Annotated in this window: 54 protein-coding genes, 4 tRNA genes and 1 pseudogene (1 of these 59 cut by a window edge); 12 read left to right on the top strand and 47 right to left on the bottom strand. The window is 71.8% G+C overall.

All coding sequences use genetic code 11. The features are described from left to right. Together F603_RS0101885 and pyrR are read right to left on the bottom strand one after the other, a co-directional pair. On the bottom strand, positions 1-176 hold the 5' end (the start) of the coding sequence (locus tag F603_RS0101885; RefSeq protein ID WP_019544318.1) for an aspartate carbamoyltransferase catalytic subunit. It extends 823 nt beyond the left edge of the window; 176 of the gene's 999 nt are visible here — the first part of the coding sequence; its start codon is at positions 174-176; its stop codon lies beyond the left edge, outside the window. Between the two features lie 114 nt (positions 177-290). Next, positions 291-902 (bottom strand): bifunctional pyr operon transcriptional regulator/uracil phosphoribosyltransferase PyrR, encoded by a 612-nt coding sequence (gene pyrR, locus F603_RS0101880; protein ID WP_019544317.1) that lies wholly within the window; start codon positions 900-902, stop codon positions 291-293. Between the two features lie 193 nt (positions 903-1,095). Here pyrR and bldD point away from each other — a divergent pair, with 193 nt between their 5' ends. Beyond that, positions 1,096-1,599 carry a transcriptional regulator BldD gene (gene bldD / locus F603_RS0101875; RefSeq protein WP_019544316.1) on the top strand — a complete coding sequence of 168 codons (504 nt, stop codon included), beginning with the start codon at positions 1,096-1,098 and terminating at the stop codon, positions 1,597-1,599. A 160-nt stretch (positions 1,600-1,759) separates the two neighbouring features. On the opposite strand, the gene nusB is transcribed toward bldD, so the two are convergent. The 14 genes from nusB to F603_RS0101805 all read right to left on the bottom strand — a co-directional run bounded on the left by nusB (position 1,760) and on the right by F603_RS0101805 (position 15,204). After that, complete coding sequence (gene nusB, locus F603_RS0101870) at positions 1,760-2,185, bottom strand: transcription antitermination factor NusB (RefSeq protein ID WP_016905500.1); 426 nt, start codon at positions 2,183-2,185, stop codon at positions 1,760-1,762. Between the two features lie 2 nt (positions 2,186-2,187). Further along, positions 2,188-2,754, bottom strand: coding sequence for an elongation factor P (gene efp, locus F603_RS0101865; RefSeq protein WP_019544315.1), 567 nt, complete (start codon positions 2,752-2,754; stop codon positions 2,188-2,190). A gap of 81 nt (positions 2,755-2,835) precedes the next feature. Then, on the bottom strand, positions 2,836-3,954 hold the full coding sequence (locus tag F603_RS0101860) for an aminopeptidase P family protein (RefSeq protein ID WP_019544314.1): 1,119 nt from the start codon (positions 3,952-3,954) through the stop codon (positions 2,836-2,838). An 83-nt stretch (positions 3,955-4,037) separates the two neighbouring features. Beyond that, positions 4,038-4,895 carry an AAA family ATPase gene (locus tag F603_RS0101855; RefSeq protein ID WP_019544313.1) on the bottom strand — a complete coding sequence of 286 codons (858 nt, stop codon included), beginning with the start codon at positions 4,893-4,895 and terminating at the stop codon, positions 4,038-4,040. 174 nt (positions 4,896-5,069) lie between these two features. Beyond that, the gene (aroQ, locus tag F603_RS0101850) at positions 5,070-5,510 is read right to left on the bottom strand and encodes a type II 3-dehydroquinate dehydratase (RefSeq protein ID WP_019544312.1); all 441 of its coding nucleotides are present in this window, start codon (positions 5,508-5,510) and stop codon (positions 5,070-5,072) included. Continuing rightward, the gene (aroB, locus tag F603_RS0101845; protein WP_019544311.1) at positions 5,507-6,610 is read right to left on the bottom strand and encodes a 3-dehydroquinate synthase; all 1,104 of its coding nucleotides are present in this window, start codon (positions 6,608-6,610) and stop codon (positions 5,507-5,509) included. The genes aroQ and aroB overlap by 4 nt, the downstream gene beginning before the upstream one ends. Next, positions 6,607-7,176, bottom strand: a complete 570-nt coding sequence (locus F603_RS0101840) for a shikimate kinase (protein WP_245600657.1) — start codon at positions 7,174-7,176, stop codon at positions 6,607-6,609. Before F603_RS0101840 ends, aroB begins: the two co-directional genes overlap by 4 nt. After that, entirely contained in the window at positions 7,173-8,360 is a 1,188-nt protein-coding gene (gene aroC, locus F603_RS0101835; RefSeq protein ID WP_016905493.1) for a chorismate synthase, read from the bottom strand. Before aroC ends, F603_RS0101840 begins: the two co-directional genes overlap by 4 nt. Positions 8,361-8,698: 338 nt before the next feature. Continuing rightward, positions 8,699-9,544 (bottom strand): shikimate dehydrogenase, encoded by an 846-nt coding sequence (locus F603_RS0101830; RefSeq protein ID WP_019544309.1) that lies wholly within the window; start codon positions 9,542-9,544, stop codon positions 8,699-8,701. Continuing rightward, positions 9,544-11,166: an endolytic transglycosylase MltG gene (gene mltG / locus F603_RS0101825; protein WP_019544308.1), complete on the bottom strand. Its 1,623-nt coding sequence runs from the start codon at positions 11,164-11,166 to the stop codon at positions 9,544-9,546. Before mltG ends, F603_RS0101830 begins: the two co-directional genes overlap by 1 nt. Before the next feature lie 125 nt (positions 11,167-11,291). Next, entirely contained in the window at positions 11,292-11,756 is a 465-nt protein-coding gene (gene ruvX / locus F603_RS0101820; protein WP_019544307.1) for a Holliday junction resolvase RuvX, read from the bottom strand. Beyond that, positions 11,756-14,425, bottom strand: coding sequence for an alanine--tRNA ligase (gene alaS / locus F603_RS0101815; protein ID WP_019544306.1), 2,670 nt, complete (start codon positions 14,423-14,425; stop codon positions 11,756-11,758). The genes ruvX and alaS overlap by 1 nt, the downstream gene beginning before the upstream one ends. After that, positions 14,425-14,742, bottom strand: a complete 318-nt coding sequence (locus tag F603_RS0101810) for a DUF6167 family protein (protein WP_019544305.1) — start codon at positions 14,740-14,742, stop codon at positions 14,425-14,427. The genes alaS and F603_RS0101810 overlap by 1 nt, the downstream gene beginning before the upstream one ends. Positions 14,743-14,748: 6 nt before the next feature. Beyond that, positions 14,749-15,204 carry a DUF948 domain-containing protein gene (locus F603_RS0101805; RefSeq protein ID WP_019544304.1) on the bottom strand — a complete coding sequence of 152 codons (456 nt, stop codon included), beginning with the start codon at positions 15,202-15,204 and terminating at the stop codon, positions 14,749-14,751. 219 nt (positions 15,205-15,423) lie between these two features. Between F603_RS0101805 and F603_RS0101800 the strand changes: the two genes are divergently transcribed. Beyond that, positions 15,424-17,613: an ATP-binding protein gene (locus F603_RS0101800; protein ID WP_019544303.1), complete on the top strand. Its 2,190-nt coding sequence runs from the start codon at positions 15,424-15,426 to the stop codon at positions 17,611-17,613. 81 nt (positions 17,614-17,694) lie between these two features. On the opposite strand, the gene rpsD is transcribed toward F603_RS0101800, so the two are convergent. After that, positions 17,695-18,306 (bottom strand): 30S ribosomal protein S4, encoded by a 612-nt coding sequence (rpsD, locus tag F603_RS0101795; protein ID WP_019544302.1) that lies wholly within the window; start codon positions 18,304-18,306, stop codon positions 17,695-17,697. Positions 18,307-18,470: 164 nt separating this feature from the next. Between rpsD and F603_RS0101790 the strand changes: the two genes are divergently transcribed. After that, the gene (locus F603_RS0101790) at positions 18,471-19,199 is read left to right on the top strand and encodes a DUF2470 domain-containing protein (protein WP_019544301.1); all 729 of its coding nucleotides are present in this window, start codon (positions 18,471-18,473) and stop codon (positions 19,197-19,199) included. Positions 19,200-19,211: 12 nt separating this feature from the next. Here F603_RS0101790 and F603_RS0101785 read toward each other — a convergent pair whose 3' ends face one another. The 4 genes from F603_RS0101785 to F603_RS0101770 form a co-directional block, all read right to left on the bottom strand. Beyond that, complete coding sequence (locus tag F603_RS0101785) at positions 19,212-20,582, bottom strand: replication-associated recombination protein A (RefSeq protein ID WP_019544300.1); 1,371 nt, start codon at positions 20,580-20,582, stop codon at positions 19,212-19,214. A 42-nt stretch (positions 20,583-20,624) separates the two neighbouring features. Then, positions 20,625-21,260, bottom strand: a complete 636-nt coding sequence (locus F603_RS0101780; RefSeq protein WP_019544299.1) for a vitamin K epoxide reductase family protein — start codon at positions 21,258-21,260, stop codon at positions 20,625-20,627. A 97-nt stretch (positions 21,261-21,357) separates the two neighbouring features. Next, complete coding sequence (hisS, locus tag F603_RS0101775) at positions 21,358-22,635, bottom strand: histidine--tRNA ligase (protein WP_019544298.1); 1,278 nt, start codon at positions 22,633-22,635, stop codon at positions 21,358-21,360. An 11-nt stretch (positions 22,636-22,646) separates the two neighbouring features. Then, complete coding sequence (locus F603_RS0101770; RefSeq protein ID WP_019544297.1) at positions 22,647-23,375, bottom strand: MBL fold metallo-hydrolase; 729 nt, start codon at positions 23,373-23,375, stop codon at positions 22,647-22,649. 176 nt (positions 23,376-23,551) lie between these two features. Here F603_RS0101770 and F603_RS0101765 point away from each other — a divergent pair, with 176 nt between their 5' ends. Continuing rightward, a complete protein-coding gene (locus tag F603_RS0101765) occupies positions 23,552-24,379 on the top strand; it encodes a peptidylprolyl isomerase (protein WP_019544296.1) in 828 nt (275 codons plus the stop codon). 262 nt (positions 24,380-24,641) lie between these two features. Beyond that, positions 24,642-25,871 (top strand): DUF349 domain-containing protein, encoded by a 1,230-nt coding sequence (locus F603_RS0101760; protein WP_019544295.1) that lies wholly within the window; start codon positions 24,642-24,644, stop codon positions 25,869-25,871. A 73-nt stretch (positions 25,872-25,944) separates the two neighbouring features. Here the strand turns inward: F603_RS0101760 and F603_RS0101755 are convergent, their stop codons facing one another. From F603_RS0101755 to pgsA, 15 genes are all read right to left on the bottom strand, one after another. Then, complete coding sequence (locus F603_RS0101755; protein ID WP_019544294.1) at positions 25,945-28,488, bottom strand: RelA/SpoT family protein; 2,544 nt, start codon at positions 28,486-28,488, stop codon at positions 25,945-25,947. A gap of 160 nt (positions 28,489-28,648) precedes the next feature. Continuing rightward, a complete protein-coding gene (locus F603_RS0101750; protein ID WP_019544293.1) occupies positions 28,649-29,212 on the bottom strand; it encodes an adenine phosphoribosyltransferase in 564 nt (187 codons plus the stop codon). A 38-nt stretch (positions 29,213-29,250) separates the two neighbouring features. Continuing rightward, positions 29,251-30,426, bottom strand: coding sequence for a protein translocase subunit SecF (gene secF, locus F603_RS0101745; protein WP_019544292.1), 1,176 nt, complete (start codon positions 30,424-30,426; stop codon positions 29,251-29,253). A gap of 1 nt (position 30,427) precedes the next feature. Beyond that, entirely contained in the window at positions 30,428-32,242 is a 1,815-nt protein-coding gene (secD, locus tag F603_RS0101740; RefSeq protein ID WP_026328056.1) for a protein translocase subunit SecD, read from the bottom strand. 132 nt (positions 32,243-32,374) lie between these two features. Next, positions 32,375-32,899 carry a preprotein translocase subunit YajC gene (gene yajC, locus F603_RS0101735; protein ID WP_019544290.1) on the bottom strand — a complete coding sequence of 175 codons (525 nt, stop codon included), beginning with the start codon at positions 32,897-32,899 and terminating at the stop codon, positions 32,375-32,377. 165 nt (positions 32,900-33,064) lie between these two features. Further along, positions 33,065-34,138 (bottom strand): Holliday junction branch migration DNA helicase RuvB, encoded by a 1,074-nt coding sequence (gene ruvB / locus F603_RS0101730; RefSeq protein WP_019544289.1) that lies wholly within the window; start codon positions 34,136-34,138, stop codon positions 33,065-33,067. Positions 34,139-34,197: 59 nt separating this feature from the next. Next, positions 34,198-34,830 carry a Holliday junction branch migration protein RuvA gene (gene ruvA, locus F603_RS0101725; protein ID WP_019544288.1) on the bottom strand — a complete coding sequence of 211 codons (633 nt, stop codon included), beginning with the start codon at positions 34,828-34,830 and terminating at the stop codon, positions 34,198-34,200. Further along, positions 34,827-35,375: a crossover junction endodeoxyribonuclease RuvC gene (gene ruvC / locus F603_RS0101720; RefSeq protein WP_019544287.1), complete on the bottom strand. Its 549-nt coding sequence runs from the start codon at positions 35,373-35,375 to the stop codon at positions 34,827-34,829. The genes ruvA and ruvC overlap by 4 nt, the downstream gene beginning before the upstream one ends. A gap of 204 nt (positions 35,376-35,579) precedes the next feature. After that, positions 35,580-36,332, bottom strand: coding sequence for a YebC/PmpR family DNA-binding transcriptional regulator (locus F603_RS0101715; RefSeq protein ID WP_019544286.1), 753 nt, complete (start codon positions 36,330-36,332; stop codon positions 35,580-35,582). 30 nt (positions 36,333-36,362) lie between these two features. Continuing rightward, positions 36,363-37,058, bottom strand: coding sequence for a pyridoxal 5'-phosphate synthase glutaminase subunit PdxT (gene pdxT / locus F603_RS0101710; RefSeq protein ID WP_019544285.1), 696 nt, complete (start codon positions 37,056-37,058; stop codon positions 36,363-36,365). A gap of 8 nt (positions 37,059-37,066) precedes the next feature. Further along, positions 37,067-37,981 (bottom strand): pyridoxal 5'-phosphate synthase lyase subunit PdxS, encoded by a 915-nt coding sequence (gene pdxS / locus F603_RS0101705; protein ID WP_019544284.1) that lies wholly within the window; start codon positions 37,979-37,981, stop codon positions 37,067-37,069. Positions 37,982-38,108: 127 nt separating this feature from the next. Further along, the gene (locus tag F603_RS0101700; protein ID WP_019544283.1) at positions 38,109-38,681 is read right to left on the bottom strand and encodes a membrane protein; all 573 of its coding nucleotides are present in this window, start codon (positions 38,679-38,681) and stop codon (positions 38,109-38,111) included. A 55-nt stretch (positions 38,682-38,736) separates the two neighbouring features. Further along, positions 38,737-39,909: a glycosyltransferase family 4 protein gene (locus F603_RS0101695; RefSeq protein ID WP_019544282.1), complete on the bottom strand. Its 1,173-nt coding sequence runs from the start codon at positions 39,907-39,909 to the stop codon at positions 38,737-38,739. Continuing rightward, entirely contained in the window at positions 39,906-40,847 is a 942-nt protein-coding gene (locus tag F603_RS0101690) for a phosphatidylinositol mannoside acyltransferase (protein ID WP_019544281.1), read from the bottom strand. Before F603_RS0101690 ends, F603_RS0101695 begins: the two co-directional genes overlap by 4 nt. Further along, positions 40,844-41,533, bottom strand: a complete 690-nt coding sequence (pgsA, locus tag F603_RS0101685; RefSeq protein ID WP_019544280.1) for a phosphatidylinositol phosphate synthase — start codon at positions 41,531-41,533, stop codon at positions 40,844-40,846. The genes F603_RS0101690 and pgsA overlap by 4 nt, the downstream gene beginning before the upstream one ends. A 358-nt stretch (positions 41,534-41,891) precedes the next feature. On the opposite strand from pgsA, the gene F603_RS0101675 reads away from it, so the two are divergent. Both F603_RS0101675 and F603_RS0101670 read left to right on the top strand, forming a co-directional pair. Further along, on the top strand, positions 41,892-44,072 hold the full coding sequence (locus F603_RS0101675; protein ID WP_026328055.1) for an elongation factor G-like protein EF-G2: 2,181 nt from the start codon (positions 41,892-41,894) through the stop codon (positions 44,070-44,072). A 135-nt stretch (positions 44,073-44,207) separates the two neighbouring features. Continuing rightward, positions 44,208-45,881, top strand: a complete 1,674-nt coding sequence (locus F603_RS0101670) for a hypothetical protein (protein WP_019544277.1) — start codon at positions 44,208-44,210, stop codon at positions 45,879-45,881. 35 nt (positions 45,882-45,916) lie between these two features. On the opposite strand, the gene F603_RS0101665 is transcribed toward F603_RS0101670, so the two are convergent. From F603_RS0101665 to F603_RS31380, 6 genes and pseudogenes are all read right to left on the bottom strand, one after another. After that, complete coding sequence (locus F603_RS0101665; protein WP_019544276.1) at positions 45,917-46,477, bottom strand: HIT family protein; 561 nt, start codon at positions 46,475-46,477, stop codon at positions 45,917-45,919. A 63-nt stretch (positions 46,478-46,540) separates the two neighbouring features. Next, on the bottom strand, positions 46,541-48,523 hold the full coding sequence (thrS, locus tag F603_RS0101660; RefSeq protein ID WP_026328053.1) for a threonine--tRNA ligase: 1,983 nt from the start codon (positions 48,521-48,523) through the stop codon (positions 46,541-46,543). Between the two features lie 98 nt (positions 48,524-48,621). Next, a complete protein-coding gene (locus tag F603_RS31385) occupies positions 48,622-49,593 on the bottom strand; it encodes a hypothetical protein (RefSeq protein ID WP_019544274.1) in 972 nt (323 codons plus the stop codon). A 139-nt stretch (positions 49,594-49,732) separates the two neighbouring features. Continuing rightward, positions 49,733-49,804: transfer RNA gene (locus tag F603_RS0101650), tRNA-Val, on the bottom strand. A 235-nt stretch (positions 49,805-50,039) separates the two neighbouring features. Next, positions 50,040-50,111, bottom strand: a tRNA-Val gene (locus F603_RS0101645). A 133-nt stretch (positions 50,112-50,244) separates the two neighbouring features. Then, a pseudogene (locus F603_RS31380) lies at positions 50,245-50,532 on the bottom strand (TIGR02611 family protein); the annotation flags it as partial. A gap of 189 nt (positions 50,533-50,721) precedes the next feature. Between F603_RS31380 and F603_RS0101635 the strand changes: the two are divergent. Continuing rightward, positions 50,722-51,135 carry an SsgA family sporulation/cell division regulator gene (locus F603_RS0101635; protein WP_016905455.1) on the top strand — a complete coding sequence of 138 codons (414 nt, stop codon included), beginning with the start codon at positions 50,722-50,724 and terminating at the stop codon, positions 51,133-51,135. 215 nt (positions 51,136-51,350) lie between these two features. Further along, on the top strand, positions 51,351-51,929 hold the full coding sequence (locus F603_RS0101630) for a CGNR zinc finger domain-containing protein (protein ID WP_019544272.1): 579 nt from the start codon (positions 51,351-51,353) through the stop codon (positions 51,927-51,929). Between the two features lie 2 nt (positions 51,930-51,931). Here the strand turns inward: F603_RS0101630 and F603_RS35300 are convergent, their stop codons facing one another. Next, positions 51,932-52,108 carry a hypothetical protein gene (locus F603_RS35300; protein ID WP_019544271.1) on the bottom strand — a complete coding sequence of 59 codons (177 nt, stop codon included), beginning with the start codon at positions 52,106-52,108 and terminating at the stop codon, positions 51,932-51,934. A gap of 114 nt (positions 52,109-52,222) precedes the next feature. After that, entirely contained in the window at positions 52,223-52,663 is a 441-nt protein-coding gene (locus F603_RS0101620) for a hypothetical protein (RefSeq protein ID WP_019544270.1), read from the bottom strand. Positions 52,664-52,757: 94 nt separating this feature from the next. Here F603_RS0101620 and F603_RS0101615 point away from each other — a divergent pair, with 94 nt between their 5' ends. Continuing rightward, positions 52,758-53,249, top strand: a complete 492-nt coding sequence (locus F603_RS0101615; RefSeq protein ID WP_019544269.1) for a DsbA family protein — start codon at positions 52,758-52,760, stop codon at positions 53,247-53,249. A 3-nt stretch (positions 53,250-53,252) separates the two neighbouring features. On the opposite strand, the gene F603_RS0101610 is transcribed toward F603_RS0101615, so the two are convergent. From F603_RS0101610 to F603_RS0101600, 3 genes are read right to left on the bottom strand one after another with little or no spacing between them, the layout of a single operon-like run. Further along, the gene (locus F603_RS0101610) at positions 53,253-54,080 is read right to left on the bottom strand and encodes a GNAT family N-acetyltransferase (protein WP_019544268.1); all 828 of its coding nucleotides are present in this window, start codon (positions 54,078-54,080) and stop codon (positions 53,253-53,255) included. A 17-nt stretch (positions 54,081-54,097) separates the two neighbouring features. Then, entirely contained in the window at positions 54,098-54,922 is an 825-nt protein-coding gene (locus tag F603_RS0101605; protein WP_019544267.1) for an aminotransferase class IV, read from the bottom strand. Between the two features lie 11 nt (positions 54,923-54,933). Further along, a complete protein-coding gene (locus F603_RS0101600; protein ID WP_019544266.1) occupies positions 54,934-56,043 on the bottom strand; it encodes a chorismate-binding protein in 1,110 nt (369 codons plus the stop codon). A gap of 167 nt (positions 56,044-56,210) precedes the next feature. Between F603_RS0101600 and F603_RS0101595 the strand changes: the two genes are divergently transcribed. Together F603_RS0101595 and F603_RS0101590 are read left to right on the top strand one after the other, a co-directional pair. Beyond that, positions 56,211-56,283: transfer RNA gene (locus tag F603_RS0101595), tRNA-Gly, on the top strand. A 26-nt stretch (positions 56,284-56,309) separates the two neighbouring features. Next, positions 56,310-56,380, top strand: a tRNA-Cys gene (locus F603_RS0101590). Positions 56,381-56,438 lie beyond the last annotated feature (58 nt).

The raw sequence follows: 56,438 nt of genomic DNA, 5'->3' as shown, positions 1-56,438 counted from the left end.
GAGATCCGGGTGCGGGTCGAGTCCTCGAAGAAGAGGTTGACGACGGTGCGGGCGCGCAGGGTCGGCAGCTTCTTGATCGGCCTGTCGGCGAGCCGGGCGAGCTCCTCGGCGGTGTCGAGGATGAGCACGGCGTCGTCACGGCTCAGCTCGGCGGCCGAGGTGAGATGGCGCTGCATCTGTTGCCTTCCGTGTATGTACGGGCAGTCGGGCACACCGGCGTACGGGCAGGCGGCGGTGAGGCGCGGGCGCGCCGGCGCACGGCTCCCGTGGCGCGAGCGGTGTCGGGTGGGTCAGCCGGCCTCGGAGGCGCGTGCGGGCGCCTGCGCCTCACCGGTTGCTGCGAGCTGCCCGAGGAGCACGCCGTCGCGGCCGTCCTCCTCTGCGAGCTGCACCTTCACCGTCTCGCGCAGCGAGGTGGGGAGGTTCTTGCCGACGTAGTCGGCGCGGATCGGAAGCTCTCGGTGTCCGCGGTCGACGAGTACCGCCAGTTGGACGGCGCGGGGGCGCCCGATGTCACCCAGCGCATCCAATGCGGCACGGATGGTGCGCCCGGAGAAGAGGACGTCGTCGACGAGGACTACCAAGCGTCCGTCGACCCCGCCCTCGGGGATCTCGGTACGGGCGAGGGTGCGCGCGGGGCGGAGACGGAGATCGTCCCGGTACATGGTGATGTCGAGGGAGCCCACCGGAATCGAGCGTTCGGTGATCTCGCGGAGCTTCGCAGCGAGCCGCTCGGCGAGGTGCACACCACGGGTGGGGATGCCGAGAAGCACCACGTCGTCGGCGCCTTTGGCGCGCTCGACGATCTCGTGCGCGATGCGGGTCAGGACCCGCGCGATGTCAGGGGCCTCCAGCACGGGCCGCGCGGGCTCGGGGGGCGCCTGGGTACTGCTGTCGTCCATTCGAGGGACCTCCTTCCCCGCCTCACGGGACGGGCGTTAAAGGACGTCTGGCCTTTCGCCGCACCACATTAGCAGCCTCGGCGCGTCGGACTTGACCCCCTGGTCGGCGGTGTGCTGTGCCTCTCGGCTTGACGCGGCACATTACGCTGCGTAACCTCACAATGAGTTACGAAGACTTCGTCCGGGGAGCCTTATGTCCAGCGAATACGCCAAGCAGCTCGGTGCGAAGCTCCGAGCCATCCGCACTCAGCAGGGCCTCTCCCTCCACGGGGTCGAGGAGAAGTCGCAGGGCCGCTGGAAGGCGGTCGTCGTCGGCTCGTACGAGCGCGGGGACCGCGCGGTCACCGTGCAGCGCCTCGCGGAGCTCGCCGACTTCTACGGGGTCCCGGTGCAGGAGCTCCTGCCCGGCACCACTCCGGGAGGCGCCGCCGAGCCGCCGCCGAAGCTCGTCCTCGACCTGGAGCGGCTGGCGCACGTGCCGGCCGAGAAGGCCGGACCGCTCCAGCGGTACGCCGCCACCATCCAGTCCCAGCGCGGGGACTACAACGGCAAGGTCCTCTCCATCCGCCAGGACGACCTGCGCACCCTCGCAGTCATCTACGACCAGTCGCCGTCGGTCCTCACCGAGCAACTGATCAGCTGGGGCGTGCTCGACGCCGACGCGCGCCGCGCCGTCTCGCACGCCGAGGACCTCTGAGCGCTCCCGCCCCACCCCGCCCGTCGGCTCGGCCGGCGGGCCGGGCGGTGACGGCCGCGACGGCAGGCACCGCCCGGAAGAAGTCGTACCGCACACAACGCTGCCCGCCGGACCCCGTGGTCCGGCGGGCAGCGTCGTGAGGTGCCCGGCGCCTCGCGGCTCAGCGGTGCAGGCTCGGCTTCAGCTCCAGGAGCCGGCCGAGCAGGCCGTTGACGAAGCTCGGGGAGTCGTCCGTCGAGAACTCCTTGGCGAGCTGGACCGCCTCGTCGATCGCGACCGCGTCCGGGGTGCCGTCGACCCAGAGCAGCTCGTAGGCGCCCAGCCGCAGGATGCTGCGGTCGACGTCCGGCATCCGGTCGAGGGTCCAATCCACCGCGTACGTAGAGAGGAGCTCGTCGATCCGGGCGGCGTGCCGCGCGTACCCCTCGACGAGGTCCATCGCGAACTCCGTGACCGGCGGCTGGCGCGGGTCGTTCCGCGCGTGCCGCAGCCAGTCGGCGAGGACGGTCTGGACGTCGGCGCCGCGGTGGTCCGCCTCGAAGAGGATCTGGAAGGCGCGCTTTCGGGCCCTGTTGCGAGCTGCCACGGTTAGCCGTTCACCCGGCCGAGGTACTCACCGGTGCGGGTGTCGACCTTGATCTTCTCGCCCGTGGTGATGAAGAGCGGGACCTGGACCTCGTAGCCGGTCTCCAGCTCCGCGGGCTTGGAGCCGCCGGTGGAGCGGTCGCCCTGCACGCCGGGCTCGGTGTGCGCGATGACGAGCTCGACCGCGGCCGGGAGCTCCACCGAGAGCGGGTTGCCCTGGTACATCGCGACCGTCGCCTCGAAGCCTTCGAGAAGGTAGTTGGCGGCGTCGCCCGCGACCTCGGGGGTGACGTGGATCTGGTCGTACGTCTCCATGTCCATGAAGACGAAGTGCTCGCCGTCCCTGTACGAGTACTGCATGTTCCGTCGGTCCACGGTGGCCGTCTCGACCTTGGTGCCGGCGTTGAAGGTCTTGTCGACGATCTTGCCGGAGAGCACGTTCTTGAGCTTGGTGCGGACGAAGGCCGGGCCCTTGCCGGGCTTGACGTGCTGGAACTCGACGACGGACCAGAGCTGGTCGGCGTCGAGCTTGAGCACCATGCCGTTCTTGAGGTCGTTCGTGGATGCCACGGTCGAGGAATCTCCTGAGACTGCTGCTGCGGAAGACCGAAGAGCCGCCGGCGCCTCCGAGCCCGCGGTGGCCCCGCCGGCTCAGAGTGCGAGCAGCTCTTTGGTCGTGATGGTGAGTAGCTCGGGTCCGCCGTCCGCCTGCGGGCGAACGACGAGAGTGTCATCGATCCGGACACCGCCCCTGCCCGGGAGATGGACCCCCGGCTCGACAGTGACCGGCACACAAGCGTCCAGTCTACTCATGGCCTCCGGAGTGAGCCGAGGGTCCTCACCGATTTCCAGACCCACTCCGTGGCCCGTGGACGGGCCGAGCGCCGCCGAGTGCCCCGCATCCCCGAGGACCCGACGGGCCGCACCGTCGACCTCGCGGCAACTGGCGCCGGGCAGCAGCGCCTCGCGGGCGGCGCGCTGAGCGGCGAAGACGAGGTCGTAGAGCTCGATCTGCCAGTCGTCGGGGGCCGTTCCGATGACGAAGGTACGGCCCACCTGGCAGCGGTAGCCGTGGTAGTTGGCGCCGAGGCGTACGGAGAGGAAGTCGCCCTCCTCGACCCTGCGGTCGGTCGGACGGTGCGTGGCGAGGCCCGCGTTGGCGCCCGTCGCGACCGAGGTGGGGAACGCCGGGCCCTCGGCTCCGTGGTCGATGAGCCGGCGCTCCAGCTCCAGCGCGAGATGCCGCTCGGTACGGCCGACGAGGATCGACTCGAGCAGCTCGCCGAGCGCCTGATCGGTGATCTCCGCGGCGACCCGGAGCGCCGAGATCTCCTCGTCGTCCTTGACGACGCGCTGCTGCTCCACCGCGCATCCGAGGTCGGCGAGACGGACGCCGGGAGCAGTGCGGCCGAGGCTGCGGTGCCTCGCGACGGTGAGGTGGTGCTCCTCGACGGCGAGCGAGCCGGCGCCCGACTCCACTGCGAACTGCGCGGCGACGAGGACGGGATCGCCCTCGCTCGCCGCGAGGACGGCGGTGCGCAGACCGTCGACCGGCGGGCGGCCGGGCTCCGAATCCTCGGTGCGGGCCGTGATGAGGGTGTCCTCGCCGTCGGCGCCGAGGAGGAGGGCCGCGCCCGGGGCGGCCTGGCCGGTGAGGTAGCGGATGTTGGACGGCAGGGAGACCAGCACGGCGTCCGCCGGGTTCCGGCCGCCCTCGGCAGCGCAGCTCTCACGCAAGCGCGCGCGGCGGGAGACATGCACCTCGGACATACGCCGAGCGTAGGGGCGTGCCGCGGGTACCACCGCTCGGGCGGGGCCGTGCGGGCGACCGGACGGGCGGGGCCGCGTCCGCGCTACCAGGCGGGCGGACTGGCGAGGCTGCGGGCGACGACGTCGTCGAGCATCCGGGCCGTACTGGCGACGTCCTGGCGGGAGTTGTCGATGATCGGCAGACCCGAGCCGTACCAGCCGGCCATGCGGCCGTGGATGCGGGCGACCTCCTCCTCGGTGAGGCGGCGGTTGCCGGTGCGGCCGGCGTTGCGCTCCAGGACGACGTCGAGCCCGGGGAGGAGGACGACCGGGAGGAGCCCGGGGCCGACGTGGCGCTTCCAGCCGCCGAGCCCGACGACGGGGCGGTCGGGGAAGACGGCGTCGTCGAGGACGCAGGAGATGCCGTTGGCGAGGAAGTTGCGGGCGGCGAAGCCGCAGGTGCGCCGCGCGAGGCGGTACTGGGCCTCGGAGTGGTCGTTCCAACCGGTGCGCGGGTCGGCGAAGCCCGAGCGGACCCATTCGCGGACGTCGTCGAGGCTGATGTGCGCGGTGGGGACGGCGCGGCGGTCGGCCCAGTGCCGGGCGACGGAGGTCTTTCCGGCGCCGGCCGGGCCGATGAGCAGCACGGCGACGGCCGCCCTGGTGGCGTCGAGCGGGGCGGTGGCGGCCGGGTCGGGTATCTCCACCGGGGCGCCCGTGGGCAGGGCGATGTGGCCCGTCGTCTCCAGCGGGGTCGCGGGCGGGACCTGGTGCGGGACGGCAGCCGGGGGCTGCGCGGGAGCCGGGGGCTGCGCGGGAGCCGGGGGCTGCGCGGGAGCCGGAGGTGGGCCCGGTCGGGCCGGAGGGACCGGACCGCTCGCCGAGGGGGCGGAGGGGAAGGCCGCCGGCGGCGGGAGCGGGGAGCCGTACGGAGAGGGGTGCCGCGCCCCGTAGTAGTGCATCAGGACCCACTCCGTCTCGGTTGTGCGGACGCCGCCTCCGCAACGCCGTGTGAACGCCGACAGCGAACGGTACCGCTCCTGGGTACCCCAGTGTGAACGCACGGCTCCGGCTCCGAGTGCCCGCAGGCGGCGCGCAGTTGACGCCTCACGCCCACCGCACGCCCCCAGCCGCCGTCACGAGGCGAGCCGCTCCGCGACCGCGCGCAGCGCCAGTGCGTACGAGGCGAGGCCGAAACCCGCGATCGTGCCGCTCGCGACGGCGGAGACCACCGAGGTGTGCCGGAACTCCTCGCGCGCGTGCGGGTTGGAGATGTGCACCTCGATCAACGGCGCCGTGCGCTGCGACGCGGCATCCCGCATGCCGTACGAGTAGTGCGTGAACGCACCCGGGTTGAGGACGACGGGGAGCTCGCCGTCGGCGGCCTCGTGGAGCCAACGGATCAGCTCCCCCTCGTCGTTGGTCTCGCGGACCTCCACCTCCAGGCCGAGCTCGCGACCGAGGGAGGTGCACTCCTCGACGAGGCCGGCGTAGGAGGTGGAGCCGTAGACGTCGGGCTCGCGGGAGCCGAGGCGGCCGAGGTTCGGGCCGTTGAGGACGAGGACGCGGCGGGTCACGCGGCGATCTCCGCGTGCGCGGCGAGGAGCATCGCCGGGTCCGGGCCCTCCAGCACGGAGGGTTTGCCGAGGCCCTCCAGGACGATGAACCGCAGCAGGTTGCCGCGGGACTTCTTGTCGACCTTCATCGTCTCCAGCAGCTTGGGCCACTGGTCGCCGCGGTAGGTGACGGGGAGGCCCAGCGCCTGGAGGACGGTGCGGTGGCGCTCCGCCGTGGCGTCGTCCAACCGGCCCGCGATCCGGCCGAGTTCGGCGGCGAAGACGAGGCCGACGGAGACGGCGGCGCCGTGCCGCCACTCGTAGCGCTCGTTCTTCTCGATGGCGTGCGCCAGCGTGTGGCCGTAGTTGAGGACCTCGCGGAGCCCGGACTCCTTGAGGTCCTGCGCGACGACGTCGGCCTTGACGCGGACCGCGCGCTCGATCAGCTCGGCGGTGTGCGGGCCCCGCGGGGCGCGGGAGCCCTCGGGGTCGCTCTCGATCAGCTCCAGAATCGCCGGGTCGGCGAGGAAGCCGGCCTTGACGACCTCGGCGAGGCCCGAGACGTAGTCGTGGACCCCGAGCGAACCGAGCGCGGCGAGGTCGCACAGGACGCCGACGGGCGGGTGGAAGGCGCCGACCAGGTTCTTCCCCTCGGCGGTGTTGATCCCCGTCTTCCCGCCGATCGCGGCGTCGACCATGCCGAGGACCGTCGTCGGCACCGCGACCCAGCGCACACCGCGGAGCCAGGTCGCCGCGACGAATCCTGCGAGGTCGGTCGTGGCGCCGCCGCCGACGCCCACGAGGGCGTCGCTACGGGTGAACCCCGTCTGACCGAGCGCCTTCCAGCAGTACGCGGCGACCTCGGCGGTCTTCGCCTCCTCGGCGTTGGGGACCTGCACGGCGATCGCCTCGTACCCCTGCGCCGCGAGGTCCTCACGGATCGCCTCGCCCGTCTCGGCGAGCGCCTCCGGGTGGATCACCGCCACCCGCGCCGTGCGGTCCGGCCGCCCGAGCAGGCCCGGGAGTTCGCCGAGGAGCTGCTCCCCGATGAGGACGTCGTACGCGGGGCTGCCGCTCTCGCCGCCGCCAACGGTGATCCGGGTGGTCTCGGTCGTGCTCATTGCATGCTCCCGGGCGTGGGGAGTCCTTCGGACTCGTCGTTCGTGTCCAGCAGGCCGAGGATCTCGTCCGCGACCTCGGCGGGGGTGCGCTCCTCCGCGCTGACCACCGCGCGCGCCACCTCGACGTAGAGCGGCCTGCGCGCGTCCATCAGCGCGCGCCACTGCTGGCGCGGGTTGATCATCAGCAGGGGGCGCGGGGCGTCGAGGCCGACGCGCTTGACCGCCTCGGCGACGCCCATCTCCAGGTAGAAGACGGGGTGTCCGGCGAGGAGTCGGCGGGTGTCGGAGTCGAGGATCGCGCCGCCGCCGAGCGCCAGCACGCCCTTGTGGTCGGCGAGCGCCTCGGCGACGGCCTCGCGCTCCAGGGCCCGGAAGTGGTCCTCGCCCTCGTCGAGGAAGATCTCGGAGATCGGCTTCCCCGCGCGCGCGACGACGTCCTCGTCGGTGTCGCGGGAGGGGAGCCCGAGGCGCTCGGCGAGGAGCGCGCCCACGGTGCTCTTGCCGACGCCCATCGGTCCGACGAGGATCACCGCGGGCCCGTGCTCCCGTGGTTGCGTTCCACTCACTTGATCTCCAGGTTCTCCAGGAAGCCGGTGACGTTGCGCCGCGTCTCCTCGACGCTGTCGCCGCCGAACTTCTCCGCGACGGCGTCGGCGAGGACGAGCGCCACCATCGCCTCGGCCACGATCCCGGACGCGGGCACGGCGCAGACGTCGGAGCGCTGGTGGTGCGCCTTGGCCGGCTCGCCCGTCGCGACGTCCACGGTCCCGAGCGCGCGGGGGACGGTGGCGATCGGCTTCATCGCGGCGCGCACCCGCAGCGGGCCGCCCGTCGACAGGCCGCCCTCCGTGCCGCCCGAGCGGCCCGAGGCGCGGCCGATGCCCTCGGGGCCCGCGGTGATCTCGTCGTGTGCGCGGGAGCCGGGGGTGCGTGCGAGGTCGAAGCCGTCGCCGAGCTCGACGCCCTTGATCGCCTGGATGCCCATGAGCGCGCCGGCGAGCCGCGAGTCGAGTCGGCGGTCCCAGTGGACGTGCGAGCCGAGGCCGACGGGGAGGCCGTGCGCGACGACCTCGACGACGCCGCCGAGGGTGTCGCCGTCCTTGTGTGCCTGGTCGATCTCGGCGACCATCGCGGCGCTCGCCTCGCTGTCCAGGGCGCGGACCGGATCGGCGTCGAGCCGCTCGACGTCGCCCGGCACGGGGAGCGGGCCGTCCGCAGGGGCCGCCGCGCCGCCCAACTCCACAACGTGGGAGACGATTTCGGCGCCCACCGTCTCCTTCAGGTAGGCGCGCGCCACAGCGCCGAGCGCCACCCGCGCCGCCGTCTCGCGCGCGGAGGCGCGCTCCAGTACGGGGCGCGCCTCGTCGAAGCCGTACTTCTGCATGCCGGCGAGGTCGGCGTGGCCGGGACGGGGCCGGGTGAGCGGCGCGTTGCGCGCCAGCTCGGCGAGCTCCGCCGGGTCGACCGGGTCCCCGGACATGACCTTCTCCCACTTGGGCCACTCGGTGTTCCCGACCATGATCGCGACCGGCGAGCCGAGGGTGCGCCCGTGCCGGACACCTCCGAGGAAGGTCACCTCGTCCTGCTCGAACTTCATCCGGGCACCTCGGCCGTATCCGAGCCGCCGCCGCGCCAGCTCGTCGGCCACCGCCTTCGTCGTGACCGGCACCCCCGAGGGCAGCCCTTCCAGCGTCGCGACGAGCGCGGGGCCGTGCGACTCCCCCGCCGTCAGCCAGCGCAACCTGCTCAACGCCACTCCTGCTCCCGCGCCTTCGACGGCGCGTCCTACTCCGCCGGATACTCGCCCCGATCCTTTCACGCCCGCGGACGTGGCGAGGGCACGGTCCGGCAGCCGGACGAAGCCGGGGGCCTGCGGGGTGGGGCCGGGCGAGGTGGAGAGGTCAACTGGGCGGGTGAGGTGAGGGGTTGGCGGGCCGACCGGTGGGGGTGGGGGCATACGGTGACGGTGGGTGAACGGAGTTGACCGTAGTGCAGTCGTAACTGCTAGGGAACGCAACGCTCAGCTACTCGGCCCGCAGCCCAGCTACCCGGCGCGCAGCCCTCAGCTACCCGGCGCGCAGCTCTCAGCTACCCGGCGCGCAGCGCCTCTTCGCCGGCTTTGCGCATCGCCTCCACAGGTGCAGGGCCCTTCCCCGTCATCTGCTCCACCTGCAACACGGCCTGGTGGACGAGGAGGTCGAGGCCGCCGAGGACGGGGCCGCCGGCGGCGGACCAGGCGGCGGCGAGCGGCGTCGGCCAGGGCTCGTAGAGGACGTCGAAGAGGACGCCGGGGGTGCGCGGTACGGAACCGGCAAGTTCGGCGGTCGGGCCCGCCGGCGTCGTCGAGACGACCAGGGGCGCGGTGAGCCCGGACGCGGCGCGCGCCCACTCCTCGGCCCGCACCTCGACGCCGAGCCGCTCGCCCCAGCCGCGCATCTCCCGCGCCCGCTCGGGTCCGCGCACGTACGCCGTCACCCGGGGCACCCCCATCCGCCCCAGCGCGGCGACGGCCGAGGAGGCCGTGGCGCCCGCGCCCAGCACCGACGCCTCCTCCACCGCGCCGACGCCGCGCTCGGCGAGCGCGGCGACCAGACCGGGGATGTCGGTGTTGTCGCCCCGGCGCCCGTCCTCGGTGAAGACCACGGTGTTGACGGCCTCCACGGAGGCCGCCGTCGCGCTCACCTCGTCGAGAAGCGGAATCACAGCACGCTTGAGCGGCATCGTCAGCGACAGCCCTGCCCACTCGGGACCTAGCCCCTCCAGGAAGCCCGCGAGTGCGTCCTCCTCCACCCGGTGGCGTTCGTAGCGGAAGTCGGCGAGGCCCATCGCCTCGTACGCGGCGCGGTGCAGGACGGGTGAGAGGCTGTGCGCGATCGGGGAGCCGAGAACGGCTGCACGGTGGCGACGGTGGGCGGTGTGGCGTCGGTCGGACATCAGTCGCCGTTCTCCCTGTCCTTGCGCTGTTCCTCGTTGAAGTCCTGCACGTTGCGGTCGTGTTCGGACTTGCTGTCGGTGAAGCGGGTGTCGCCGGCCTTGACCGTGACGAAGTAGAGCCAGTCGCCCTTCGTCGGCTTCAGCGCCGCCTCTATCGCCTGGTGGCCGGGGTTGCCGATCGGCCCGGGCGGCAGCCCCTGGTGGAGGTAGGTGTTGTACGGCGAGGGGTAACGCGTGTCCTCGACCGAGGTGTTGAGAGTGGAGCGACCCAGCGCGTAGTTGATCGTGGAGTCGAAGCCGAGCGCCATCGGCTCGTCGAGGCGGTTGTAGATCACCCGGGAGACCTTGCCGAACTCGTGGTCCTGCTGCGCCTCCGCCTGGACGAGAGAGGCGATCGTGATCACCTCCCGCGGCGACCGGTCGACCCTCTTCGCCTCCTTGGTGAGGCCGACCTTCTCGTACTCCGCCTCGGCGCGCTTGACCATCTCCCGCAGCAGGTCCTCGGGTTCGGCGTTCCTGCCGACGCTGTACTTGGACGGGAAGAGGAAGCCCTCCGGCTTGCCCTCCGCCCACGAAGGCAGACCGATATCGCCGGAGTTGGCGACCTTCCTGGTCGTGCCCTCCGGCACCTGCAGCTTGTCGTCGACGAGTTGGTAGATCTTGCTGGCGCGCAGCCCCTCGGCGACGATCAGACCGTTCTGGCTCTGCGGATCGAGCATCATCGCCACGGCCGCCTCGCCGGACATCCGCTTACGCAGCGTGTACGTGCCCGGCTGGATCGCCTGCGCCTTCTGGTTGCCGTCCGCGGCCTCGATGAAGGCCCCCGGACTCTTCACCACGCCCTCGTCGGCGAGGAGTTTGCCCATGTCGGCGAGGACGGCGCCGTCCGGGATCTCGATCTGGACCTCGCCCGAGCCGTCGCCCTCGTAGTCGGGGGCCGATCCGAAGCGGGCCTGGTAGAAGTCCCAACCGAAGTAACCGACGGTGCCGATTCCCCCGACGACGAGCAACGAGACGACGAAACAGGCACACCCTCCGCGCCGCTTGCGCTTCTTGCCGCCGCGCGCCACCTCGCCTTCGTCCTCGGGTTCCGCCTCCTCGTCGCGTCCGCCGAAGAACGCGCTCTCGCCCTGGTCGGGGCCCGGGTCCCAGCCGGTGTCCGGGTCCGGCTGCGGATAGCCGGGCTCCGGCTGCTGGTACTGGTGCTGGTGTGGGTACTGCTGGTGCTGGTATTGCTGCTGCTCGGGGTAGTACGCAGGGTGCTCACCCGTGCCGTACGGGTCCCCGGGGTACTGGCCCGGATACTGGGCGCCGTACTGCTGGTCGTACGGGGCGTCCTGGGACCAACCGCCCTGGTACTGGCCGGAATTGGCCGGATCGGTCGAGTAGGGGTCGTACTGTTGCGCTACCTGGTACTGCGGCGGGTAAGGGTGCTGCGGCTGGTAGGGGTGCTGCGGCTGGTACGAGGGGTAGCCGGAGTAGTGGCCCTCGGTGCCGTACGGCGCCTGCTGCCATCCCTGCCGGTAGTCGCCGGGGTATCCGGCGCCGAACTGCCCGTCTCCGTAGAGCGGGTCGTCGGGGTCCCACGGCTGTGATTCGGGCCCCCGGCCATACTCAGTCATCGATCCCCTTGCGCCGACACGGCAGCCGACGGTGTGCGCGATCTGCGCGGGGTTCCTCACCCCGCGCTGGGCAAGTGCTGTTCGGGAGGCTGCCGTTGTTCCGGCGGAACGTTACCGTACCGCGATCAGACAACCACTTCGACGCACTCCCCCGGGGCCTCGCCCGAGGTGCGCTCCGTCTCCAGCGCGGTCTGGAGGATGACCACGGCGGCGGCCTGGTCGATGCGCGAGCGGCCCTTCTTCGCACTGACTCCGGAGGCGCGCATCGACTGCGCCGCACTCACCGTCGTCATCCGCTCGTCGACGAGGCGCACCGCCACCGGCGCGACCGCTTTCGCCAACTCCTCGACGAAGGCCCGCACCTTGGCAGCGGCCGGCCCCTCTCCCCCGTTCAGCGAACGGGGCAGGCCGACGACCACCTCGAGCGGCTCGTACTCCTCCACGAGCGCGACGAGCCGGCGCCGGGCAGCGGGGACGTCCCTGCCCGACACCGTCTCCACGGGGGTTGCCAGCAGTCCGTCGGGGTCGCTGCTGGCGACCCCGATCCGGGCGTCCCCCACGTCGACGCCGAGGCGCCTGCCGCGTCGCATCAGGAGCCGGCCTCCGCGACGAGCCGCTCGACGGCGCCGACCGCCTCGTCGACCGCCTCCGGGTTCTGGCCGCCGCCCTGCGCGACGTCGGGCTTGCCGCCGCCACCGCCGCCGAGCGTCTTCGCCGCGGTGCGCACCAGGTCGCCCGCCTTGAGGCCGAGTTCGCGCGCCGCCTCGTTGGTGGCGACGACCGTGAGCGGCCGCCCGCCCGTCACCGCGAAGAGCGCCACGACGCCCGGGCGGCTGCCGAGGCGCTGACGCACGTCGAGGACGAGGGTGCGCAGGTCGTCGGCGGCCGTGCCGTCGGGGACGCGGGCCGCGACGAGCGCGGTGCCGCGCACGTCCTTCGCGCCCTCGGCGAGGCCCCCGGCCGCCTGGAGCACCTTCTCGGCACGGAAGCGCTCGATCTCCTTCTCGGCCTCCCGCAGCCGACCGAGCATGCCGGAGACCCGCTCGGGGAGCTCCTCTGGCCGCCCCTTGAGGAGCTCGGTGAGCTGCGAGACGACGGTGTGCTCCCGCGCGAGGTACTGATAGGCGTCGACGCCCACGAGCGCCTCGACGCGGCGCACCCCCGACCCGATCGAAGACTCCCCGAGGAGCTTCACGAGACCGAGCTGCGCCGTGTTGTGGACGTGGGTGCCGCCGCAGAGCTCCTTGGAGAAGTCGCCGATCGTGACGACGCGGACCGTCTGCCCGTACTTCTCCCCGAACTCGGCGAGCGCGCCCTGCTTCCTCGCCTCGTCGATGCCCATGTACTCGGCCTGGACGTCGAGTTCACGGGCGAGGACGGTGTTGATCTGCTGCTCGACGTCGGTGAGCACGGAGCCCGGGACGGCCGTCGGCGAACCGAAGTCGAACCGGAACCTGCCGGGGGCGTTCTCCGAGCCGGCCTGCGCCGCCGTCGGGCCGAGCGCATCGCGCAGCGCCTGGTGGGTGAGGTGGGTGGCGCTGTGCGCGCGGGCGATGAAGCGGCGGCGGGTGGCGTCGATCTCCGCGTAGGCGGGTGCGTCGACCGTGATCTCGCCGACGGTGACGACGCCCTTGTGCACGCTGACACCGGGGACGGGCTGCTGGACGTCGCGCACCTCGACCTGGGCGCCGTTGTGGAGCCTGATGCGCCCGGTGTCGGCGAGCTGGCCGCCGCCCTCGGCGTAGAACGGGGTGCGGTCGAGGACGACCTCGACCTCGTCCCCCTCGTGCGCCGCGGGCGAGGGGAGGCCGTCGACGAGGAGGCCGACGACGGTCGCCTCGTCGGCCGTGTCCGTGTAGCCGGTGAAGTCGGTCCCGCCGGCGGCGTCGGCGATCTCGCGGTAGGCGCTGAGGTCGGCGTGGCCCTGCTTCTTCGCCTGCGCGTCGGCCTTGGCGCGCTCCCGCTGCTCCTTCATCAGGCGGCGGAAGCCCTGCTCGTCGACGCTGAGGCCCTGCTCGGCCGCCATCTCCAGGGTGAGGTCGATCGGGAAGCCCCAGGTGTCGTGGAGCAGGAACGCCTGGTCGCCCGGGAGGACGTTCGAGCCGCTCTTCCTCGTCTCGGTGACGGCCGCGTCGAGGATGTTGGTGCCGGCTTTGAGTGTCTTGAGGAAGGCGGCCTCCTCGGCGAGGGCGACCGTCTCGATCCGCCTGCGGTCCTCGACGAGCTCCGGGTACTGCGGGCCCATCGCGCGGATGACGGCGTCGGTGAGCTCGGCGACGGTGGGCCCCTTGGCGCCGAGCAGGCGCATGTTGCGGATCGCGCGGCGCATGATGCGGCGCAGGACGTACCCGCGGCCCTCGTTGCCCGGAGTGACGCCGTCCCCGATGAGCATGATCGAGGTGCGGATGTGGTCGGCCACGACGCGCAGCGAGACGTCCTGCTGCTCGTCCTCGCCGTAGCGCACGCCTGCGAGTTCGCCGGCGTGGTCGATGATGAGGCGGGTGGTGTCCACCTCGAACATGTTCTGCACGCCCTGCAGGATCATCGCGAGGCGCTCGAGGCCCAGCCCCGTGTCGATGTTCTGCTTGGGGAGGTCCCCGAGGATCTCGAAGTCGGTCTTGCCGCTGCCCTCGCCCCGCTCGTACTGCATGAAGACGAGGTTCCACAGCTCGATGTACCGCTCGTCGTTGATGGCGGGGCCGCCGGCCTCGCCGAACTCCGGACCGCGGTCGTAGCTGATCTCCGAGCACGGGCCGCACGGTCCCGGCACGCCCATCGACCAGTAGTTCTCCTCCATGCCGAGGTGCTGGATGCGCTCCTCGGGGACGCCCACGACGTCCCGCCAGATCCGTTCGGCCTCCTCGTCCTCCAGGTAGACGGTGATCCAGAGGCGCTCCGGGTCCAGGCCGTAGCCGCCGTCCTCCTGCGGCGTCGTCATCAGCTCCCAGGCGAGCTTGATGGCGCCTTCCTTGAAGTAGTCGCCGAAGGAGAAGTTGCCGCACATCTGGAAGAAGGTGCCGTGCCTCGTGGTCTTGCCCACCTCCTCGATGTCCGGCGTGCGGACGCACTTCTGCACGCTGGTGGCGCGGGGCCACGGCGCTGCGACCTCGCCGAGGAAGTACGGCTTGAAGGGGACCATGCCGGCGGGGACCAGGAGCAGCGTCGGGTCGTCCGCGATCAGCGACGCCGACGGCACGACTGCGTGCCCCCGCTCCTCGAAGAAGCGCAGCCAGCGGCGGCGGATTTCAGCCGACTCCATCAGTGGTCCTCATTCCGGTCGTGCGGGTTGGTGGTGGGGGCGTGCTGCCCGAGGGCGGGCAGAATCCTGGGCGGGGGCGCGGCGTCGACGGGGGCGTTGAGTCCCAGCGCCTCGTTCAACTCCTCCTCGCGGCGGGCCATTCCGGCCCGGACGTCGAGCGCGAAGACGCGCAAGCGCTCACCGCCTTCGACGGCCTTGTCCGCGGCACGCACCGCGAGCGCGTCGGGGGCGAGTTCACGCAGCTTGCGCTGGACCTTGGTGGTGGCCCAGACGCCGGCCGCGGCGCCGGTGGTGAACCAGAAGGCTCTTCGGAACACGGCTGTTCACCCCTTGTCGCGCCCGCTGCGGCGCTCGTTGCGGTCCTTGCGCGGCCGCCCGCGCCTCGGCTGGGGCAGCGTACGGCCCAGTACGACGCGGCGCTGCGGCGGCTCGGCCTTCTTGCGGCCGAGCGCCCTGCGCACGCCGTACCCGAAGGACGCGACCTTGACGAGGGGTCCCCCGAAAGTGGTGGAGACGGTCGAGGAGAGCGCGGAGGCGTTGGAGGTGACCTCTTGGACGTCGGTCGCGATGGCGTCGACGCGGTCGAGCTGGGTCTGCGCGGAGCGGACCGTCGCGGACGCCTCGCCGAGCAGCGGAACTGCCTGCTCCGTCACGCCGTTGACCAACTTCGTCGCCGCCCTGAGCGTCTGCGCGAGCCTCACCAGCACGACTGCGAGGAACGACACCAGGATCGCCCAGAAGACCGCGACCAGCAGGCCGGCTACTTCTCCACCGGACACGCCGCACCGCTTCCCTAGGATCTCGACCTTCTCACCACGGTCGCCGCCCGAACTCCCCGCCACGGCGCCGGAGTGCCGACCCTATCGCGCCCGACCGACACTCCCCCACCGGATGCCGGCCCGCCGCAGGGCGAGCCCCGCCGACGCGATCGCCATATTGAAGCTGGTCTTTCGGGGCGATTGTACGGTCGGCTACCTGGCCGATACTCTCCGTCTCCCATGGGCACCCCGTTGCGACTCTTCGAGGACTCGGCACCGCGGCCGCAGGACCGGCCGCCGGGCGCACGCGGCAACCTGCCCCTCCCGCTCGACGCGTTCGTGGGACGCGACGCCGAACTCCGGCTGCTCAGCGGCCTCGTGGAGCGTGCCCGCCTCGTCACGCTCACGGGCCCCGCGGGAGTCGGCAAGTCCCGCCTCGCCCAGCACGCGGCCACCGCCGCGCAGGATCGGTTCACCGGCGGCGTCTGGCGCCTCGACGTCTCGCACACGGCGACGGCGCCCCAACTCCGCTCCCGTCTCCGGGACTTCACGGCGTCCGGCACCGGCACGGCGCCGCAGAGCCCCGCTTCGCTGCTGGTGCTCGACGGGTGCGAGCGCCTCGACGCGGAGTGCACCGCGCTCCTCGTCCGCCTCCTCGAGCACAGCGGCACGGTGCGCATCCTCGCCACGAGCAGACGCCCGCTCGACGCACCGGGCGAGTACGTCTGCATGGTGCCGCCGCTCCCCGAGGACGAGGCCGTCTCCCTCCTCGCCGAGCGCGCCGCAGGCGTCCCCTCCGACGAGGCCGACGCGGCACCGCCGGGAGTGCTCGCCGACGTCTGCCGAGACCTCGACGGCCTCCCGCTCGCGATCGAACTCGCCGCCCACCGGCTGCGGGCGCTCTCCCCCGGGCAGCTCCACGAGCGCCTCACCGACCGGTTCGACGTGCTGGAGTGCGGCACGAGAGCGGGCCCGGAACACCACAGGAGCCTGCGTACCGCGGTGGGCCTCAGCCACCAACTCTGCTCACCGCAGGAGCGGCTGCTGTGGGCCCGACTCTCCGTCTTCGCAGGCGAGTTCGACCTGGAGGCAGCGGAGTACCTCTGCTCCGACGAGGACCTCCCGAGCCGGCGGGTGCTCGACACCCTCGACGGCCTGGTGGCCCAGTCCGTCGTCGTCCGCTCCCCCGGGCTCGGGACCCGGGGGCAGGCCCGCTACCACCTGTTGGAGACGGTGCGCGCGTACGGCGCCGAGTGGCTGGAGCGGCTGGGCGAGGGGGATCTACGTCGACGCCGGCACCGGGACTGGTACGTCGGCGTCGCGGCCCGGTCCGAGCTGGACTGGTTCGGTCCGCGACAGCAGGAGACGGTGACCCGTGCCGCGCACGAACTGCGCAACCTGCGCGCCGCCCTGGAGTGCGGCACCGGTGAGCCCGAGGACGCCGACCTCGCGCAGTTCCTCGCCGGTGCGCTCTGGTTCCTCTGGATCGGGTGCGGACGGCAGCGCGAGGGCGCGCACTGGCTGGACCGCGCACTCGCCGCCCCCGGTACGCGCGCTGCGGTGCGCGCCAAGGCGCTGTGGGTCCGCGCCCTGCTCGCGCTGGCCCAGGGAGAGGGCGACGCGGCGGAGCGTTTCCTCGACGAATGCCGGTGCCTGGCACGGCAGTCGGGGCACGGCGCCACCATCGCCCACGCGGCACACGGGCTCGGCTGCCTCCGCCTCGCCCAGGGCGACCCGCACGCCGCGGAAGCCGCCCTCGCCGAGGCGATGGATCGCTACCGCCGGCTCGGCGAGTTCGACACCTGGGTGATCCTCACCCAGGTGGAACTCGCCCAGGCCCACGCCGCGCACGGGGAGTGGGAGACCGCCAGGGGACTCGCCCAGGAGGCGGCCGAGGTCGCAGGGGACAGCCACGACCACTGGGCCTGGGCCTGCGCGCAGCACACCCTCGGCTACGTCCATCTCGTACGTGGCGACGCGCCGCGCGCGCTCCGCGCCGTCCTCGGTTCGGCCGCGGTCAAGCTCCGCTTCGGCGACCTCCCCGGCATGGCCGTCGCCGCGGAGTTCCTCTCGGCGCTCGCCTGCGACGAGGAGCCGCAGCATGCGGCCGAGCTGCTCGGCGCCGCGGATGCCGGTTGGGACGCGGTGGGCGCGAGGCACTTCGGCTCGGCGCACTGCGCCCACCTCGGCCAAACCTGCCGCACGCGGCTCGTCACCGCCCTCGGCCCCGAGGAGTTCGAAGCCGCGCGAGCGAGGGGTGTACGCCTGGGCCTCTCGGCGACGCTCGCGCACGAGGTCGAGCGTGCGGGCACGGTGCCGAGCCCCGAGCAGCCGCAGGCCGGGATCGCCCCGGAACGGCCAAGGCCCGCCGCCGGTGCTGCCGCTGAACGCGACAGCACGGCAACGGGCCGGGGCACGGCGCCGGGCTGAGCCCCCGGCACTCCCCGCAGGCCCGGGCCGACCGGGCGCGTCCCGCCGGACGGTGCCGGTTGCCTGCGGGGGTCGCCGACGTCAGCGTGCGTAGTACTCGACGACGAGCTGCTCGTCGCAGACGATCGGAATCTCTTTGCGGTTCGGGTCACGGTCGAGCCGGAAGGCGAGGGCCGGCAGGTTGACCTGGAGATAGCGCGGCGTCTCCCCCTCGCCTGCGTAGCCGCCTTCGCGGGCCACCAGGAAGGGGTGCTTCTGCTTGCTGCGCTCGCGGACGGTCACGACGTCGTCGGGGCGGACGCGGAAGGAAGGCTTGTCGACCTTCCGGTCGTTCACCGCGATGTGACCGTGGACGACCATCTGACGGGCCTGGTAGATGGTGCGCGCCAGCCCGGAGCGGAGGACGAGGGCGTCGAGACGGCGCTCCAGCTCGATGATGAGCGCCTCGCCCGTCTTGCCGTCGACCTTCTGCGCGCGGTCGTACGCGCGGACCATCTGCCGCTCGCTGATGTCGTACTGCGCACGCAGCCGCTGCTTCTCCAGCAGCCGGACCTTGTAGTCGCTGTTCTGCTTGCGCCCGCGGCCGTGCTCGCCCGGCGGGTAGGGGCGCTGCTCGAAGTACTTGACGGCCTTCGGCGTCAGGGGGATGCCGAGCGCGCGCGACTTCTTGATCTTGGGACGCGACTGGTTCACGTTGAACGGACCTCCGTTGTAAGTTAGGTGAGCCTTACCTTAGCTGAGGAGATCGCATGTTCCGACCTGGGAGTCCCCTGCCCGGCACCGATGCCGAGGGAGGTCAGCCGCGTCCCGCGCCGGAGGCCCGGCGACCTGAAGCCGCCGAGCGCGTACGAACCCTCGTGCATTCCAGCGTATCTGCGGTACTCACCGTCCCCGGACCCGAGGAGAGCGCCCCCGGGGGCGGCGACGCCTCCCCGCAGCTACGCACCATCACCCCCGACGGCAGCGTGCTGATGCTCGTTTCCGCACGTGCGGCGGCAGTTCGGGCCGCGCGCTTGGCGCGGGGGGACGAGTTGACCGCCGTGATGGAGATCACGGATGTGGCGCCCGTCTCCGTCCCGCAGCGCATCCGCGGACGGGCGTGGATCGTCGGCTGGCTCACCGCCGTACCGGAGGAGGAGCGCGAGGAGGCGACCCGGCTGCTCGCCGCAGAGAACCCCTGGGGGGCGCCGTCCGGGAGCGACCACGAGCTGCTGCGCCTGGAGGTGGGCGAGGCCGCCGTCGACGACCTGTGGGGCGCGGAGCAGGTGGAGCCCGACGAGCTCGCCGAAGCAGCGCCCGACCCCCTCGTACGGCACGAGGCCGAGCTGCTCCAGCACCTCGCCGCCTCCCACCCCGAGCAGATCGGGTCGCTCGCCTCGCTGGTGTGCACCGAGGGCAGCGACTGCGAACCGGCGGACCTCCAGGCGTCGGCCGTCCCGCTCGCCCTGGACCGGCACGGGCTGCGGGTGCGGTTCTGCCGGACGGGGCGGTGCTTCGACGCGCGGTTCGAGTTCCCCGAACCCGTGGCCAGCGTGCGGGAGTTGCGTACGGCGATGCACGAACTGCTGCGCGCGGCGCGGGGCTGAGAACCCGGAGGGTCAGCCCCGGTCCTCGTCGCCCGCCTTGCCCCGCAGGTGTGCGCGGACTCGGGCTGCGACGTCCGCGTAGCGGGCTTCGGCGCCGTGGCGGGTGGGGTGGTAGTACTCCTTGCCGTGCAGTTCGTCGGGGGCGTACTGCTGGGAGGCGATGCCGCCGGGGAGGTCGTGCGGGTACTGGTAGCCCTTGCCGTGGCCGAGCTTCTGCGAGCCCTTGTAGTGGCTGTCGCGCAGGTGCGGCGGGACGGGGCCCGCGACGCCCGCGCGGACGTCGGCGAGGGCGGCGTCCGTCGCCAGGTAGGCCGCGTTGGACTTCGGTGCGAGGGCGAGCGCAACGGTGGCGTGGCCGAGGGTGATGCGCGCCTCGGGGAAGCCGATCATCGCCACGGCCTGGGCAGCGGCGACCGCCGTCTGGAGCGCGGTCGGGTCGGCGAGGCCGATGTCCTCGCTGGCGGAGATCATCAGGCGGCGGGCGATGAACCTCGGGTCCTCGCCGGCCTCGATCATGCGCGCGAGGTAGTGGAGCGCGGCGTCGACGTCGGACCCGCGGATCGACTTGATCAGGGCGCTGGCGACGTCGTAATGCGCGTCGCCGTCCCGGTCGTAGGTGACGGCTGCACGGTCGACCGCCTCCTCGAGGATCTCCAGGCGGACCTCGCTCTCACCCTTGGCGAGCGCCGCGCCGGCGCCCGCCTCCAGCGCGGTGAGCGCGCGGCGGGCGTCTCCCCCTGCGACCCGCAGCAGATGGTCCTCGGCGTCCTGCGGCAGCACGACCTGGCCGGAGAGCCCGCGCTCGTCCGCGACGGCGCGGCGGAGCAGGTCGCGCAGATCGTCGTCGGTGAGCGGCTCCAGGGTGAGCAGCAGCGAGCGCGAGAGCAGCGGGGAGATGACGGAGAAGTACGGGTTCTCCGTGGTGGCGGCGATCAGGGTGACCCAGCGGTTCTCCACGGCCGGGAGGAGGGAGTCCTGCTGCGCCTTGCTGAAGCGGTGGATCTCGTCGAGGAAGAGGACGGTCTCCTTGCCGTACGCGCCGGAGGAGCGGCGGGCTCCGTCGATCACCGCGCGGACCTCCTTGACCCCCGCGGTGATCGCCGAGAGCTCGACGAAGCGCTTCTCCGTCGCCTGGCTCACGACGTAGGCGAGGGTGGTCTTGCCGGTGCCGGGAGGGCCCCAGAGCATGACCGACGAGGTTCCGGCGGGGCCGGAGCCGCCCTCGCCGACGAGGCGGCGCAGGGGCGACCCCGGCCGCAACAGGTGCTGCTGGCCCACGACGTCGTCGAGCGTGCGCGGGCGCATCCTTACGGCCAAGGGGCTCGCGGAGGGGTCCTTGGACTGGCGCTCCTCCGCGGCGGCGGTGAACAGATCGGGCTCCACGACGGAAACCCTAAAGGACCCCGCCGACAGCCGGCCCCTCGGTCAGCTCGTCCAGAACTCCCACCAGCGCGTCAGGACCAGGATGCCGATGACGCCGAGGTGGAGCACCGGCAGGACCCAGGCGAACTCCTCGGCGAAGGAGCGCACGGCAGCGGGCGCCGGGAGGAAGCCGTGCCGCACGTTGTGGGCGGTGACGAACCAGAACATGATGATCGTCGCCGTCCAGGCGAGGCAGCACCAGAGGCAGAGCGCTGCGATGTTGTACAGCGACTGGTACATCAGCCAGGTGCAGAAGACCACGCCGAAGAGGGTGCCGGCGTTGAACGTCAGCCAGTACCAGCGGGGGAAGCGGGCGCCCGCGAGCAGCGAGGCGCCGACGGCGATCACGATGCCGTAGGCGACGAGGCCGATCATGGGGTTGGGCGCACCGAACGCCGACGCCTGATCGCTCTCCATCACGCTGCCGCAGGAGACGACCGGGTTGAGGCTGCATCCCGGGGTGAAGTCCGGGTCCTCGAGGAGCTTGAACTTGTCGAGCGTGATCACCCAGGAGGCGAGGAGGCCCGCGGCGCCGGTGAGGATGAGCATCCACGCGAAGACCCGGCCACCGCCGACCGCGCTTCCGGGCGAACTCCCGCCGGTGGTGTGCGCGTTCTCGTGTGGTGCGGTGGTGGTCATAGCGGTGTTGGTCCCGTCGGTCGGTCCGTCTGACGCGTGACCGGCGGTGACAACCGGGGTGAGCGGATGTCACGCCGCCGGTAGCGCTCATTGTGCCTCAACGGGCCGGAAGCGACCCGAGCTTCGCCTGGACTTCGGCCACCACACGATCGAGTGCGACGGCCTCCTGCTCGCCCGTCTCCAACTCCTTGAGCTGCACGACGCCCTCGGCGAGGTCCCGCTCGCCGAGGATCAGCGCGTAGCGCGCGCCCGAGCGGTTGGCCGACTTCATCGCGTTCTTCAGGCCCTTGCCGCCGAAGGCGAGGTCCGCTGCGACGCCGTCCCTCCGCAGCCGGGTGACGACCCCGAAGAGCGCCCCGGTCGCCTCCTCGCCGAGCGGCACCCCGAAGACCTGCGTCACGGCGGGGAGTTGGAGGTCGACGCCCTCTGCCTCCAGCGCCAGCACCGTGCGGTCGACGCCGAGGGCCCAGCCGACCGAGGGCAGCGCGGGGCCGCCGATCATCTCGGAGAGGCCGTCGTACCGTCCGCCGCCGCCGACGGCCGACTGGGAGCCCAGCCCGTCGTGGACGAACTCGAAGGTGGTGCGGGTGTAGTAGTCGAGGCCGCGCACGAGCTTCGGGTCGTCCTCGAAGTCGACGCCCGCCGCCGTGAGCAGCTCCCGCACGCGCTCGTGGTACGCCTTGCACTCGGCGCACAGGTGGTCGGCCATCAGCGGTGCGCCGGTGAGTTGGCGCTGCACCGCCTCACGCTTGTCGTCGAGCACACGGAGCGGGTTGATGTCGATCCGCCTGCGGGTGTCCTCGTCGAGGTCGAGGCCGCGGAGGTGTTCCTGGAGCAGCGCGCGGTAGGCGGGGCGGCAGTTGGCGTCGCCGAGCGAGTTGAGCAGGATGCGGAAGTTGCGCAGGCCGAGCGAGCGGTAGGAGTCGCGCGCCAGGATGATCAACTCGGCGTCGAGGTAAGGGTCTTCGGTGCCGATCGCCTCGGCCCCCACCTGCGAGAAGTGCCGGTAGCGGCCCTTCTGCGGGCGCTCGTAGCGGTAGTACGAGCCCGAATACCAGAGCTTGACGGGCAAGTTGCCCGCCTTGTGGAGATTGTTCTCCAGCGCGCCGCGCAGCACGGAGGCGGTCCCCTCTGGGCGCAGGGCGAGTTCGTCCCCGCCCTTGGTGGTGAGGGTGTACATCTCCTTGGTCACGATGTCGGTCGACTCGCCGACTCCTCGCGCGAAGAGCTCGACGTTCTCGAAGCCCGGAGTCTCGACGTAGCCGTACCCGGCGCGGCGCAGCGGAGCGGCGAACGCCTCGCGCACCGCGAGGTACTCGGCGGAGCGGGGCGGGATCAGGTCGTAGGTGCCCTTGGGGGCCTTGAAGGTGCTCACTGGTTCTCTCGTCACATTCCTCGTCGCGGTGGTACGCCCTCGGCGCCGCCGCCGGTGGCCACCTCCCGAAGGAAGGGGTTGGTGGCGCGTTCACGGCCGATGGTGGTCTGGGGGCCGTGCCCGGAGAGGACCACGGTCTCGTCCTCCAGCGGCAGGCAGACGCGGGCGAGCGACTGGAGGAGCTCGGCCTGATCGCCACCGGGCAGGTCGGTACGGCCCACGGAACCGGCGAAGAGCAGGTCGCCCGAGAACAGGACGGAGGGAAACTCCTCGCCCGCCGGGGAGGCGGCCTGGCCCGGGAGGCGGAACGCCACGGAGCCCTTGGTGTGGCCGGGGGCGTGCGCGACGGACAGTTCGAGCCCCGCGAGCTCGAGGGAGGCACCGTCGGAGAGCTCGACGAGGTCGTCCGGCTCCCCGATCGTCAACTCGCCCATCAGTGGCTGCCCAATGACCTGCCCGATGCCCTTCTCCGGATCGCTCATCATGTAGCGGTCGGCCGGATGGATCCAGGCGGGAACACCGTGCGCGCCGCAGACGGGCACGACGGAGGCGGTGTGGTCGATGTGGCCGTGGGTGAGGATGACGGCGACCGGCTTCAGGCGGTGCTTCGCCACGGCCTCCGCGACGCCCTCCGCGGCCTGGTGGCCCGGGTCGATGATGACGCACTCCTCGCCCGCTCCGGGCGCGAGAAGGTAGCAGTTGGTGCCCCAAGCCCCTGCTGGGAACCCGGCAACGAGCACGATCGTCCTTCAATCGTCGACGGTGGGGAGTCGCTGCGACGGCGCCGCGAGCGGTCGTTTCCGACGTCCGCGCTCCGTGGCAGCACGGACACCTTACCGGCGCCCTGGCGCACGGCGGAAACCCGTATACCGTACGTGGCCGAACCCTGGCACGCGCACGCCCGAAGGAGACGACCGTGGTCAGCAGTGAGCAGCGCAGGAAGCAGCTCGCCCGCGACAAGCACAGGCGCCAACTGGAGCGGCGGGCCCAGCGCAGGCGGCGCGCGAGGATGCGCAACATCGGGATCGCCGCCGGCGCGGTGGTCGTCCTCTCGGCGTTCGGTGCCTACGCGGCCACCGGCGGCTTCGCCTCCGAGGAGGAGAACAAGGCGGAGGAGGCGCCGTCGCCGAGCCCGAGCTCCAAGGCCCCCGACCCGTGCGGGAAGCCGGCGAAGGGCAAGCCGAACGGCAAGACGTGGGAGAAGGAGCCGGCGATGAAGATCGACACCTCCGCCGACTACACGATGGAACTCGCCACCACCTGCGGTGACATCACCCTGGATCTCGACGCCGAGAAGGCACCGCACACGGTGAACTCCTTCGACTTCCTCACCGGCGAAGGCTATTTCGACCACACCCCCTGCCACCGCCTCCTCGACGACCGCCTCCTCCAGTGCGGCGATCCGAAGGGCACAGGCGAGGGCGACCCCGGCTACACGATCCCGGACGAGAACCTCAAGGACCCCCGCCTGAAGGGGAACACGTACCCCGCGGGCACCGTCGCGATGGCGAACCGGTACGACGCGCAGGCGGACAAGGGGCGCGACTCCGGCGGCAGTCAGTTCTTCCTCGTCTTCGAGGACACCCAACTCCCGCCGGACTACACGCCGTTCGGCAAGATCACCGGCGGTATGGACGTGCTGAAGAAGATCGCGAAGGCCGGCTCCGTCCCCGACCCCCAGACGGGCAACACCGCGCCCAACGCGACGGTGGTGATCGACAAGGCCGAGGTCAGGAAGGGCTGAACCGCCGCTGATCGGCAAAGTTCGCGACGTCGGATTGCGGACAGCGCAGCCCCCTCTCGCCTATGTTGGCGGGGTGCAGGGTGCCCACACCGGCGGCCGCTCCCAGTCGGGGCGCAGCCGGCGGCAGCGGCCGGCCGCCGGCCTCCGCTTCGCGCGCCCGGCACCGTCGGCGGGACGAACGCCGGCGACACCGTGAACATATGTGGACGATGCCCAGGGCGCAGCGAGCGCACCGCAGCAGGCATCATGTGGAGGAGGCGCTGTGAGCAGCGACCCGTGGGGGCGCGTCGACGACGCGGGGACGGTATACGTGCGTACTGCCGAGGGCGAGAAGGTCGTCGGCTCCTGGCAGGCGGGCTCTCCTGAGGAGGCCCTCGCCTACTTCACACGCAAGTACGACGGCCTGGTTGTGGAGATCGAGCTGCTGGAGCGGCGGGTGAAGACCACCGACCTCTCCGCGAAGGAGGCGACGGCGGCCATCGATCACCTGCGCGAGCAGGTCGAAGCCGCGCACGCCGTCGGCGACCTCGACGCGCTCGCGCGCCGGCTCGACGCGCTCACCGGGACGGTCGAGAAGCGTCGCGAGGAGCGCCGTGCACGCAAGGCGCAGCAGAGCGAGGAGGCGAAGCAGGCCAAGGAGCGACTCGTCGCCGAGGCCGAGGAGTTGGCCGGGAGCGAGCAGTGGCGGGCGGCGGGAGAACGGCTCCGCGCGCTCGTCGACGAGTGGAAGCGCCTCCCCCGCCTCGACCGCAAGACCGACGACGAGTTCTGGCACCGCTTCTCGCACGCACGCTCCGCCTTCTCCAAGCGCCGCAAGGCGCACTTCGCTCAGCTCGACGCGCAGCGCGAGGAGGCGCGCAAGCGCAAGGAGAAGCTCGTGGCCGAGGCCGAGGCGCTCTCGCCCTCGCGGGAGTGGGGCCCGACGGCGGCCAAGTATCGCGACCTGATGCAGGAGTGGAAGGCGGCGGGCCGGGCGCAGCGGGAGCAGGAGGAGGACCTCTGGAGCCGCTTCCGGGCCGCACAGGACGTCTTCTTCTCGGCCCGCAACGAGGTCTTCGCCGAGCGCGACGTCGAACAGCGGGAGAACCTCGCGCGCAAGGAGGAGCTGGCGACCGAGGCCGAGAAGCTGCTCCCGATCGGCGACCTCAAGTCGGCCCGTGCCGCCTTCCGTTCGCTCAACGAGCGGTGGGACGCGATCGGCCACGTCCCGCGTGACGCGCGTCCCAAGGTCGAAAGCCGGATGCGCGCCGTCGAGCAGGCGATTCAGGAGGGCGAGGAGGCCGAGTGGCGCCGTAGCAACCCCGAGGCGCGGGCGCGCGCCGCGGGGCTGACGGGGCAGCTGCAGGACGCCGTCGACAAGCTGCGGGCGCAGGCCGACAAGGCGCGCGCGGACGGCAACACGGCGAAGGCGGAGAAGCTGGAGCAGGAGCTCCAGGGGCGTCAGGCCCTGCTCGACCAGGCACTCAAGGGCCTGGAGGAGTTCGGGGGCTGACTGCGGCCGGTCGTCCGACGGCGGGGCCCGGCCGGGAGTTGCTTCCGGCCGGGGCCCCGCCGTCGGTCGTGGTTCAGGAGCGGCGGGCCGAGGTGACGCGGTAGACGTCGTAGACGCCCTCGACGCGGCGGACGGCCTTGAGGACGTGGCCGAGGTGTTTCGGGTCGCCCATCTCGAAGGTGAACCGGGAGGTGGCGACGCGGTCCCTGGACGTCTGCACCGCGGCCGAGAGGATGTTGACGTGCTGGTCGGAGAGCACCCGCGTCACGTCCGAGAGGAGTCGCGACCGGTCGAGCGCCTCCACCTGGAGCGCGACGAGGAAGACGGAGGACTGCGTCGGCGCCCACTCGACCTCGAGAATCCGCTCCGGCTCCCGCGAGAGGGAGTCGACGTTGACGCAGTCGGCACGGTGGACCGAGACGCCGTTGCCGCGGGTGACGAAGCCGATGATGGGATCGCCGGGAACCGGCGTGCAGCACCGCGCGAGCTTGACCCAGACGTCCTCGACGCCTTTCACGACGACGCCGGGGTCGGAGTTGGAGCGGCGCTTGTTCCGCGTCGCCGGCATCGGTGGTGCCGTCTCGGCGAGGTCCTCGTTGGCGGCGTCCTCGCCGCCGACCGCCTCCACCAGCTTCTGCACGATGTTCTGCGCGGAGACGTGGCCCTCGCCGATGGCGGCGTAGAGCGCTGAGATGTCGGGGTAGCGAAGCTCGTGGGCGAGGGTCACGAGGGAGTCGCCCGTGAGGATGCGCTGGATCGGGAGGTTCTGCTTGCGCATCGTGCGGGCGATCGAGTCCTTGCCCTGCTCGATCGCCTCGTCCCTGCGCTCCCGCGTGAACCAGGCGCGGATCTTGTTCCGCGCGCGCGGCGACTTCACGAAGCCGAGCCAGTCGCGCGAGGGTCCGGCCGTGGACGCCTTCGAGGTGAAGACCTCCACGGTGTCGCCGTGGTCGAGGGTCGACTCCAGGGAGACGAGCCGGCCGTTGACCCGCGCTCCTATGGTGCGGTGGCCGACCTCGGTGTGGACGGCGTATGCGAAGTCGACGGGGGTGGCGCCGGCCGGGAGCGCTATGACGTCGCCTTTCGGCGTGAAGACGAAGACCTCGTTGCGGGAGAGGTCGAAGCGGAGGGACTCCAGGAACTCGCCCGGGTCCTCCGTCTCCTTCTGCCAGTCGAGGAGTTGGCGGAGCCAGGACATGTCGTTGACGTGGTCCTTGTCGGCCTTCTCGCCCTCCGTACGCACCTTGGACGCGCCCGCGACAGCCTGCTGCTTGTACTTCCAGTGCGCCGCGATGCCGTACTCCGCGCGGCGGTGCATGTCGAAGGTGCGGATCTGCAGCTCGACGGGCTTGCCCTCCGGGCCGATCACCGTGGTGTGCAGCGACTGGTACATGTTGAACTTCGGCATCGCGATGTAGTCCTTGAAGCGCCCGGGAACGGGGTTCCAGCGCGCGTGGACGGTGCCGAGGGCCGCGTAGCAGTCGCGGACGGTGTCGACGAGGACGCGGATACCGACGAGGTCGTAGATCTCCGCGAAGTCACGGCCGCGGACGATCATCTTCTGGTAGACGCTGTAGTAGTGCTTCGGGCGGCCCGTCACCGTCGCCTTGATGCGCGCGGCACGCAGGTCCGCCTGGACCTCGTCGGTGACGAGCGCCAGGTACTCGTCGCGCTTGGGGGCGCGCTCGGCGACGAGGCGCACGATCTCGTCGTACATCTTGGGATAGAGGATCGCGAAGGCGAGGTCCTCCAGCTCCCACTTGATGGTGTTCATGCCGAGGCGGTGCGCGAGCGGGGCGAAGATCTCCAGCGTCTCGCGGGCCTTCTGCTCCTGCTTCTCACGCTTGAGGTACCGCATCGTGCGCATGTTGTGGAGCCGGTCGGCGAGCTTGATCACGAGGACGCGGGGGTCCTTGGCCATCGCGACGACCATCTTGCGGACCGTCTCGGCCTGTGCCGCCTCGCCGAACTTGACCTTGTCGAGCTTGGTGACGCCGTCGACGAGGAGGGCCACCTGATCGCCGAAGTCGCGGCGGAGGGTGTCGAGGCCGTACTCGGTGTCCTCGACCGTGTCGTGGAGCAGGCCGGCCATGAGGGTCGCCGGGTCCATACCGAGCTCGGCGAGGATCGTCGTCACCGCGAGGGGATGGGTGATGTACGGGTCGCCGCTCTTGCGCTTCTGACCGCGGTGCCACCGCTCGGCGACCTGGTAGGCGCGCTCGATCTGGCGGAGCGTGGAGGACTCGATCTTCGGGTCGTTGGCCCGGACTGTCCGCAGCAGCGGCTCGAGCACCGGGTTGAACGGGCTGGAACGCTGCACTCCGAGGCGGGCGAGCCGGGCCCGCACGCGATTGGAGGAGCCGGAGCGGCCCGAGACACCGGAGACGGCGCGCGACGGCGCGACGCGGTCGGCCGGCGCGGGCTCGGGTTCCGGCTGCGGGGTGCCCTTCCCGAGACGCGATCCCTTGGACTGCCGGCCGCCTCTGGGCTTGGGCTCGGAGCGCTCGCGTCCCGCCGATTCGGCCTTCCCCGGTGCAGCCTGCTCCTCGGCACCCGGTCGGTTCTTCTCGTCCTGGTGCTGTGCGGCGAGCTGCCTGGCCTCGTCTGGCAAGAGCACTCCTCGTTGGACTCGGGACTGCCATGGTAGCCATCCGCCCGTCGCTGCCACGCGCCCGCTGCGGCACGCGGGACGCACAGGAAAGGCGGCCCTTCGGAGAACGCTCCGAAGGGCCGCCGTTATGCCCCGTTCTGTACAGGTGCGCCGACCGTGCGCCAGGTCAAGCGGTGACGAGGGCGTGGATCGGTGCCCCGTCCAGCGCCGGCTCCAGCCTCGCGCGGCCCCGGAGGAAACCGAGCTCGAGGAGGACGGCGACGCCCACGACCTCGGCGCCCGTGCTCGCGATGAGGCGGGCACCGGCCTCTGCTGTCCCGCCGGTGGCAAGGACGTCGTCGATGACGAGCACGCGGTCGTCCGGCTCGAGGTCCTCGGCGTGTATCTCGATCTCGGCCGTGCCGTACTCCAGCTCGTAGGACTCCCGCAGGGTGGCGCCCGGCAGCTTGCCCGCCTTGCGCACCGGGAGGAAGCCGATCCCGGCCCGAACCGCGGCGGGCGCCGCGAGGATGAAACCGCGCGCCTCCAGGCCGGCCACCTTGGTGGCGCCGTGTGCGGCGCACAGCTCGGCGAGCGCCTCGGTGAGGGCGCCGAACGCTTCCGGGTCGGCGAGGAGCGGCGTGATGTCCTTGAAGACGACGCCGGGCTGCGGGTAGTCGGGGACGTCGTGGATGCGCGCGGCGAGCAGCTCGCGGACGTGGGGCGGGAGCGGGGGCGCGTCGTTCTCCACGCCCGCGCTCTCCGTTCCTGCCGCTGCGCTCACGGCACTCACCTCCGCTTCCCCGACGGGCGGCCGCGACCGCCCTTGTTCCGTGCCGACTGCTGTGCGCGCTGCTTCTGGACGCCTGCCGCGCCGTTACCGCGGGCGTCCTGCACCGTGACGGTCGGGCGGCTGCTCGGGTCGTCGTCCGACGGGCCGGAGTCGTCGCCGTCGTCGTCGTCGGGGCCCTCCGGGTCGTCGCCGTCCTCGCGGGCCTCCTGCTTGAGCCGCTTTGCGTGCACCCGCTTGGCGAGCGCCTTCATCTGCGGCTGGCGTTCCTTCAAGTCCGCGACGAGCGGTGTCGCGATGAAGATCGAGGAGTACGCGCCGGCGGCGAGCCCGACGAAGATCGAGAGGGCGATGTCGTTGAGCATGCCGCCGCCGAGCAGTCCGCCACCGATGAAGAGCAGACCGGCGACCGGCAGCAGCGCGACCACGGTGGTGTTGATCGAACGCACCAGTGTGGCGTTGATCGACTGGTTCGCGATCTCGCTGTAGGTGTAGCGGGTCTGCTTGGTGACGTTCTTACTCGACTCCCGTAGGCCGTCGAAGACGACGACGGTGTCGTAGAGCGAATACCCGAGGATCGTGAGCAGACCGATGACGGTGCCCGGCGTGACCTCGAAGCCGACGAGCGAGTAGACGCCGACGGTGATGGTGATGTCGTGGATGAGGGCGATCAGGGCGGCCACCGCCATGCGCCACTGGAAGGCGAGCGCAAGGTAGACCACCACGAGGACCATGAAGATCCCCAGCCCCTGCCACGCCTTGTTGGCGATCTGCTCGCCCCAACTCGGGCCGACGAGCTGCGCGTCGATCCTCTCGGCGCTGACGTCGAGCTCTTCGGCGAGCTTGTTCTTGACGTCGGTCGAGGTGCTGGTGTCGACACCGGCGATCTGCACGCGCATGCCGCCGTCGCCGAGTTGCTGGACGATCGCCTGGTGACCGGAGACCTGCTCGGCCGAGTGCGTGGTCTGCTGCACGGTCGCCGAGGTCTTCGGCGTGGCGAGGACGGCGCCGCCCTCGAACTCGATGCCCATGTGGAGGCCGCGGACCGCGAGGCCCACGATCGCCGTGATGGTGATCAGGATGGAGACGCCGTACCAGAGCTTCCGGTGCTTGATGAAGTCGTAGCCGATCTCACCGCGGTAGAGCTTGGCACCGATATTGCCGAGTCGTGACACCTCAGGCCTCCTTCGGTTCGCTGAGGGTCGACCGACGACGACCGCTGCGCAGGGGTGGCTTGGCACCGAGCCGTTTCGGATCGAGGCCGGACCACGGGTGACCGCTGGAGAAGAACTTCTTTCTGGCGAGGAGCGTCATGACCGGCTTGGTGAACAACCAGACGACGACGACGTCGAGCGCGGTCGTCAGACCCAGCGTGAACGCGAAGCCCTGGACCTTGCCGACGGTCGTGATGAAGAGGACCGCGGCGGCGAGGAACGACACGAAGTCCGAGACGAGAATGGTGCGTCGGGCCCGCGGCCACGCTCTCTCGACGGCGGGGCGCAGCGTGCGTCCTTCGCGCACTTCGTCGCGGATGCGCTCGAAGTAGACGATGAAGGAGTCCGCGGTGATACCGATCGCAACGATCGCACCGCACACCGCGGGGAGGTTGAGGGCGAACCCGATCGCAGGACCGAGGAGGGTCATGATCGTGTACGTCAGGACGCCGGAGACGACCAGGGAGACGAGCGCGATGAGCGAGAGCCCCCGGTAGTAGGCGACGAGGTAGATCACCACGAGGAACAGCCCCACGGCGCCGGCGAAGAGTCCGGCCTCCAACTGGTCGCTGCCGAGCGCCGGGGTCACCGTGGTGACGTCGGACTCGTGGAAGGTCAGCGGAAGCGCGCCGTAGGAAAGGATGTTGCCGAGCTCCTCGGCCGACTCCTGGGTGAAGCTGCCGGTGATCTGCGCGTTGTTCGTCAGGCGCTGCTGGACGGTGGGCGCCGAGACAACCTCGCCGTCGAGTGCGATGGCGAACTGGTTCTGCGGCTGGGGCTGCTGGGAGAGCTTGCCTGTGATGTCGCCGAAGTCGTCGGACCCCTTGCTGTTGAACGACATCTGGACGATCCACTGACCCTGCTCCTGGTCGAAGACAGCGTCCGCGTCCTTCACGTTCTTGCCCTCGACGCCGACCGGGCCGAGCGCGTACTTGATCGGCTGCTGCTGGTCGCAGGCGACGATCGTGTCGCCGTTCTTCGCGGCGGCCGCCTTCTCACTCGCCTTCGCCTTCGCCTCGTTGGTGCTGCAGTCGAGCTGCTCCAACTGCTTGGCGACGGCGGGCGGAACGCCCTGCTGCTGGGGCTGTTGCTGCTGGGGCGGCGCCGAGGGCTGCTCCGACGGCTTGCCCGTGGGCTCGGCGCTCTCGCCGGGTGTCGGGGTCTCGTCGGCGGTCTTGGCGCGGAGCCCGTCCGTGACGGCGCGGCCCTGGCCGCCGGCGTCGGCGGAGTCGCCCTTCTGCCCGTCGTCCTGCTTTCCGCCGTCGTTCTGCTGCTCGCCTTTGCCGCTCTGGGACGCGCCGTCCGAACCGCTCTCCGAGGAGCCGGGCGAGTTCGACGGGTTCGGCGACTGCTGCTTGCCCTGCTCGACCTGGGCGAGGGTGATGACCGGGCGGAAGGCCAACTGCGCGGTGGTGCCGACCTGTTCGCGCGCCTGCTGCGAGTTGGTCCCTTTGGGAATGTTGACGACGATGTGCCGGTCGCCCTGGGTCTGCACCTCGGCTTCCTGCACACCGAGACCGTTGACGCGCCGCTCGATGATGCCCACGGCGGTGTCCATGTTGGCCTGGTTGATCGCATCCGGCTTGCCCGGCTGGTTCTTCGCCTCAAGCGTGATGCTCGTGCCGCCTGCGAGGTCGATGCCCAGACGCGGCGTCTCGGTCCCGGAGGCGAACATCCCTCCCACCAGGCCGGCGATGACCAAAATCATCAGCGCCAGGGAGCGCCATGGCTTCCCTTGTCCGCTGGGGGACTTGCGGCCCCTCTTCGGTGCTGCCACCTTGTCGTCTCTCCCTGTCCAACCGCCAACGCCGCCCGGAAGTCAGGCCAGGCGGCGGCGCGGCACGCGAAGTAGGTGTGCGCGGACGTAACTCAGCCGCCGGACCTGACCTTCCGGCCCGGCGGCCCGACTTTACTTGGAGTCGGTGTCACCGTCCCGCTTCGCGTCCTCGGGCTTCGCGTCCTCTGCGGTGGCGGCGTCCGCCGTCTCGCTCTCGGTCTCGGAAGCGGCGTCCTCGCCCTCCCCGGACTCGGCCTTCTCCTCCGACTCCTCCGACTTTTCCTCGGACTTGTGCAGGTCGATGCGGTCCGAGTCCTCGGTGAGCGAGGAGGCGTCGTCCGGGACGACGGTGTCGACGTCGAGTTCGGACTGGGAGACACCGTTGACGATGCGCTCGTACTCCGCGTCCTCCAGAACGGCGCCGATGGCGTTCTTGGCGAAGAGAGCATGCTGGCCCGAGTCCATCTCAAGGAGGACGGTGTCGTCGCGGATCTCCTTGACGGTGGCGTACATGCCCCCGATGGTCCGGACGCCGGTGCCGGGCTGCATCTGGTCACGCATCTGCGTGGCCTGACGCTGCTTCTTCTTGGCCGAGCGGGTCATCAGGTACATGGCCCCGATGAGCACGATGAACGGGAGCAGAGCAATAGGATCCACGGCGGAAGATTTTCCTTACACGGACGCCTCACGGCGGCCTGGTATTCGGGGGTGTGGGTACCACCCGCAAAAGGGGCGGCGTCGGCGGAGTCTAAGGGAGCCCTCGCCGATGGAACAACGTCCAGCATGGCACCGGGGTTCCTGGGGCGGCGAACCTCCGCGCCGTCACCCGGGGAACAGCCCCTCTTGTCCTGGTTTGTCCCTGGGTTGCTGCGGCGGGACGAGGTCGAGGTGGGCCCATGCCGCCGGAGTCGCCACCCGGCCACGCGGTGTGCGGGCGAGCAGACCCTCGCGGACGAGGAAGGGCTCGGCCACCTCCTCGACCGTCTCGCGCTCCTCCCCCACGGCGACGGCGAGGGTGGAGAGGCCGACGGGGCCGCCGCCGAAGAGCTTCAGCAGCGAGTGGAGCACCGCGCGGTCGAGCCGGTCGAGGCCGCGCTCGTCGACCTCGTAGACGTCGAGAGCGCGGGCGGCGACGTCCCTGGTGATCGCGCCGTCGGCCTTCACCTGTGCGTAGTCGCGCACGCGGCGCAGCAGCCGGTTGGCGATCCGCGGGGTGCCGCGCGAGCGGCCGGCGATCTCCACGGCGCCCTTGCCGTCGATGCGGACGTCGAGAAGGCGGGCCGAGCGGTGGACCACCTGCTCCAGCTCGGTCGGCTCGTAGAACTCCATGTGCGCGGTGAACCCGAACCTGTCGCGGAGCGGTGGCGGAAGGAGGCCCGCCCTCGTCGTGGCGCCGACGAGGGTGAACGGGGGGAGTTCGAGGGGGATCGCGGTGGCACCCGGGCCCTTGCCGACGATGACGTCGACGCGGAAGTCCTCCATCGCCATGTACAGCATCTCCTCGGCGGGACGGGACATGCGGTGGATCTCGTCGAGGAAGAGGACCTCTCCGTCCTGGAGGGAGGAGAGGATCGCGGCGAGGTCGCCCTGGTGTTGGATGGCCGGGCCCGAGGTGACGCGGAGGGGGGCGCCCATCTCCGCGGCGATGATCATCGAGAGGGTGGTCTTGCCGAGCCCCGGGGCCCCCGAGAGCAGCACGTGGTCGGCGCTGGCGCCGCGGGCACGCGCCGCCCGCAGCACCAGATCGAGCTGCTCGCGCACGCGGGGCTGGCCGATGAAATCGCCCAACTCCCTGGGGCGCAGGGCCGCTTCGACGGCCTGGTCGTCGCCGTCGGCCTCGGCGCCGACGAGTCGCTCGGCGTCCTGGGCCGTCTCGGTTCCGTCGTCACTCTGCATCGGCTGCCTCGCGCTGTGCCTTGTCCGTACGGGGGGCGGGGGTGCTCCCGAGCGCCATCTCAGCGCGCCCTGTTGAGGGTCTGGAGCGCGGCGCGGAGTAGCTGCGGCACCGGCGGCTCGGCGCCTGCCGCCGCGAGCTCCTCCGCCTGCGGCGCAACCGCCGCAACCGCCTCCTCGGCCTCGCGGTTGGCGTAACCGAGGCCGATAAGCGCGGAGTTGAGCTGCTCCCGCCACCCGGACACAGGCACCGCCGTACCGCGCGCCGCGCTCTGCGCGGGTGCCGAGCCGATCGGCTCGCCGAGCCGGTCGCGCAGCTCCAGCAGCAGCTTCTGTGCGCCCTTCTTGCCGATCCCGGGGACGGCTGTGAGGGCCTTCTCGTCACCGCCGGCGACGGCGGTACGCAGCGCGTCCGGGGTGTGCACGGCCAGCATCGCCTGTGCCAGGCGGGGGCCGACGCCGCTCGCCGTCTGGAGGAGTTCGAAGACCTGGCGCTCGTCGTCGTCGGCGAAGCCGTAGAGGGTGAGGGAGTCCTCGCGGACCACCAACGAGGTGGCGAGGCGCGCCTGTTCGCCCACGCGGAGTGCGGCGAGTGTGCCGGGGGCGCACTGGACGGCCATGCCGACGCCCGAAACCTCGACGACGGCCGTGTCGGGCCCCACCGCGGCGACGGTGCCGGAGAGGAAAGCAATCATCGCTGGACGCCTTTCGGGGTGGCTGCGTACCGGGCGGCGTGCGCGGCCTTCGCCTGCTGGAGGCGGTTGTGCGCGGGGGCACGCCAGATGTGGCAGATCGCGAGAGCGAGGGCGTCCGCCGCGTCCGCGGGCCGCGGCGGCGAGTCGAGCCGCAGCAGCCTGGCGACCATCGCGCCGACCTGGGCCTTCTCGGCCCTGCCCGAGCCGGTGACCGCGGCCTTGACCTCGCTCGGGGTGTGCAGCGCGACGGGCAGTCCCCGACGTGCGGCGCAGAGCATCGCGACGGCGCTCGCCTGCGCCGTACCCATGACGGTGCGTACGTTGTGCTGGCTGAACACCCGCTCCACGGCGACCGCTTCGGGGCGGTGCTCCTCGAGCCACTCCTCCAGGCCGCGCTCTATCCCGAGCAGCCGCTCGGGCACGCTGCTCTCGGCGGGGGTGCGGACCACTCCGACCCCGACCATCGCCAACGGCCTCCCCGCGACGCCCTCGACGACACCGATGCCGCAGCGGGTGAGCCCCGGATCGACCCCCAGCACGCGCACACGCCACCGCCCCTTCTACGCGCTCCCGCGCACCGTGGCCGCCCTCCCGCCGCGTCCTTCACGGCGATCACCGCAGGTGCGACCGTCGACGAGCAGCCTAGTGCCGGGCACCGACAACGCCCGCAACCGGCGGCCCCGTTGACCGCACGGGCGGCAGCCCGCACGCCGGGCGGCTCCCCCGCGAGAAGCGAGGGGGACGGAGGATCAGGCGTCGACCTTCGCCATGACGTCGTCGGAGACGTCGAAGTTGGCGTAGACGTTCTGGACGTCGTCGCTGTCCTCAAGCACGTCGATCAGCTTGAAGATCTTGCGGGCGCCCTCCTCCTCCAGTTGGACCTGCATGCTGGGGACGAAGCTCGCCTCCGCCGAGTCGTAGTCGATACCGGCGTCGACGAGGGCGGTACGGACCGCGACGAGGTCGGTCGCCTCGCTGATCACCTCGAAGGTCTCGCCGTAGTCGTTGACGTCCTCGACACCGGCCTCCAGCACGGCGGCGAGGATGTCGTCCTCGGTGAGGCCGTTTTTCGGGAGCGTCACGACGCCCTTGCGGTTGAAGAGGTACGAGACGGAGCCCGGGTCGGCCATCGAGCCGCCGTTGCGCGTCATGGCGACGCGGACGTCGGAGGCCGCGCGGTTGCGGTTGTCGGTGAGGCACTCGATGAGGACGGCGACGCCGTTGGGACCGTACCCCTCGTACATGATCGTCTCGTAGTCGGCGCCGCCGGCCTCGAGGCCGGCGCCGCGCTTGACGGCGCTGTCGATGTTCTTGTTGGGGACCGACTGCTTCTTCGCCTTCTGGATGGCGTCGAAGAGGGTGGGATTGCCCTCCGGGTCAGCTCCTCCGGTGCGCGCCGCGACCTCGATGTTCTTGATCAGCTTCGCGAAGAGCTTGCCGCGCTTGGCATCGATCACGGCCTTCTTGTGCTTCGTGGTAGCCCACTTCGAGTGGCCGGACACAGCCTCGCTCCTTCAAAGTCACCAACAGAATCAACGCGGAGATCCTACCGTCCGCCACTCAGCGTGCCGACCGCCCGGCGGTCCGTACCCCCAGGGCAGCGCCGGCTCCTCCCGCAGGACCGCGCGCCGCACGAGGCCGACGAAGAGCGCGTGCACCCGCGGGTCTCCCGTCAGCTCCGGATGGAAGGACGTGGCCAGCAGGTTGCCCTGCGTGACCGCCACTGGGTGCCCGCGGTACTCGGCGAGCACCACGGTCCGCTCACCCGTGGACTCCACCCATGGTGCACGAATGAAGACACCGGTGACGGGCCCCCCGTCCACCCCCGCCACCTCGATCTCCGCCTCGAAGGACTCGTTCTGCCTGCCGAAGGCGTTCCTGCGGACCGCCATCCCGATGCCGCCGAACGTCTGCTGCCCGACCTCGTGCCCGTCGGGCGCGAGGACCTTCTCTGCGAGCAGGACCATCCCGGCGCACGAGCCGTACGCCGGCATCCCGGCGGCGATCCGCGCGCGCAACGGCTCCAGCAGTCCGAAGGAACCGGCCAGTCCCGCGATCGTCGTGGACTCGCCGCCGGGCACCACCAGCCCTTCGACGTCGGCGAGTTCGGCCGCGGTGCGCACCGTACGCGCCTCGGCGCCGCACGCGGCGAGCGCCGCGAGGTGCTCGCGCACGTCCCCCTGGAGCGCGAGGACCCCGATCGGGGGACGATCCCCGCCGGCTTCCATCCCCCGCGTCACCAGCCCCGCTCCGCGTACCGCTCGCCCTCCGGCAGGGTGTCGCAGTCGATGCCGACCATCGCCTCGCCGAGGCCCCGCGAGACGTCGGCGACGACCTTCGGATCGTCGTGGAACGTCGTCGCCTTGACGATGGCGGCGGCGCGCTTCGCCGGATCGCCCGACTTGAAGATCCCGGAGCCGACGAAGACCCCCTCGGCGCCCAACTGCCGCATCAGCGCAGCATCGGCGGGCGTCGCCACGCCGCCGGCGGAGAAGAGCACGACGGGCAGCCTGCCCGCCTCCGCGACCTCGCGGACGAGTTCGTACGGGGCGCGCAGGTCCTTCGCCGCGGTGTGGAGCTCGTTGCGGTCGCAGACGGTGAGGCGTGCGATCTCGCCGTTGATCCGGCGGAGGTGGCGTACCGCCTCCACGACGTTGCCCGTGCCCGCCTCGCCCTTGGAGCGGATCATCGCGGCGCCCTCGGAGATCCGCCGGAGCGCCTCGCCGAGGTCGGTGGCGCCGCAGACGAACGGAGTGGTGAAAGCGAACTTGTCGCTGTGGTGCGCCTCGTCGGCCGGCGTGAGCACCTCGGACTCGTCGATGTAGTCGACGCCGAGCGCCTGGAGCACCTGCGCCTCGGCGAAGTGGCCGATGCGGGACTTCGCCATCACCGGGATCGAGACCGCGTTGACGATGCCGTCGATCATGTCGGGGTCCGACATCCGCGCGACGCCGCCGTGTGCACGGATGTCGGCGGGCACCCGCTCCAACGCCATCACGGCGACGGCCCCGGCGTCCTCGGCGATCTTCGCCTCCTCCGGAGTGACGACGTCCATGATCACGCCGCCCTTGAGCTGCTCGGCCATGCCGCGCTTGACGCGGGGCGTGCCTGTCTCGTGGGCCGAAGGTGCCGCGGTGGACGGAGTGGACATGGCTGAACCTCGCTCGGACTCGCTGGGAAGCTGTGCGGACCGGCGAAGAACCGGCCCTCAGCCGCACCTTCGCCGTCGCGTCCCGGTGGCGGAAAGAGCCAATCGGCAGGGCGTGGACCGCCCGGTGTCAACCGTGCGTCGTCCGGCCGCCGTTGCCGTCGCGCTCGGCGAGCGGGGCCGGCGGCTCGTCGTCCATCTCGAAGGCGAGCGGGAAGGGTGCGTGCCCGGCGAGGCGGAACCAGCGCACCTTGCGGTGCCTGCGCAGGGCGCGCGCGGCGCGCACCGCGTCGTTGTGGAAGCGGCGGGCCATCGGCACACGCCGTACGGAGGCGGCGAGTTCACCCGTCGCCTCCTCGCCGCCCGGTGCCGCGCGGACCGCCGCGACCTGCTCGTCCTCCTCGAACACGGCACGCAGCGCCTGGCTCAGCTCGCTCTCCGCGACCTCGCGCTGCTCCTCCTCCGCGGAGCGTGCGTCGTGTGCGGCCTGGTAGAGCACCATCGAGGAGGCGGGATCGAGGACGCCGGCGGTGGCGAGTTCCTGGGCGATCGAGGCGCGGCGGAGCAGTTGCGCGTCGAGTGCGGCACGGGCGGCGTCGATGCGGGCGTGCAGCCGGTCGAGGCGGCCGGCGGTCCAGCTCAGGTAGACGCCGACGAGCAGGAGCACGACGGCGATCCAGATCAGCGTGGTGATGGTGGGCATGGGTCTCGGGTCCTCTCCCGACCGGCCCCGCGGTTCCCGGGGTCCGGCCGCCCGTTCAGTCCCGCGCCAGGCCCAGCCTGGCGCGCAGGCCGGTGCGCTCGTCGGGTGCGACGGAGGCCGCGCCGTCGGTCACGGTCTCATAGACGGCGAGGATGTCGGCGCCGACCGTCTGCCAGTCGAACCGGCGCACGTGGCGGCCGCCTCGCGCGGTCAACTCCTCCCGCGCCGCGGGGGATCGGAGGAGGCGCACGGCTGCCGACGCGAGCGCTCCCGGGTCCTCGTTGGCGAAGAGCTCACCCGCCGATCCGGCGTCGAGCACCTGCGCGAAGGCGTCGAGGTCGCTGGCGAGGACGGGCGCACCCGCCGACATCGCCTCGACGAGGATGATGCCGAAGGACTCGCCGCCCGTGTTCGGCGCGACGTAGAGGTCGACGCTCCGCAGCAGCCGTGCCTTGTCCTCGTCGCTCACCATTCCGAGGAACTCCACGCGCTCCCGCATCCCCGCGGGAAGGGCGGCGACCGCCTCCTCCTCGTCCCCTCTGCCGGCGACGAGGAGCCGCGTCCCCGGTTGCTCGTCGAGGATCTTCGGCAGCGCCTCCATGAGGACGGGGAGGCCCTTGCGCGGCTCGTCGATCCGCCCGATGAAGCCGATCGTCGGGGCGTCGGGGGTGCCCTGCCACTCGGGCTTCGGCTCGGCCCGCGCGAAGAAGCCGACGTCGACGCCGTTGGGGATGACGACCGCGTCCCCTCCGAGGTGCTCGACGAGCGTGCGCCGCGCGTACTCGCTCACCGCGATCCGCGCGCTGATCTTCTCCAGCGCCGACTGGAGGATCGGGTACGCCGCGATCATGGCGCGGGAGCGGGGGTTGGAGGTGTGGAAGGTGGCCACGATGGGGCCCCGCGCCGCCCAGCAGGTGAGCAGGGCGAGCGAGGGGGCGGCCGGCTCGTGGATGTGGAGCACGTCGAAGTCGCCGTCGTGCACCCAGCGGCGGACCCTCGCGGCGGAGAGCAGCCCGAAGTTGAGCCGCGCGACGGAACCGTTGTACGGGACGGGCACGGCACGGCCGGCGGAGACGACGTACGGCGGGAGCACCGTCTCGTCGTCCGAGGGCGCCAGGACGGAGACCTCGTGCCCGAGACCGCCGAGGTGCTCGGCGAGGTCCCTGATGTGGAACTGCACGCCCCCGGGGACGTCCCAGGAGTACGGGCAGACGATGCCGATCCTCACGACGCCCCCTCGGGCTCGCCCGAGGCGTGCGACGGCTGCTTCCCGGGCTCCAGGTCGGAGACCCAGAACCGTTGCAACATGTGCCAGTCCTCCGGGTGTTCGGCGATGCCGGCGGCGAAGACGTCGGCGACCGACTGCGTCATCGCCGCCGCCTTCGCCTTGCGGTCGCCCTCCTCGGGCGCCTCGACCGCCTGGTGCACCTTCGCCTTCATCACCGGGGTGCCGTCGTACCAGAGCGTCACGGGCAGGAGGACCGCGCCGGTCTGCAGCGCGAGCATCGCGGGGCCGCCCGGCATCCGGGCCTCGGCGCCGAAGAAGGTGACGGGGACGCCCGAAGCGGAGAGGTCGCGGTCGGCGACGAGGCAGACGAGGCCGCCCGCGCGCAGCCGCCGCGCGAGCGTGCCGAACGCCGAGCCGCCGGTGTGCGGCAGCACCTCCATGCCGAGTCCCTCGCGGAAGCCGACGAACTTGTCGTAGAGCGTCTCGGGCTTGAGCCGTTCCGCGACGGTGCTGAGCGGGATGCCGAGCCGGCTCACGGCCCAGGCGCCCGCCAGGTCCCAGTTGGCCATGTGCGGCAGCGCTATGACGACGCCGCGGCCGCGCTCCAGGCCCTCGTTGAGCACGTCGAGCCCGTCGGCGTCGACGGCGGCGGCCATCTGCTCGCGGCTGTAGACCGGCAGCCGGAAGGACTCCATCCAGTACCGGAGGTAGGAGCGCATGCCCGCCTTGGAGAGGCGGGCGAGCTCCTCGGCGTCCGCGTCGGGCACCACTCGTGCGAGGTTCGACTCCAAGCGGAGCACCCTCTTGCCGCGCCGCTTCCACGCGGTGTCGGCGATCCGTTGCCCCAGCCGTCTCGCCGTGGGCTCGGGCAGCTTCCGCACCCCTGCCCAACCGGCCCCGTACAGGCCGGAGGTGAGCCGGTCCTGCCATCCGCTCACGCGGTCCTCCCCTCGGACGGGCCGGACCCGCCGGCACCGGGTGTCTCGACGGCCGCTTCCGCCTCGGCGGCCTCACGGTGCACGGTGACGACCCGCTGGCCGAGCGTCACCGCGCTGCCCACCGCGACGACCCACAGCGCGATCGGCAGCAGCACCTCGATGTAGGGGACGCCGAAAGTGGTGTGGAAGCCTGCCAGGCCGGCGAGGACGAGCGTGATGACGAGCCGCTCGGCGCGCTCCACCAGGCCGTTGACGTTCACCGGGAGCCCGATGCTCTCGCCGCGCGCCTTGGTGTAGGAGACGACCTGCCCGCTGGCGAGGCAGAAGAGCGTCACGGCACAGAGGAGCAGGCTGTCGCCGCGTCCTGCGTACCAGAGCGCGATACCGCCGAAGATCGCCGCGTCGGCGACCCGGTCGAGGGTGGAGTCGAGGAACGCGCCCCAGCGGCTGCTGCGGCCCAACTGCCGCGCCATGTTGCCGTCGACGAGGTCCGAGAAGACGAAGACCGTGATCACCACGGTGCCCCAGAAGAACTCCCCGAGCGGGAAGAAGACCAGCGCACCCGCGAGCACGCCGCCCGTGCCGACGAGCGTGACGGCGTCCGGGCTCACCCCCAGGCGCAGCAGCAAGGCGGCGAAGGGGGTGAGGACACGCGTGAAGAAGGCACGCGCGTACTTGTTCAGCATGACGGTCCCGGGTGGTCGTATCGAACGTCGTGTGGAGGCTGGCGGGGCGCGGGCGCCACCGGCGCGCCCATGGTAGTCACGCCGTTGCGCACTCGGGCGAAGGGACCGCTCTCCCCGTCGGCGCGACCGCCGTGAACTGCACCTCGCGCACGGGCTGCACGGCGGTGGTGCGCGACGTATGGACGGCCCCGCACCGCGGTGGAAAGCTCGAACTCCAGCGCAGCCACGCGGAGATGGCCACGACGTGGTGCGCCCCCTCCGCGTCCGCGCACCGCCGCGCGCCGCGCACGAGGCGTCCACGCAGGCCCGGCCGCTGCGTGGCGCGGTCCGGCAGGCGAAGACCGGAAGGCGGAGGCCCATGGGCGAGAAGCGGAGCGCACATCCCGGAGCCGCCGGCAGGGAAGCGGAGGCGGAGGGGCCCGCTTCCGTTCGGAACGTGGCGCTGATCGGCCCGAGCGGTGCCGGCAAGACCAGCCTCGTGGAGTCCCTCGCGCTCGCGGCGGGCGCGGTCGAGCGCGCGGGCCGCGTCGCCGACGGGACCACCCTCTCCGACCACGACGAGTCCGAGCACCGGCAGCACCGCTCGGTGCGGCTCTCGCTGACGCCGCTGAGGTGGCAGGGCTGCCGCCTCAACCTCCTCGACACCCCCGGATACGCCGACTTCGCAGGCGAGTTGCACGCGGGGCTCCACGCCGCCGACGCCGCGCTCTTCGTCGTCTCCGCCGCGAGCCCGCTAGACGGCACGGCGCGGATGCTCTGGCGCGAGTGCGAGCGCACGGCGATCCCCCGCGCCCTCGTCGTCACCCATCTCGACGCCCCGCAGGCCGACTTCGAGGCGACGGCGGAGGCGTGCCGGAGCCTTCCCTCCGACGGCGACCCCGACGCCGTCGCGCCGCTCCACCTGCCGCTCGCCGCGGACGGCGCCCCCACGGCGCTCGCCTGGCTGCTCTCCCGCCGCGTCGGCGACTACGCCGACGGCTCCCACGTGGAACGCACGCCCGCGACCGGGCAGTTGCCCCGGATCGACGAGGCGCGGGGACGGCTCATCGAGTCGCTCATCGCGCAGAGCGAGGACGAGGCGCTCATGGAGCGGTACCTCGCGGGCGAGGAGTGCGACGCGTCCACCCTCGTCGCCGACCTGGCGGCGGCGATCGCCCGCGGGAGCTTCTTCCCCGTCCTCGCCGCGGGCCCCGCACCCGAGGGTGGCGGACTCGGGCTCGGTGCACGGGAGTTGCTCGAGTTCGCGGTCGCGGCGCTCCCCGGACCGCAGCGCCGGAGGCCGGTGCGCGCGCGGGCGTACGCGGGCGGCGGCGAGGCTCAGCTCGCGTGCGACCCGCAGGGCCCGCTCGCGGCGAGCGTCGTGCAGACCTCGACCGACCCGTACGTCGGCCGCGTCTCGCTCGTCCGCGTCTTCTCCGGGACGCTGCGCCCCGACGACGCCGTCCACGTCACCGGGCCGACGCACGGCGAAGAACCGGGGGCGCGCACCTGCGAGGAGCGGATCGGCGGCCTCTCCGCTCCGTTCGGGACGCGCCAGTCCCCCGCCGCCGGTGCCGTCGCCGGCGACGTCGTCAGCGTCGCCAAGCTCTCCTCGGCCGAGACGGGCGACACCCTCTCCGCAGGGGGCGCGCCGCTGCTGCTGGAGACGTGGCCGCCGCCCGAGCCGCTGCTGCCGACCGCCGTAGAGGCGCACGGCAGGTCCGACGAGGACAAGCTCTCGCACGGGCTCGCCCGACTCGTCGCCGAGGACCCGACGATGCGGCTGGAACAGAACTCGGAGACGGGCCAGTTGGTGCTCTGGTGCCTCGGCGAGGCCCACCTCGACGTCGCGCTGGAGCGGCTCGGCCGGCGGTACGGCGTGCACGTCGACACCGTCCCCTACCGGGTACCGCTGCGTGAGACCTTCGCCTCGGCCACGTCGGCCCGCGGACGCCTCGTGAAGCAATCGGGCGGGCACGGGCAGTACGCCGTCTGCGAGATCACCGTGGAGCCGCTCGCCGAGGGGGCGGGCATCGAGTTCGTCGACGAGGTCGTGGGCGGCGCCGTACCGCGGCAGTTCATCCCGTCCGTGGAGAAGGGCGTCCGCGCGCAGGCGGAGCGCGGCGTGACCGCCGGCCGCCCACTCGTCGACCTCCGGGTGCGGCTCACCGATGGCAAGGCCCACCCGGTCGACTCCAGCGACGCCGCGTTCCAGACCGCTGGCGCCCTCGCGCTGCGGGAGTGCGCCGGACGCGCCCGGGTCCGGCTCCTGGAGCCCGTCGCGGAGCTCACGGTCCACGTCGGGGAGGAGTACGTCGGCGCCGTCATGAGCGACCTGTCGGCGCGGCGGGGGCGGGTCCTGGGGACCCGGCAGGCGACCGACGGTTCCGGCGCCGCCGTCAGCGCTCTCGTACCGGAGAGGGAGCTCGGCCGGTACGCCGTCGACCTGCGCGCCCTCTCCCACGGCACCGGGCGCTTCTCGCGCAGCCACGCGGGGCACGAACCGATGCCGCAGCAGCAGGCTGCGAAGATACTCGAAGCCGACCTGGACGAGGGTTGACGACCGGTAGGCTCGGTTCCCTTACGTGTGCGGTGTACGGCAGTTGGGCAGTGGAAGGGACAGCCGCGACGGGCTCCGCGGCTGCGGCCGGCTCCGGGGCCGCACGCGAGCGAACGCGCGAGTGGTGGGGGTCAAGTGGCCGGTTTCGACGATCTCAGCGAGCACGACATCGCGTCGGACTTCTCCCCCGGCGCGCAGGTCCCGCTCTCCGGTGCCAGCGGGCAGACGGCGGCGACGCAGGCGCTCGCCTCGGCCGCGTACCGCGACGGCCCCGTCGACGCGCTGGTGGAGGCCAACAGCGAGGCGAGCGTGAAAAAGGCCCGCATCTCGCTCTTCGAGCCCAACCTCGGCGAGGCGTTCTCCCGGGCGGTGCAGACCCGCCTCCTCGGCGGAGCGCGGGCTCCGCTCATCCAGTCCTTCGGCCTCGAACCGCAGACCGTCGTCGAGCACTGCCTCGCCGCCACCCGCGTCCGCAAGCAGCGGGACACCCAACTCACCTTCGTCATGGTCCTCTTCGGGCTGCTCTTCCTCCCGGGGGTGCTGCTGTGGCTCGGCGCCTTCCAACTGCGGCGCACGCTCGCGGGCGCGCAGAACAAGCGGGCCGGCGCGCTGGGGAAGCTGGTGCTCGGTGTCGTCGGGGTGGGCGCCGTGCTCCTCGTGATCAGCCTGCCGTTCGACGGTTTCTGGTCCTGGTACCTGCGGCTGATGCTGGTCGCGCCTGTGGTCGGCTGGTTCTGGGCGAAGCGGATCTGCGAGCGGTACGCACAGGACCTGCGCGGCAGATGGTCGGGGCTCCTCGGCGGGGGCGTCGGGGTGGGCGCGAAGATCCCGGAGGCCGTCCCGCAGGACCCGAACGACGCGGGCGCCGAGAGCATCCGCCTCGGCCTCGCCAAGGTCTCGGCCGAGCAGGCGAGCAACGTCGTCTTCTACGCGGGCCCCAAGGGGATACTCGGGATGGGCACCCGCTGGGGGAGCTGGCAGCTCGCCGAGGAGCTGGCGCCCGCCAAGGCGGACGGCGAGATCTACCCCTTCCGCAGTTGGGACATCGCCAAGGCCGTCTACGACCAACTGCGGATGCTGGAGCGCGGCCCGCTCCACACCGGCGGCTTCCCCAAGCCCTCCATACGCCACTGGATCGTCTCGCCGATCGGCGAAGGCGCCAAGGCGGTGAGCAGGCCGGAGGGGCAGGAGGTCGAGGGGTACCGGATCAAGCAGTTCGAGATAGAACGCATCTGCAACGAGCAGCAGTTCGGCGCGGGCGACCGCCACTACCTCGGCGTGCAGTTCGTGCTCTGGGACGGCCAGTTGGTGATCACGATGCTGATCACGGTCACCGTCCTCCACCACACGCTGCGGATCGAGGTGACGGGCCACGCGCTCGGCCCCGTCCACCCGCTCTTCACCACCAAGCCCTCGGCGCCCAGCAAGGAGGTCTCCAAGAGCATCAAGTTCTGGGAGACGAAGAGCGTCAGCCTGCCGCTGGTGGAGGCGAAGGAGGTGGTGCGGCTCACCGCCCGCGCCCCGCTCACCTGGTTCCCGCCGGTGCTCGACTTCCTCGGCGGAAAGCTCTCCCTCCCCGAGCCGTTCGGTCTGCGGCACGCCTGGGCCGACAAGCCCTGGCGCCACCGGTTCATGGCCGACGACGCCCTGCGTGCCGCCACCCCGGTGCTCCGCGTCGTGCACTCCGCCGCGCTCAAGGTCCTCGCCGAGCACGGCTGCGACACCAGCAGCTTCGGCGCCAGGTCGCTGAGCCTCGGCGGGCAGGTGCAGGCGGCGGAGCCGAAGAAGGCCGACGCGTACGACGCCTGAGCCACCACGACGCGGCAGGGCCCCCTGCCGCGTCGTCAGACCTTGCGCCAGCCCTCGGCGAGCATCGTCCTGGTGTCGGCGAGGAGTTGGGGCAGCACCTTGGTGTGGCCGACCACCGGCATGAAGTTGGTGTCGCCGCCCCAGCGCGGCACCACGTGCTGGTGGAGATGGGCGGCGATCCCGGCGCCCGCCTCCTTGCCCTGGTTCATACCGATGTTGAACCCGTGCGCCCCCGAGACCTTGCGCAGCACCGTCATCGCCCGCTTGGTGAACTCGGCGAGCTCCGTCGTCTCCGGGGACGTCAACTCCGTGTAGTCGGCGACGTGGCGGTAGGGGACGGCCATCAGGTGGCCGCCGTTGTACGGATAGAGGTTGAGCACGGCGTAGACCTGGGCACCCCTGGCGATCACCAAGCCGTCCTCGTCGGACTTGGCCGGGATCGAGCAGAAAGGGCAGCCGTCGTCGGGGCCGGGTCCCGTCGGCTTGTCCTCGCCCTGGATGTACGCCATGCGGTGCGGTGTCCACAGGCGCTGGAACGCGTCGGGCGTCCCCACCCCGATCTGCTGCTCCGGCTCGCTCGTCATGCCGGCCAGCATATTCGGCGCGCGAGCCCGGACACGACGAGGGGCGGCCCGGCCCGGACCGCCCCTCGGAGTTGCTCAGTTCTGGACGCGGCGCCCCACCACGTCGACGATCTCCGCGATCGCCTCGTCCTGCGGGATGCCGTTCTTCTGCGAGCCGTCCCGGTAACGGAAGCTGACCGCGCCGGCCGCGACGTCCTCGTCTCCGGCGATCACCATGAACGGCACCTTCGCCTTCTGCGCGTTCCGGATCTTCTTCTGCATGCGGTCGGCCGAGGAGTCGACCTCCATCCGCAGCCCCTGCGCCTTCGCCGCTGCGGCGAACTCGTCGAGGTACGCGACGTGGTCGTCGCCGATCGGGATGCCGACGGCCTGCACGGGCGCGAGCCAGGCGGGGAAGGCGCCCGCGTAGTGCTCCAGCAGGACGGCGAAGAACCGCTCGATGGAGCCGAAGAGCGCACGGTGGATCATGACCGGCTGCTGGCGCGAGCCGTCGGCCGCCGTGTAGGCGAGTTCGAACCGCTTCGGCTGCTGGAAGTCGACCTGGATCGTCGACATCTGCCAGCTACGGCCGATCGCGTCCTTCGCCTGCACGGAGATCTTCGGGCCGTAGTACGCGGCGCCGCCGGGGTCCATCACCAGCTCGAGCCCCTGCTTCTCGGCCGCCTGGCGGAGGGTCTCCGTCGCCTCCTCCCACTCGGAGTCCTCGCCGATGAACTTCTCCGACTCCGGGTCACGGGTGGAGAGTTCCAGGTAGAAGTCCTCGAGCCCGAAGTCCCTCAGGAGGCCGAGGACGAACGTGAGGAGGCTGTCGAGCTCCTCCGGCATCTGCTCCCTGGTGGTGTAGATGTGGGAGTCGTCCTGGGTGAAGCCGCGGGAGCGGGTGAGCCCGTGCACGACGCCGGACTTCTCGTACCGGTAGACGGTGCCGAACTCGAAGAGCCTGAGCGGCAGTTCACGGTAGGAGCGACCGCGCGCGCGGTAGACGAGGTTGTGCATCGGGCAGTTCATCGCCTTCAGGCGGTAGTTCTGCCCGTCGAACTCCAGCGGCGGGAACATCGACTCGTCGTAGTTGGGCAGGTGCCCGGAGATCTCGAAGAGCCGCTCCTTGCTGATGTGCGGTGTGTTGACGAAGTCGTACCCCGCCTCCTCGTGACGGCGCCGCGAGTAGTCCTCCATGACCCTGCGGACGATGCCGCCCTTCGGGTGGAAGATCGCGAGCCCCGGGCCGAGCTCCTCAGGGACGGAGAAGAGGTCGAGCTCGGCGCCGAGCTTGCGGTGGTCCCGCTTCTCGGCCTCGGCGAGGAACTCGAGGTATCCCTTGAGCTCTTCCTTGCTCGGCCACGCCGTCCCGTAGATCCGCTGGAGCTGCGGGTTCTTCTCGCTGCCCCGCCAGTAGGCGGCGGCCGAGCGCATCAGCTTGAACGCCGGAATGAGGCGGGTGCTCGGCAGGTGCGGGCCGCGGCAGAGGTCCTTCCAGCACAGTTCGCCGGTCTTCGCGTCGAGGTTGTCGTAGATGGTCAGCTCGCCGCCGCCGACCTCGGCCGAGGCGCCCTCCGCCGCGTCCGCGGCCGAGCCCTTCAAGCCGATGAGCTCCAACTTGTACGGTTCGGCCGCCAGTTCCTCGCGGGCGTCCTCGTCGGTGGTGACACGGCGCGCGAAGAGCTGCCCCTGCTTCTGGATCTGCTGCATCCGCTTCTCGATGCGCTTGAGGTCCTCGGGGGTGAACGGCTCGGCGACGTCGAAGTCGTAGTAGAAGCCGTCCTTGACCGGCGGGCCGATGCCGAGCTTCGCGTCGGGGAAGAGTTCCTGCACGGCCTGGGCCAGGACGTGTGCGGTGGAGTGGCGCAGGATGGCGAGGCCGTCCTCGCTCGCGAGCTCGACGGGCTCGACCTCCTCGCCCTCCGCCAGCGGGTGGGCGAGGTCCCGCAGCTCGCCGCCGATCCGCGCCGCGACGATCGCACGCTCGCCCTCGAAGAGCTCGCCGGCCGTCGTGCCCGTCGTCACCACGCGCTCTTCCCGCTCGGAATCGCGTAGGACGGTCACACGGACATCTGACACCGGTCTCTCCTGACTCTTGTACGAAGCGTAGGACGAGCGTCGTACGCGCGAGGAATCGTACCGAGGAGAACACCGCGCGCGCGAAACGGATTCCGTCCTCACCCCTCGCCGCGCGCACGGCCGTCGGCGTCGGAGTCGAGCAGCGCCGCGAAGTCGTCCAGTCCCTCCCGGAGCCGGGCAAGGAGCGCACGCCTGCGCTCCGCGCCGGGCTCCACCAGCGAGAGCCCGCGCGCCCCCGCCAGCCTGCGAAAGCCGGTCCTGCTCTCCAGACGCCCCTCCACCACCACGGGGACGCCGGCGAGGTGCGCATGGACCGCCGAGCGGTACGCCTCCTCGCCGAGCCGCGCACGCACCTGCGCGACGTCGGCCCCTGCGAGCACCCGCAGACGCGCCGTCCCCTCCCCCGCCGGCTCCCACCGGCGCAGGCGCACCACGGTCCCCGTCACCCGCACCGGGACCGAGGGCTCCAGCTCGACGTAGCGCCGGGCGGCCCGCTCGAGCGCCGTCAGATCGGCCGCAGTGAAGACGGCGGCAGCGGGACGGTCGGGCAGCCCGGGCGGCGGGCCCGCCGTCGGCGACCAGGCGACCGATATGCGCACCGTTTCGGCGCCGCGCAGGAGTTGGTGGAGCGCGTCGACCAACTCCTTGCTCACGCCGTGGGCCACCGCCGCTTCGAACCCCGAGAGTCCGCCGGTGGCACGGAAGTGGCGGGTCGCCTCCTCCGCGGCGGGCAGCGCGCGGGCAAGGACGGCCGAGGCGGCCTCGGCGCGGCCGCCGGTGGGCAGCGCCGGCACGGCCGCTGCGTACCGGCGGCCGGGCGGAGCGGCACCGGCCTGGTACGCCGCCTGCGGTTCCTCGAAGCGGGCGCGCTCCAGGCGGGCCGCCGCCCAACGCTCGTGACGTGCGCCGAAGTAGCCGGCGGGCGCCCGGGAGGCGAGCGCCGCCGCCCGCACAAGGGATCGCGCCCCCGCGTCGAGCCGCTGCCGGGCGCGCACGCCGGCGGCACGGTTGCCCTGCGGCAATTCGCGATGCCAGTGCACCTCGTCCTCTCGCTGGCCGCCGATCGGCATCCGGCCTCCGCCCCGGTGGCTGTCGCTCCCCCACCCACCTGACCGCGGGGCCACCCTGCGAAACACGGCCGCACGCGCACGGGTTGGCAGCGCACACAAAAAAGCCGACCCGTCTGACGACGGACCGGCCTATGGAACGTGGGCGATACTGGGTTCGAACCAGTGACCTCTTCGGTGTGAACGAAGCGCTCTTCCGCTGAGCTAATCGCCCCTGCGCGTACGGCTTTCGACGCCGCTTCCCGCGCTGTGGCACGACCGGAACCTTACCGTGCCGCGGAGCCATCGACCAAACCATCGGCCGAACCGCACCAACACCGCCCGCTACATGGGGCGTTGCCTCCCGACGACCCCTCGGAGGCCCCCAACTACGCAGCACGGCCCGCGATTTCACCGAGCCCGCACAGACGCCGGGGCCGAGGAAAGACTCCCCGGCCCCGGCACAAGAGTGGGCGATACTGGGTTCGAACCAGTGACCTCTTCGGTGTGAACGAAGCGCTCTTCCGCTGAGCTAATCGCCCGGGCTGCGCGGACAACGTTACCCCATGTCAGCGGGTGCTCCGCACCGCCTCAGACGCCCGACCGCGAGGCCGGCACCGGGCCCTCGTCCCGCGCCTCCTCCGACGCGGCCTTCCGTCCGCTCCTCGCACGACGGCGCTCCCGCACACGGCGCCTCGCACGGTTCGCCCAGCACCGCAACTGCCGTTTCGTCCAGTCGGTCACACGCTGTGCCCACACGAACTCGGTGGCCCAGAGCGCCAACCCGGCGAGGATCACCAACCAGCCCGGGCCGGGCAGCACGAGCATCACCACCCCGGCAGCGACCACGGCGAGACCGACCACGAAAACCCCGGCCCTCCAGCAGAGGCGCAGGAGCCTGGAACTACGGACGAAACCGGGCGCTTGCGACCCCCGGGGCGTCCCGTCACTCTCCGCGTTCACGTTGGGAAAGCTACCGGACTCCGTCCTTCACCGGAATGGATGCACGCCGAAAACCAGTCGAGAGCCATATAAAGCCGCCGATTTCCGACAAAACACTCAGAGGGGTTTACAACCGGCCCGTAAGTGGCATGTCGATGTCGCCGACGTGCGAACCCCCGAGCGCACACTGAGCGAAAGGCCCTGGCGCTTATGAACACTACGGTCAGCTGCGAGCTGCACCTGCGCCTCGTTGTTTCGAGCGAGTCATCACTGCCTGTACCCGCGGGCCTGCGGTACGACACGGCGGACCCCTACGCCGTGCATGCCACCTTCCACACCGGAGCCGAGGAGACGGTCGAATGGGTCTTCGCCCGCGACCTCCTCGCCGAGGGTCTCCACCGCCCCACGGGCACCGGCGACGTCCGGGTGTGGCCGTCCCGCAGTCACGGACAGGGAGTCGCCTGCATCGCCCTCAGCTCCCCCGAGGGCGAGGCACTCCTCGAAGCACCGGCACGCGCGCTGGAATCGTTCCTCAAGCGGACGGATGCCGCCGTACCCCCCGGCACCGAGCACCGACACTTCGACCTCGACACGGAGCTCTCGCACATCCTCGCCGAGAGCTGAGACCGCCGGTACCCAGCCGTCCGACTCGGGGCGACGGCTGGGGCCCGGCACAAACGCACAACCGAGGCGCCGTCCTCGCGTATCCCACACGCGAGGGCGGCGCCTCGGCGCAGGCAGCGGCTAGGCTCTGTGCGCACCGGGCTCGGCGCCCGGCGCGGCCCGTGCGGGCCGCGGGGTGCCGCCCGCCGATCCGCTGCCGAGCAGGAGCGAGAGACGTGCAGATCAACCACGACACCCGGTGCGCGCTCGACTACGTAGTCGACCTGCTGAACACCGCGGCGGAGGAAGACGTTCCCGACACGCTCCAGAGCGTCGCGTCGCTGCGCGCGTACGTGGAGCGGAACGGCGTCAGCGGGGTCGGTGAGCTCGGGGCGGCCGACCTGGCCGCGGTGCGCGGGGTGCGGGACCGGTTCGTCGAGATCTTCGCGGCCGAGGACGCACGCGCCGCGGCGGAGCCGATCAACTCCCTCGTCGCGCAGGCCGGGACGACACCGCAGCTCACCGACCACGACGGGTACGACTGGCACGTGCACTTCTTCGCGCCGGGCGCCTCCCTCGCCGACCACCTGGCGGCGGACGGCGGGATGGCGCTCGCCTTCCTCGTCGTCTCGGGCGAGCGCGACCGGCTGCGTCGGTGCGAGGCGCCGGGCTGCGGACGCGCCTTCGTCGACCTCTCCCGCAACCGCTCGCGCCGCTACTGCTCCAGCCGCACGTGCGGCAACCGCCTCCACGTCGCCGCCTACCGCGCGCGGCAGCGCGACTCGCGCACGACCGGGGCCGGCGTCCGCGACTGAGGTCAGAACAGAAGGTCGTGGGCCCCGGTGAGCGCCAGAAGCGTGGCGATCACGGCTAGGAAGAGCATCAGTGGGGGTTGCGAGAGTGCGTAGAGGCAGCCTCGTGGCTCGCCGGGGTTCGCGGGGTTCGGTGGCCCCGGCTCGTCGAAGCCGAGGTCGGGATCGGGCGTGGTCTCCATCTCGCCGCGATCATGTCGCAGCGGAACGGGGCGAAGCCGCTCAACACGCTCTTGTGGGTACGGAGTTCGCCTTTGGGTCGCGGCGGAGGCCGTCCGTCGTGTAGAGGGGGTCCGTCAGATGCCGTGCTTCTTGAGGATCTCCTCGATGTCGGAGAAGTCCTCGCCGCCCGCCGCGCTTGGCTTGCCCTTCTCCTTGGCGCCCGAACCGACCTGCTGCGGCGCCCCGGCCTCGGGGGCTGCGGGCTGACGTCCGGCGGGGGCGCCGGAGGAGCGGCGGGAGGCGAAGCTCGCGACGACGTAAAGGACGACGGCGGCGGCGAGGACCGCGAAACCCGCCCAGACCGTGGGCTTCAGCACCAGGTCGGCCGCCCATGAGCCGACGGCTCGGACGATCTTGCCGCCGAGCCCGACGAGGCCGGCCATCGCGAGCCCGACCGGCAGCAGCGAGACGGCGGCGATGCGGGTGGCGACGACGAACCTGCGGCGCCAGGCCGTGAGGAAGGCGACGGCGAGGCCCGCTGCCGAGAGCGCGGCACAGACGGTCGTGGTGAGCATGGCTCCATCCTGCCTTGTCGCCCCACGGCGAAGCCATGCCCCCTGCCCGACCTCGGGGAGATCTCCGGGTCGCCGCGGCTGAGAAGATGGCGGCATGGACGACACCCCTGTACTCGACTTCTGGTGCGACCTCCAGTGCCCCGACTGCCACCGGGCCCTCGCCGACGTGGAGGCGCTCCGGGCGCGCTACGGCGCCGAGTTGGAGATCCGGCTGCGCCACTTCCCGCTGGAGAAGCACAAGCACGCCTACGCGGCGGCACAGGCCGCCGAGGAGGCGTACGCGCAGGGCAGCGGCGACGCGTACGCCGCCGCGGTGCTCGCGCGCACGGAGGAGCTGGGGCGGGAGGGCGAGGCGCTGCTCGTCCGCGTCGCCGGAGAACTCGGCCTGGACGTCGAGGAGTTCGAGACGGCACTGATCGACGGGCGGCATCTGCTGATCGTCGACGCGGACCAGGCCGAGGGGAAGGCGCTCGGCGTGCAGGGGACACCGACGTACGTCGTGGCCGGGGAGAGGCTGGACGGCGGGAAGAGCCAGAAGGGGCTGCGGGAGCGGATCGAGGGGCTGGTGGACGGGGCCGGCGGCTAGCCGCTACGCGAGGTGCTTGGCGTGGAAGACCTCCGCGAGCTCGTAGCCGAGCGAGTAGTAGAGGTGGAGTGCGGGGATGTTGCCCGCGTGGACGTTGAGGCCGAGGCGGTCGGCGCCCGCTTCGAAGCACTCGGCCTCGGCGGCGAGCATCAGCGAGCGCCCGTGCCCGCTCCCCCGGTGCTCGGGCTCGACGAGGACGTCCCAGACCCAGCACGCCAGCCCGGGCCGCGGTGAGCCGCGCATCCCGACCCAGAGGGTTCCCACCGCCTCTTCCCCGTGCTCCAGCACGAGCAGCCGCGCGCCCTCGGTGGCCGGCCCGTCCGGGAGTTGCCGTGCGAGCGCCGCGTGGTACTTCTCGTCCGCCTCCGACTCGGAGAGCCCCGAGGCGCGGGTGAGTTCGACGTGGACGACGCGGCCGTTCTCGACCCAGCGCGGGTACTCGTCGCGCGTCATCGGGCGCACGCGGGAGCCGGGCGGCAACTGCGGTGCGGCGGCGAGCGGTTTGACGAGGTGCCTGCCGGTCTCGCGGTAGCCGAGCGCCGCGGCGAGGTGGAGCGCTTCGGCTCCTTCCGCGGGCACGCCGCACTCGATCCGCCGGCAGCCCCTGTCCCGCAGCACCTCCTCGGCGGCGAGGAGCGCGATCGTCGCGCGGCCGCGCAGCCGCTCCTCGGGGGCGACGTACAGCTCGGAGACGGCGCCTGCGCCGCGTGCGTACGCGGTGAGCCGCAGGCCGCCGATCTCGCGCCCGTTGTCGAGGATTTCGTACGCACGCGAGGTGCCGTCCTGCCCCGAGGGTTCCTCGGGGCCGCTCGGCCGGAGTGTCGTCGTCATCGGTCCCCCTCGGTGCTTCAGCACGGGTCGCGGTCGGCGGCGGCGCGTTCGGTGAAGGTGCGCATCGCCTTGGCCGTGACCGGCCCCGGGGACGGGGTGAGGGCGCGCTCGTCGACGCGGGCGATCGCCTGGACGTCGCGGAGGGTCGAGGTGAGGAAGATTTCCTCGGCGCGGTCGAGGGCGTCGAGGGGGAGGTCGGTCTCGTGGGCGCCCGTCCACTCCAGGACGAGCTCACGGGTGATGCCGGCGAGGCACCCGGAGGAGAGCGGCGGGGTGTGGAGCGTACCGTCGAGGACGACGAAGACGTTGGAACCGGTCCCCTCGCAGAGCGCCCCCGCGGTATTGGCGAAGAGCGCCTCGGTGGCGGCCTGTTGACGTGCCCTGGCGAGGGCCACGACGTTCTCGGCGTACGAGGTGGTCTTCAGGCCGGTCAGCGCGCCGCGCTCGTTCCGCGTCCAGGGCACGGTGATCACGGTGGTGGTGTCGGGGCGGCGGGTGGTCTCCCCGGCCGCGACGACGAGCGTGGGGCGCTCCTCGCCCCGCGCCGAGCCTAGCGGCGAGACGCCGCCCGTATAGGTGATGCGCAGCCGGCCGTACTCCATCGGGTTCGCCGCCACCACGGCCTCGCAGGCACGGCGCACCTCGTCCAAGTCGGGCTCCGGCAGGCCGAGTCCGGTCGCGGAGCGGCTGAGCCGTCGCAGGTGGCGGGTGAGTGCGAAGGCGGTGCCGTCGGCGACCTGGAGCGTCTCGAAGACGCCGTCGCCGACGGTGAGTCCGTGGTCGAGCACGGAGACGTAGGCGCTGTCGGGGTCGCGCAGTCGGCCGTCGAGCCAGATCTTCACGTGAACCATCCTCACCGTGGGGTGCCGGGGCGGTCCGCGGGGACCGCTGGTGCGTGCACTGCGGCGTCGCCGTCGCGTGCGGCACCGTGTGCCTGTACGTCCACGCCCGACGCTATCGCGAGCAGGCGGCGTGCCTTCAGTTCGGTCTCCTGCCACTCGCCGTCCGGGTCCGAGCCCCAGGTGATGCCCGCGCCGGTGCCGAACCGGAGCCGGCCGGCGCGGCCCGCGCGCTCCACCCAGAACGTGCGGATGCCGACGGCGAGGGAGCCGGTGCCGTGGTCCGCGTCGACCCAGCCGACGCCGCCGCAGTACGGGCCGCGCGGCACCGTCTCCAACTCCCGTATGAGGCGCAGCGCCGAGCTCTTCGGCGCCCCCGTCACCGAGCCGGGCGGGAAGGTGGCGGCGAGCAGTTCGGGCCAGCCGGCGTCGCGCGGAAGTTCGCCCTCGACGGTGGAGACGAGGTGGACGAGGCCCGGATGCGACTCGACCGAGCAGAGTGCGGGCACGGAGACCGAACCGGGGAGGCAGAGTCGGCCGAGGTCGTTGCGGACGAGGTCGACGATCATCACGTTCTCCGTGCGGTCCTTCTCCAGGAGCAGCGCGCGCTCCGGCGCCGTGCCCTTGATCGGACCGGAGCGGACGGTGCGGCGGCTACGGGAGAGGTACAGCTCGGGCGAGGCCGTCGCGACCTCGACGCCGTGCGCGGGGAGGCGCACGGCCCCGGCGTACGGGGCCGGGTTGCCGCGAACGAGGAGGGACGCGAGCGCCTCGACGTCGGCGGCGTCCGGGTCGGGCAGCGGCGCGGTCACCGTGCGGCAGAGGTTGGCCTGGTAGACGTCGCCCGCGGCGATGGCGGCGCGTACGCGGCGGACCGCCGAGGTGTAGGCGGCGCGGTCGAGGGAGCTGCGCCATGCTTCGGGGGCGGGCCCCCGCCACCTCGCCGGGCGCCGCAGCGGTGCGGGGCGCACATCGCCGAAGCGCGCGCAGACCACCGCTCCTTCGAAGGAGGCGACCACCGCCCACCAGCCCTTCGAGTCGAGCGCCGCCGGGTCGGTCGTGACGTCGCGGAGGTCGGTTGCGAGCAGGCCGTCGAAGCAGGCCATGGGCGCGGAGTCGGGCATCAGCCGAGTCTATGGCCAGTGCTGTGCCCGATCTGTCCTGCTGTGGACCCTGGCTGGGCAAACGGAATTTGAGCTGGGGCGGGAATCCGCTAAAGTTCAACACGTCGCCGGGACGCGCAAGCAGCTCGGCGGCAACGCGGCTCACGGTGGATTCCGGGAGCGGCAGTGCGGACGTAGCTCAGCTGGTAGAGCACCACCTTGCCAAGGTGGGGGTCGCGAGTTCGAATCTCGTCGTCCGCTCGGAGGGGGTCTTGGGCTCCCACCCTGGTGGAGTGGCCGAGAGGCGAGGCAACGGCCTGCAAAGCCGTCTACACGGGTTCAAATCCCGTCTCCACCTCGGACGATTAGCTCAGCGGGAGAGCGCTTCCCTGACACGGAAGAGGTCACTGGTTCAA

Source organism: Streptomyces sulphureus DSM 40104 (genome assembly GCF_000381025.1).
Taxonomy (GTDB): Bacteria; Actinomycetota; Actinomycetes; order Streptomycetales; family Streptomycetaceae; genus Streptomyces; species Streptomyces sulphureus.
This window is presented reverse-complemented; position numbering and strand designations above follow the sequence as displayed.

What these genes read in the sequence shown, in the direction of transcription:
- F603_RS0101620 (WP_019544270.1), bottom strand. Translation starts at nt 52,663, where the DNA reads ATGCTCACCACGACCGTCTGTGCCGCGCTCTCGGCAGCGGGCCTCGCC.
- pdxT (WP_019544285.1), bottom strand. Translation starts at nt 37,058, where the DNA reads ATGGAAGCCGGCGGGGATCGTCCCCCGATCGGGGTCCTCGCGCTCCAG.
- pgsA (WP_019544280.1), bottom strand. Translation starts at nt 41,533, where the DNA reads ATGCTGAACAAGTACGCGCGTGCCTTCTTCACGCGTGTCCTCACCCCC.
- F603_RS0101600 (WP_019544266.1), bottom strand. Translation starts at nt 56,043, where the DNA reads ATGCCCGACTCCGCGCCCATGGCCTGCTTCGACGGCCTGCTCGCAACC.
- pyrR (WP_019544317.1), bottom strand. Translation starts at nt 902, where the DNA reads ATGGACGACAGCAGTACCCAGGCGCCCCCCGAGCCCGCGCGGCCCGTG.
- F603_RS0101635 (WP_016905455.1), top strand. Translation starts at nt 50,722, where the DNA reads ATGAACACTACGGTCAGCTGCGAGCTGCACCTGCGCCTCGTTGTTTCG.
- F603_RS0101830 (WP_019544309.1), bottom strand. Translation starts at nt 9,544, where the DNA reads ATGTCCGACCGACGCCACACCGCCCACCGTCGCCACCGTGCAGCCGTT.
- ruvA (WP_019544288.1), bottom strand. Translation starts at nt 34,830, where the DNA reads ATGATTGCTTTCCTCTCCGGCACCGTCGCCGCGGTGGGGCCCGACACG.
- F603_RS0101855 (WP_019544313.1), bottom strand. Translation starts at nt 4,895, where the DNA reads ATGCACTACTACGGGGCGCGGCACCCCTCTCCGTACGGCTCCCCGCTC.
- alaS (WP_019544306.1), bottom strand. Translation starts at nt 14,425, where the DNA reads ATGGAGTCGGCTGAAATCCGCCGCCGCTGGCTGCGCTTCTTCGAGGAG.
- F603_RS35300 (WP_019544271.1), bottom strand. Translation starts at nt 52,108, where the DNA reads ATGGAGACCACGCCCGATCCCGACCTCGGCTTCGACGAGCCGGGGCCA.
- F603_RS0101675 (WP_026328055.1), top strand. Translation starts at nt 41,892, where the DNA reads ATGGGCGAGAAGCGGAGCGCACATCCCGGAGCCGCCGGCAGGGAAGCG.
- ruvB (WP_019544289.1), bottom strand. Translation starts at nt 34,138, where the DNA reads ATGCAGAGTGACGACGGAACCGAGACGGCCCAGGACGCCGAGCGACTC.
- F603_RS0101800 (WP_019544303.1), top strand. Translation starts at nt 15,424, where the DNA reads ATGGGCACCCCGTTGCGACTCTTCGAGGACTCGGCACCGCGGCCGCAG.
- F603_RS0101700 (WP_019544283.1), bottom strand. Translation starts at nt 38,681, where the DNA reads ATGCCCACCATCACCACGCTGATCTGGATCGCCGTCGTGCTCCTGCTC.
- F603_RS0101615 (WP_019544269.1), top strand. Translation starts at nt 52,758, where the DNA reads ATGGACGACACCCCTGTACTCGACTTCTGGTGCGACCTCCAGTGCCCC.
- F603_RS31385 (WP_019544274.1), bottom strand. Translation starts at nt 49,593, where the DNA reads ATGCCGATCGGCGGCCAGCGAGAGGACGAGGTGCACTGGCATCGCGAA.
- F603_RS0101665 (WP_019544276.1), bottom strand. Translation starts at nt 46,477, where the DNA reads ATGCTGGCCGGCATGACGAGCGAGCCGGAGCAGCAGATCGGGGTGGGG.
- F603_RS0101610 (WP_019544268.1), bottom strand. Translation starts at nt 54,080, where the DNA reads ATGACGACGACACTCCGGCCGAGCGGCCCCGAGGAACCCTCGGGGCAG.
- aroB (WP_019544311.1), bottom strand. Translation starts at nt 6,610, where the DNA reads ATGAGCACGACCGAGACCACCCGGATCACCGTTGGCGGCGGCGAGAGC.
- pdxS (WP_019544284.1), bottom strand. Translation starts at nt 37,981, where the DNA reads ATGTCCACTCCGTCCACCGCGGCACCTTCGGCCCACGAGACAGGCACG.
- F603_RS0101860 (WP_019544314.1), bottom strand. Translation starts at nt 3,954, where the DNA reads ATGTCCGAGGTGCATGTCTCCCGCCGCGCGCGCTTGCGTGAGAGCTGC.
- F603_RS0101780 (WP_019544299.1), bottom strand. Translation starts at nt 21,260, where the DNA reads ATGACCACCACCGCACCACACGAGAACGCGCACACCACCGGCGGGAGT.
- mltG (WP_019544308.1), bottom strand. Translation starts at nt 11,166, where the DNA reads ATGACTGAGTATGGCCGGGGGCCCGAATCACAGCCGTGGGACCCCGAC.
- ruvX (WP_019544307.1), bottom strand. Translation starts at nt 11,756, where the DNA reads ATGCGACGCGGCAGGCGCCTCGGCGTCGACGTGGGGGACGCCCGGATC.
- bldD (WP_019544316.1), top strand. Translation starts at nt 1,096, where the DNA reads ATGTCCAGCGAATACGCCAAGCAGCTCGGTGCGAAGCTCCGAGCCATC.